Genomic DNA, 57,010 nt, shown 5'->3' with positions numbered 1-57,010 from the left:
GCGGCTCGACCTCGCGGACCTGGCCTCGGTGCGGGACTTCGCCGCCTCGTTCCCGTACGGCAGGCTCGATCTCCTGGTCAACAACGCCGGAGTGATGGCACCGCCGCGCGGGCGCACCGCGGACGGGTTCGAGACGCAGTTCGGGGTCAACCACCTCGGGCACTTCGCCCTCACCGGGCTGCTCGTGCCCGTGCTGCTGAGCACCCCCGCCGCCCGCGTCGTCACCGTCTCCAGCATGCTGCACGTCATGTCCAACGTGGATCTCGACGACGTCAACAGTGAGCGCAGGTACCGGCGTTGGGTCGCCTACGCCCGGTCCAAGACCGCCAACCTGCTCTTCGTCCACGAACTCACCCGGCGGGTCGACGCCCACGGCGGCGACCTCGTCGCGGCCGCCGCCCATCCCGGCTACGCGGCCACCGAGCTGCAGACCGCCGGGCCCCGCGCCGAGGGCCGGCGTGGGGCGGAGCGGCTGATGAGGGCCGCGAACGCCGTCTTCGCCCAGTCCGCCGAGGCGGGCGCGCTGCCCACGCTGTACGCGGCCACCGCGCCCGGCGTACGGCCCGACTCCTTCACCGGGCCCTCGACCGTGATGTGGCGCGGCGCCCCGGCGCCCTCCCGGCGTGCGCCCTGGACCCGCGACGACACCATGGCCCGGCGTCTGTGGGAGGCGTCGGAGCAGCTCACCGGGGTGTCCTGCGCCGCGGCTCTGCAGGAGATCTGACGGCCCGTACCGCGTAGGCGGTCACCCGTACCGTCTCGTCGTCCAGGCACCGGCCGGTCGCCAGGTCGAAGCGCTGCTTCAGCAGGGGCGAGGCGACGAACGGGCGGCCCCGGTGGGTGCCCGTCAGGCCCCGGGAGAGGACCGCCGCACCGCTGAAGGGGTCGCGGTTGTCGATCGCGAACAGGCGGTCCGCGCGGTCCCGGAAGACGGCGGCCTGGCGACCGTCCGGCAGCAGCGCGGCCACCCCCCGCCCCGGGGTCAGCCGGGTCAGGCCGCAGACCGTGAACCAGTCCTTCTCCAGAAGGAGTTGGACCAGCAGATCGGTGGTCTCGGGTGCCAGGGTCATCGCTGGGCGCTTCCTTCCAGGACATCCGCGGCGGGGCGCATGCCGATCGACAGCAGGGGCAGGTCGGGCTTCATCTGGTCCCGCTCGGGCACGAAGCCGACGACGGGGTCGGGTGTGCCGGGGGCGTTGACGAAGGACACGAACCGGGCGAGCCTCTCGGGGTCGGCGAGGGCGGACGCCCACTCGTCGGCGTAGTGGGCCACGTGCGCCGCCATCAGGGACTCCAGTTCCGCGCAGATGCCGAGGGAGTCCGCCACCACCACGTCCCGGACGTGGTCCAGGCCGCCCGGGATCCGCTCCAGCCAGGCCGACGTGCGCTCCAGGCGGTCCGCCGTGCGGATGTAGAACATCAGGAAGCGGTCGACCAGCCGGACCAGTGCGGCGTCGGTGAGGTCCTGGGCGAGCAGATCCGCGTGGCGCGGAGTGGCACCGCCGTTGCCGCCGACGTACAGGTTCCAGCCGCCCGCCGTGGCGATGACGCCGAAGTCCTTCGAGCGGGCCTCCGCGCACTCGCGGGCGCAGCCGGAGACCGCCGACTTGAGTTTGTGCGGGGACCGCAGGCCCCGGTAGCGCAGTTCCAGTTCGATCGCCATCCGGACCGAGTCCTGGACGCCGTAACGGCACCAGGTCTGTCCGACGCACGACTTCACCGTGCGCAGCGACTTGCCGTACGCGTGGCCGGACTCGAAGCCGGCGTTCACCAACCGGGTCCAGATCAGCGGGAGCTGCTCCACCCGGGCGCCGAACAGGTCGATCCGCTGGCCGCCGGTGATCTTCGTGTAGAGGCCGAAGTCCCGGGCGATCTCACCGATCACGATCAGGCCCTCGGGGGTGATCTCGCCGCCGGGGATGCGCGGGACGACCGAGTAGGAGCCGTTCTTCTGGAGGTTGGCGAGGAAGTGGTCGTTGCTGTCCTGGAGCGCGGCCTGTTCGCCGTCCAGGACGTAACCGCTCGCGCCGATCGTCGGGGCGAGCGAGGCGATGACCGACGCCACCGCCGGCTTGCAGACCTCGCAGCCGTCGCCGCCCCGGGCCTCCTCGCGGCCGTGGCGGTCGAGCAGTTCCCGGTAGGTGGTGACGCGCAGTGCCAGGACGATCTCGTACAGCTCCTCGCGGGTCAGCGCGAAGCAGCCGCACAGGCCCTTGTCGACCTCGACGCCGGACGCCTCCAGCTCGGCCGTCACCAGCTGCCCGAGGATCCTGACGCAACTTCCGCAGCCGGTACCGGCCTTGGTGCACGCCTTGACCTCGGGGAGGGTGGTGCACGCGTGCTCGGTGACCGCGGCGCGGACCGTGCCCTTGGTGACGTTGTGGCAGGAGCAGACGACCGCGCCGTCGGGGAGCGCGGACGGGCCGAGCCGGGCGCCGCCGCCCGCGCCGGCCGGCAGCACCAGCGACCCGGGCGGGACCGGCGGCACCGAACCGGTGAAGGCCCGCAGCGTGCCGTACGCGTCGGCGTCTCCGACCAGGACGCCGCCGAGCAGCGTGCCGTCCCTGCCGACGACCAGTTTCCTGTACAGGCCCGCGCGGGCGTCGGAGTAGACGACGTCCAGACAGTCCTCGGTGGTCCCGTGCGCGTCGCCGAAGGAGGCCACGTCCACGCCGAGCAGCTTCAGCCTGGTGGACAGGTCCGCGCCGGTGAAGGCAGGGCCGTCGTCTCCGGCGATGGCGGCCGCGGCCGTCGCGGCCTGCTCGTACCCCGGCCCCACCAGGCCGTACACCCGGCCGTCCGCCGCCAGCGCGCACTCGCCGACCGCGAACACGCGGGGGTCGGCCACCGTACGGCACCGCTCGTCGACGACGACGCCACCGCGCTCGCCGACGGGCAGCCCGCAGGCTCGCGCGAGGTCGTCCCGCGGGCGCACCCCGGCGCTGAAGACCACCATGTCGGCGGCGAGTTCGGAGCCGTCGGACAGCCGCATGCCGACGACGGCACCCGCGTCGTCCGTCACGATCTCCTGGGTGCCCACGCCCGTGCGCACGGCCAGCCCCATCTCCTCGATAGTGCGCAGCAGGGCCGCGCCACCGCCGGCGTCCACCTGCACGGGCATCAGCCGAGGCGCGAACTCCACGACGTGCGTGGTGAGTCCGAGCCCCCTGAGCGCGCCCGCCGCCTCGAGTCCGAGCAGTCCGCCGCCGACGACGGCACCGGTCGTCGCCCGCGACCGCGCGTACGCCTCGATCGCCAGCAGGTCCTCGATGGTGCGGTAGACGAAACAGCCCTCGGCGTCCCTGCCGGGGACCGGTGGCACGAACGGGTACGAGCCGGTGGCCAGCACCAGCGTGTCGTAGCCGAAGACCCGCCCGGACTCGGCCGTCACCGTGCGCGCCGCGCGGTCGACCGCCCGCGCCCGGTCCCCGACGTACAGCTCGATGCCGTGGGCCTTGATGAACCCCGTGTCCGTCAGGGAGAGTTCCTCGGCGGACGTGCCGGTGAAGTACGAGGTGAGGGCGACCCGGTCGTACGCGGGGCGGGGTTCCTCGCACAGCACGACCACGCGGTGCGTGGCGGTCAGGCCGTGCTCGGCCAGCGCCTCCAGGAATCGCTGGCCGACCATGCCGTGGCCGACGAGCACGATGGTGGGGGCGGACTCCGGGGACACGGTCATCGGGAGCCTCCGGCGTGGGCGCGCAGGCCCGGCAGGGCGGCGACGGCGCACGGGGCGGCGGCGCGGCGGGGGCGTGCCACGACGGCGGCGGCGCGGCGGGGGCGTGCCACGACGTCGGCGCCGGACGCCACCACACACGGGTTCGAGGTCATGCCCAGGAGCGTGCGGCGCCGACGTTACCCGGTCGCATCCCCGCTGTTTCCCGCGCGGAACGCTGCCCTCCTCGCCGGCGGCGGCGGGATGTGAGGGGTCAGCGGCTCGCCGTCAGGTGGGCGAAGACGACGACGTTCCCCTGGTAGCCGGTGGCCCGGGAGTAGCCGCCGCCGCAGGTGATGACCCGGAGTTCCGGGCGGTTCGCGGCTCCGTAGACCTTCTCGTCGGGGAAGTTCCGGGCCTGGTAGACCTCCACCGCGTCGACGGTGAAGACGGCGACCGTCCTGTCCTGCCGTTCCATCTCGATGGTCGCGCCGCGCTTGAGGGCGCCGAGGTCGTAGAAGACGGCGGGGCCCTCGGTGTTGTCCACGTGGCCGGCGACGATCGCCGTGCCCCGCTCGCCCGGTGCGGTGCCCGACTCGTACCAGCCGGCGAGGTTCTTGTCCGCGGCCGGCGGGGCGTCGAGGCTGCCGGCGGCGGTGAGGGCGAGGCCCATGAGGGGGGCGTTCACCCGGATCGAGGGGATACGGATCCGGGTGGGCGGGGACGGCGGTAGCGCGGGGGCTCCGAGACGCTCCTCGCCGGGATCGGGCCGGCCCTCGGCGGCCGACGGCTGGGGTGGCGCGCTGTGCGGGCCGGAGCCGGGGCCGAGCAGCCAGACGCCTGAGCCGAGCGATATGACGGTCACGGCGGCTATCGCGGTGTCCCCGATCTTGCCCATGCGAACCCCTTTGTGAACCCCTCTTACGGAGGTTAGAGCATCTAACACTCTCGAAGGTGATAGGTGTCCACGATCGCGACACCTTCTAACGAAGCTGACAAGGCTGACCCCCTTCCCCCTCCGGGCCGCGAGGGGCGTCGGACCCGGAGGGGGTGGGGTGTGCGGTACCGGCGAACGGACAGCGGAGGGTGTCCGTCAGATCCCGTCGCCTCTCGCCCGGCGATGCAGGAGCCAGGTACCGCCCGCGGCGGCGATGGCCAGAGCCGTCACACCCGCCGCGGTCTGTACGGGGTCGGTGCCCAAGGCGCCGCCGACCCCCGTCTTCACAATGCCGTGGGGCTGGATCTGCCCGCCGGCCGTCGTCAGCGCCACCGTCAGGTCACCGGTCACCTGCCGGTTCCCCTCGGCGCACCTCGCGACGATCTCGTAGGTCCCCGGCTGGGCGGCGGCCGGCACCTGGAACTGGCCGATCGCCTCGCCCTCGTGGGTGGTGGGCGCGAGCGTGAACGTGCCGGCGCCGACCGAACCGGCGTCGCCGACCGCCGACGACTTCTCGCCGCAGGCCGCCGTGTTCACGGAGACCTGCGAGCCCGGCGCGGTGGTCGACGGGTAGACGTCCAGCCTGCCGGTACCGCCGCCGTACGCCGGCGCGGCGGCGAGACCGGCCGCGGCCACGGCGAGCGCGGCCCCGGTCAGCGGACGGACAGTGCGTCGCATGGCGTTCACTCGCTCCCTGGTCGATTCGTCCCGCTCCCTTGCTCTTCCGAGGTAAAAGCAGGCGGGCCGGGCGCGCTCCCCGAGATTCCGCCGGGTGTGGGATGAACGGGTGTCACGGAGGGGGGTCTGGGCGGCGGTTGCGGGGGAGTTCCGGCAGGTCAAGGGTGCTAAGGAGGGTCCAGTATGAAAAGCACACGAACGGCGGCCCCCGTGGGGAGTGAACGGGTGACCGCCCGGAACCACCAGCGCGTGACGCGAACCCGACGCCCCGCCGGGCGGCCCTTCCCGCCCCGCCGGGCGGGCCTCCCCCGCCCCGCCGAGGCCAGGGGGGCGGGTCGTGTCCGCGCTCGCCCCCGACTCGACGCCTCGCCCCCGTCCTCGGACCGACCGGTGACAGGGCGGCCCGGAACTCAGCCGCCTTCCGGCGTCATCCGGATCGCCGCGATGTCGAACTGCAGGCGCACCGTCTCGCTCACCATCGCGCCGCCCTCCGCGAGACGGGAGTCGTACCTCAGGCCCCAGTCCATGCGGTTGATCGTGGTCGTGCCGTCGAAGCCGACGCGCTGGTAGCCGAAGGGGTCGGTGACGTTGCCTATGTAGGTCAGTTCCAGATCCACCGGGCGGGTCGTGCTCTTGATGGTCAGGTCGCCGGTCATGACGTACACGTCGGGGGACTTGAGGCGGACCGCCGTGCTCTGGAAGCGCATGCGGGGATGGTTCGCCGAGTCCAGGAAGTCCCGGCCGACAAGGTGGGCGTCCCGCTGTTCCACGCCCGTGTCGACGCTGGCCGTGGAGAGGATGATCTCGGCCTTCGAGCGGGACGGGTCCCGGCCGTCGAAGTAGAGGCGGCTCTTGTACTCGGCGAAGGAGCCGCGGACCGTCGTGACCATCGCGTGCCGGACCGAGAAACCGATTCTGCTGTGAGCCGGGTCGACGATCCACTCACCGGTGAGGGCGGCGAGGGCGGGATCGAGCAGGACGGGCGCCGAGGCGGGGGAGGCCGGCGCCGCCGTCGGGCGTGGGGGGACCGTGGGGGTGCGTCGCGAGGTGTGGGGGCGACTGAACAAGTTCATGATTTATCTTGGTAGTCCACTCCGGGAATTGTCGCAAGTGGTGCGCGAAGCCGTGGAGTTGGGTATTCACGCGGGCGGTCACGGGAACTCCACAACACCGCACCGGTCCGCCACGGAATCCCTCGGAAATTCCCCGCATTTCCCGGATCCGATGTTTCCGTGAATTGTGCCGCCCCCTTTTTCCGCGGACCGCGCGACGACCGCTCCGGCCGGTGCACCGGAGCGGCCGCCGTCATGCGCCCGCCCGGCGCGGTCAGTTCACGTTCACCGCGCTCCAGGCCGCCGCCACCGCGTTGTACTCGGCGCTGCCGGCCCCGTACAGGTCCTTCGCCGCGTTCAGGGTCGCCGTGCGCGCGCCCGCGTAGTTCGTCGAGGACGTCATGTAGACCGTCAGGGCGCGGTACCAGATCGCCCCGAGCTTGTCCCTGCCGATCCCGGTCACCGTCGAGCCGTTGTACGTGGGGGAGTTGTAGCTCACGCCGTTGACCGTCTTCGGGCCGCTGCCTTCCGCGAGCAGATAGGCGAAGTGGTTGGCGACGCCCGACGAGTAGTGCACGTCCAGGTTCCCCACCGACGAACTCCAGTAGTCCGCCGAATTCCCGTCCTTGGACGGCTGGTCCATGAAGCGGAGTGCGGGCTTGCCGAATCCGGACCGGACGAGCTTCTCGCCGATCAGGTAGTCGCCCGGGTCGGAGGCGTTGTTCGCGTACCACTCCACCAGGGTGCCCAGGATGTCGGAGGTCGCCTCGTTCAGGCCGCCGGACTCGCCCGAGTACGTCAGCGCCGCGGTCTTGGAGGTGACGCCGTGGGTCATCTCGTGGCCGGCCACGTCCAGTGCGACCAGCGGGCCGAAGGTGGTTCCGTCACCGTCGCCGTAGGTCATGCAGAAGCAGCTGTCGTCCCAGAAGGCGTTGTTGTAGTTGTTGCCGTAGTGGACTCGGTTGTAGGAGCCCTTGCCGTCGCCCGCGATGCCGTTGCGGTTGTGGACGTTCTTGTAGTAGTCCCAGGTCTCGTTGGTGCCGTACTGGGCGTCGACGGCCGCCGATGCGCGGTCCGAGGTCGCTCCGGTGCCCCAGTGGTTGTCGGCGTCCGTGAACACCGTCGACGGCGCCCGGACGATGCAGATGCCGAAGATGCACAGGTCCGTCTTGTTGGCCGCGTCGCCGGTGTACGTGTTGCCGCGGGTGGGGTCCGTGAGGTTGTACGACGAGCCGGACTGCGTCGTCTGGAGCGGAACCGTGCCGCTGTAGAGCGACTTGCCGTCGCCGGTCGCCGTCTCGATGCTGTCCCAGGCGTCGATCTGGGCGCCGGTGCGGGCGTTGGTCAGTACCGTGCGGGCGACCGGGTTGCCGAGCGAGTCCTTGCCGACGGCGTCGGTGCGCCAGGCCAGCTTCGGGGTGCCGTGCAGGGCGTCGACGACCAGCTCGGGCTTGGCCCGCACCTGCTTCAGCGCGTCGCCGAGGTTGGCCGCCCGCAGCGCGTTCACCGCGAGGTCTGCGGCCCTGGGGGCGGATATGTCGGGGACGATCGAGGCGAGGGATATGTTGCCGCGGGTCGCCCGGTCGGCGCCGCGGTAGGCGCCGTCCGACTTGAGGTGGACGACGAAGTCGCCGCCCAGCACCGGGAGCTGACGGTAGGTGCGGTCGTACCGGACGTGCTGGGTGCCGTTCCTGTCGACGATCACGTCCCGGACCCGGGTGCCCTCGGCGGAGGTGAGTCCGAGGGTGCCCGCGTAACGGACGAGCGCCTGGGCCGCGTTCTCGATCGCGGTGGCCCGGGTGGGTCTCGTGTCGGCGTGGGCGGCGGGGGAGAGCGCGGCGGCCAGCAGGGTCGCGGTGGTGGCGGCGACGCCGGCCGTGGCGAGACGGGAAACTCGGGTGTTCCGTGTCCGGCTCATCAGTCTCCTTGGGGAGGCGCCTCAGAGGCGTGGGGGTGGCGCTGATGACGATTGACGAGAGCGATTTAAGAGGCCATGACAATCCATGTCCATAGCGCCTCCATGGAGATGTGTGTGGGGGTGGAGGGGGTGGAGAATCCTTTCTGTGACCACCCGGAACCGCCCTCACCTCCCCTTCTTCGTCTACGGCACGCTCCGCCCGGGCGAGCCCAACCACGACCGGTTCCTGCGCGGGCGGACCCGGACCGAGGAACCGGGACGCCTGCCGGGCGCGGTGCTGTACGACGGGCCGGGCTACCCCTACGCGGTCGAGGAACCCGGCGGGGAGCTGACCGGCGAACTGGTCACCGCCCGCCCGGAGTCGTACGACCGGCTCCTCCTGGAACTCGACGAACTGGAGGAGTACGAGGCCGGGGACCCGCACAGCCTGTACGTGCGCGTGGCGCGGGACGTCGTACGACAACGCGACGGGGCCGCCGTCCGGGCCTGGGTGTACCTCGCGGGGGGCCGCCGTCGCCGCCGGACTGCGGGCGGACGGCCGCCGTATCGCGGGCGGTGACTGGCTGACCCGCGGGCTGCCCGGCCCAACCTCGCTGTAACCGCCGCCTGGAGGGCTTCACACCGTCCAAGTGGCCGGATCCGCACACCGGTTGGCCGAACGGCCACCGTTGAGACCTCCGGGGGCCGGACTACAGTCGTGCCCCTGTTCGCGCGCTCGCCCCTCGTCACACCCTTCGCCCCACGGCCCGGTCCGGGCCCCGCCGCACCCGGACATGGCCTCCCCCGACCCACACGCATGCAGCCAGGAGGTCTCCGACCCATGCCTCTGCGTCACCTGACCCCCCGCGACCAGCACCTCTTCTGGCAGTACGGCCGCGGCGCCGGCACACCCGTCCACGAACCGCTCGTCCACCGCGCCGTCGAACGGCACGCCATCGTCCACCCCCACGCCGTCGCCGCCGAGCACCACGGCGCGACCCTCACCTACGGCGAACTCGACCGCTACGCCGGTGCCCTCGCCGCCCACCTGGTCCGGGAGGGCGTCCGCCCCGGCGACCACGTCGGCCTGTTCGCCCGCCGGTCCATCCCGATGCTGGTCGGCCTGCTCGCCGTGCTCAAGGCGGGCGCCGCCTACGTCCCGCAGGACATCGGCCGCGCCTCCCCGGAGCGGCTCCGGCACGTCGTCCGCACCGCCGGCACCCGGGTGGTCCTCACGCACAAGGAACAGGCCCCGCGCGTCCCGCTCCCCGACGGCCACCGGCTCATCGCCCTCGACGACCCCGTGCCGCACCAGCGGGCCAGCCCGATCCTGCTCCCGCACCCCGACGACGGCTGCCACGTCCTGTTCGCCGACGACCGCCCCGAAGCGGTGAAGGTGACCCACCGCAATGTCACCAACCTGCTCCTCACCGAACCCGGCGGTCTCGGAATCCGCCCCGGCGACCGGGTGGCCCAACTCCTCGACATCGCCTCCGGCCCGGCGGCCTGGGAGATCCTCGGCTGCCTCACCCGGGGCGCCACCCTGGTCCTGTGCGGCGCGGACCCCGCCGCCGCGGCCGCCACCGCGACCGTCCTGGTCGCCACCCCCGACGTGCTCACCGGTCTCGACCCGGCCGGCTGCCCGCGCCTGCGCACGGTCGCCGTCGCCGCAGAGTCCGGGCCGTCGCCGCGGCTCGTGGAACGCTGGTCGCGACAGGCCGCCTTCTTCGACTGCCGGCGTCCGGCGGGTGCGGCCGTGGTCAGTGTCATGGCCCGCCACGATCCGGCGGCCGGTCACCGGGCCGTCTGCCGCCCGGTCCCCAACACCACGGTCTACGTCCTCGACGCCGACCGCAGGGCGCTGCCCGTCGGCGAGACCGGCGAGGTGTGGGCGGGCGGCGACTGCGTCCCGGCGGGACACCTCGGCGGCGCGGCGACCGCCGGGCGGTACGCCCCCGATCCGTTCCTCGGCGCGGGCCGCGCGATGGTCCGCACCGGCGCGCTCGGCCGCTGGACCTCCGACGGCGGCCTCGAACACGTCGACCGCGCGGACGGCGGCCTCGAACACGACGGCCGCGCGGACGGCGGCCCGGCCACATCCCGGCCCGCCTACGCGCACACGGCCCCGCCCGTCTGACCGCCCGGGTCTCCGCCCGTCCGCCCGCCGGTCCGGGTGTCGGCCTGCTGCCGGTCCGGATGTCCGCCCGCCTGCCGGCTGACGGCCTGCCGGCCGGGTTCGTCCGTGCGGCTCAGCCGGTCCCGGCGGCCCGGTGGTCCGCCGCGGCCAGGGCCCTCGCCACCCCCGGTTCCTTCCTTCCGAGGAACCGGGGATTGGGCTCGAAGAGCGCGTCCAGGGCCGCCTTGCCCGCCGCGAAGACCTCCCGCGTCCCGCCGTAGTACCAGGTCACGTCGTGCCGGGCGTCGACCCCGACGCCGTACGACGCCACCCCCGCCGCCTCGCACAGCGCCACCGCGCGCCGGATGTGGAAGCCCTGGCTGATCAGCACCGCCCGGTGCACGCCGAAGATCTTCTTCGCCCGGACGCAGGAGTCCCAGGTGTCGAAGCCGGCGTAGTCGCTGACGACGCGCCCGGCCGGGACCCCGTGCCGGGTGAGGTAGGTGCGCATGGCGTCCGGCTCGTCGTAGTCCTCGCGGCTGTTGTCACCGGTGACGAGGACCACCTTGATACGGCCCGCGTTGTACAACCGCGCCGCCGCGTTCAGGCGGTTGGCGAGGTACGGCGACGGCTCGCCGTTCCACAGTCCCGCGCCGAAGACCACCGCGACGTCGGTGCGGGGGACGTCCGCCACCGTGTGCAGCCGGCCGGCCGTCGACACGTACAGCCAGGTGGCCGGCAGCAGCGCCAGCACGCAGCCGGCCATCACGCCCTGCACCAGACGCCGTCGGCCGGCGAGGGTGCGCGGCAGACGCGGTCGGCGGATCTTCATACGGTTGTCCCTCTCGGCTGCCCCTGGGCGTCCCCCGGCCTCCCGCGGAGGCTCTGACCCTGGAGGACGCGGGGCGAGGCGATCCGGTTCGCTCACAGCGGCCGGTTTCGTGGCGTGAAGCGCACGAAAACTCCCGTGACGGCCGGGCAACGGGGGTGCAATCCCGCCCGGCGAGGATCCCCGCATGACCGTGTCCGACCTCTCTCCGCGCCCCGGCCCGCCCGCACTGGTCCTGGTGGCCCACGGCAGCCGCGATCCGCGAGCCCTCACCACGGTGCGCGCGCTCATGGACCGGGTGCGAGCGCTGCGCCCCGAACTGTCCGTGCGCCTCGGCCACATCGAGCTGGACGAACCGCTGCTCGCGGACACCCTCGCGGCCCTCGGCGACACCCCGGCCGTCCTGGTCCCGCTGCTCCTCGGCCGCGGCCACCACGTCAAGCGGGACATCCCGGAGGCGGCGGCCGCGGCGCGGGCGCCGACGCGCGTGGCGGGCCCGCTCGGTCCGCACCCCCTCGTCGTCGAAACACTGCACGCCCGCCTGCTGGAGGCCGGCTGGCGGCGCCGGCCCGCGAGTGCCGTCGTCCTGGCGGCGGCGGGTTCCCGCGACCCCGACGCCAGGGCCGACACCGGCCGCACGGCCCGGCTCCTCGCGGAACGCCTGGGCGTTCCGGTGGTCCCGGCCTACGCGTCGGCGGCGGCGCCGACGGTCGGGGAGGCGATCACCGCCCTGCGGGCGAGGGGCCGGCACCGTATCGCCGTCGCCTCCTGCTTCACGGCCCCGGGCCGCTTCGCCACGGAGTGCGCCGCGCGCGCCCCCTGGCTGGCGTCGGCCCCGCTGGGCGCGCACGACGCGATGGCCGCCCTGGTCCTGCACCGGTACGCACAGGTACGGGAAACGCCGGTGACGGCAGCGGCCTAGGGGGCGCCGGTGGTATCCCCGGACCGGAGGCCGGGGTACGAACTCCGCGACCGGCCCCCACGCGCCGGCCCCCGCGCCCCAGCCCCGCATCCACACCGCCTCGCCCCGCCACCCGCGCAGCCTTGCCCCGCTCCGTCTGCCCCGCCCGCCCCCCCGCCCGCACCCACCCCGCCCGTTTCCGCCCCCCGACCCGGTGGCGGAGCAGGCGGCACCCGCACCCGTTTGTCACTATCGCCCCGTACTGTCGAACCATGGCAGTTCCCGCACCCGCACCGACCTCGGCCTACGACGCGGCGTCAGCCGACCGCTGGGCCCCCGAACCCGACAAGCGTGCCGGACGCACCGCCTTCCAGCGGGACCGCGCGCGCGTGCTGCACAGCGCCGCGCTGCGCAGGCTCGCCGGCAAGACCCAGGTCGTCACGCCCGGCAACACCGGTCAGATGTGGGACGCCAGCCCCCGCACCCGCCTCACCCACTCCCTCGAATGCGCCCAGGTCGGGCGGGAACTGGGCGCCGCCCTCGGCTGCGACCCCGACCTGGTGGAGGCCGCCTGCCTCTCGCACGACCTGGGCCACCCGCCCTTCGGCCACAACGGCGAACAGGCGCTGAACGAGTTCGCGGACGACTGCGGCGGCTTCGAGGGCAACGCCCAGTCGCTGCGCCTGCTCACCCGCATCGAGCCCAAACGGTTCACCCAGGAGGGCTCGGTCGGCCTCAACCTCACCCGCGCCGCCCTCGACGCGGCCACCAAGTACCCGTGGCCGCGCGGGGCGCACCCCACCGACCCGGCGTCCCCGAAGTTCGGCGTGTACGAGGACGACCGCCCGGTCTTCGACTGGGTCCGCAAGGAGGCCCCCGGCACCCGCACCTGCTTCGAGGCGCAGGTCATGGACTGGTCGGACGACGTCGCCTACTCCGTGCACGACGTCGAGGACGGCCTGCACGCCGGCCACATCGACCCCAACTGCCTGCACGCCGAACCCGAACGGCGGGAGGTGTTCGCGGTCGCCGTCGGCAGGTACGTGCCGGCCGGCACCGACCCCGCCGAACTCGCCGCCGCCCTGGACCGGCTCCAGGACGAGGAGTGGTGGCCGCACGGGTACGACGGCACCGCGGTCGCCCAGGCCCGTTTGAAGGACGCCACCAGCCAGCTCATCGGCCGCTTCTGCCTGGCCGCGGAGGCCGCCACCCGGGAGAGGTGCGGCACCGGCCGCCTCACCCGTTACGGCGCCGAACTCGTCGTACCGCGCGAGGCCCGGATGGAGTGCGCGGTGCTGAAGGGCATCGCCCACCGTTACGTCATGCAGCGTGCCGAGCAGGAGCGGATCCGCGCCGAGCAGCGGGTCGTCGTCGCCGAACTGGCCGAGGCGCTGACCCGCCGCGCCCCGGACGGCCTCGACCCGCAGTTCCGGACGCTGTTCGACGCGGCGGGCGACGACCACGCCCGCAAGCGGGTGATCGTCGATCAGATCGCCTCGCTCACCGACGCCTCCGCGCGGTCGTTGCACGCGAGACTGACAGGACATATGTGAATATTTTGTGACCCTCTGTGACTCTCCGTGGCCTGAACGGGTCATGATCGCGTCAGTGGAGGGCACTGCCTCTTCCCGCATCACGCTGCGTGCGGGAGGCTCACAGTGCGGCGCATGTGGGCGGCATATGTGGCGGCACCCTTACGAGGAGGCATCAAGTGGTCGACGCGGACCAGACATTCGTCATCGTCGGTGGCGGACTCGCCGGCGCGAAGGCGGCCGAGACGCTCCGGGCGGAGGGCTTCAGCGGCCGGGTGATACTGATCTGCGACGAGCGCGACCACCCGTACGAGCGGCCGCCGCTCTCCAAGGGGTACCTGCTCGGCAAGGAGGAGCGCGACAGCGTCTTCGTGCACGAGCCCGCCTGGTACGCGCAGAACGACATCGAACTGCACCTCGGCCAGACCGTGGACCGGATCGACCGTGCCGCCAGGACCGTCCGCTTCGGCGACGACGGCACGATCGTCCGCTACGACAAGCTGCTGCTCGTCACCGGCGCCGAGCCCCGCCGCCTGGACATCCCCGGCACCGACCTGGCCGGTGTGCACCACCTGCGCCGCCTCGCGCACGCGGAGCGCCTCAAGGGCGTCCTCGCCGCCCTCGGCCGGGACAACGGCCACCTCGTCGTCGCGGGCGCCGGCTGGATCGGCCTGGAGGTCGCCGCGGCGGCCCGCACCTACGGCGCCGAGGTCACCGTCATCGAGCACGGGCCGACCCCGCTGCACGGCGTGCTCGGGCCCGAGCTGGGCAACGTCTTCGCCCGGCTGCACGAGGAACACGGCGTCCGGTTCCGCTTCGGCGTGCGGCTCACCGAGATCGTCGGCCAGGACGGCATGGTCCTCGCCGCCCGCACCGACGACGGTGAGGAGCACCCGGCGCACGACGTGCTCGCGGCGATCGGCGCGGCGCCGCGCACCGGGCTCGCCGAGGCGGCGGGACTGGAGATCGCCGACCGGGCGCACGGCGGCGGCATCGTCGTCGACGAACGGCTGCGGACCTCCGACCCCGACATCTACGCGGCCGGTGACGTGGCCTCCTTCCCGCACCCCCTGTTCGGCACCCGGCTGCGGGTGGAGCACTGGGCCAACGCGCTGAACGGCGGCCCCGCGGCGGCCCGCTCGATGCTGGGCCGGGAGGTGGTCTACGACCGGGTGCCGTACTTCTTCTCCGACCAGTACGACCTCGGGATGGAGTACAGCGGGTGGGCGCCGGCCGGGTCCTACGACGAGGTCGTGATCCGGGGTGACGCGGGCAAGCGGGAGTTCATCGCGTTCTGGCTGAAGGACAAGCGGGTGCTCGCCGGGATGAACGTGAACGTGTGGGATGTCACAGAGCCCGTCCAGAAGCTGATCGTTTCGGGCGCCGCGGTGGACACGGACGCGCTGGCGGATCCGAAGGTGCCGCTGGAATCGCTCGCCTAGGCGGCCGCCGGGGGCCGCGGGGGCGCGGGCGCGGGACGGGCGTGGCCGCCCGCGCCGCTGCCCGCACCCTTCCGGGCGCTCCACGTGCCCCATGGCTGTCGGTCCGCCCCCGTAGAATTCACCCGTGGCAGGACGGATCAATGACGAGGACGTGAAGGCGGTACGGGACGCGGTCCCGATCGACGCCGTCGTGTCCGAGTACCTCCAGCTGCGCAACGCGGGCGGCGGCAACCTCAAGGGCCTCTGCCCGTTCCACGACGAGAAGTCGCCGTCCTTCCAGGTCAGCCCGAGCAAGGGGCTCTTCCACTGCTTCGGCTGCCAGGAGGGCGGAGACACCCTCACCTTCGTGATGAAGGTCGACCACCTCTCCTTCTCGGAGGCGGTCGAGCGGCTCGCCGGGCTGGCCGGCATCACCCTGCGGTACGAGGAGGGCGGGTACAACCCCTCCCACCAGCGCGGTGAGCGGATCCGGCTGGTCGAGGCGCACAAGATCGCCGCCGCCTGGTACGCGGAACAGCTCGCCACCGGCCCCGAGGCCGAGACCGGCCGGCTCTTCCTCGCCGAGCGCGGCTTCGACCAGGCCGCCGCCGTCCACTTCGGTGTCGGCTACAGCCCCCAGGGCTGGGACCACCTCACCCGCCATCTGCGCGGCAAGGGCTTCACCGACAAGGAGCTGCTGCTGTCCGGGCTGGCGCAGGAGGGGCGGCGCGGGCCCATCGACCGGTTCCGTGGGCGGCTGATGTGGCCGATCCGGGACATCGGCGGCGAGGTCGTCGGCTTCGGCGCCCGCAAGCTGTACGAGGCGGACAACGGCCCCAAGTACCTCAACACGCCCGACACCGCGATCTACAAGAAGTCCCAGGTCCTGTACGGCATCGACCTCGCCAAGCAGAGCATCGCGAAGTCCAGCCGCGCGGTCGTGGTCGAGGGCTACACCGACGTCATGGCCTGCCACCTGGCCGGGGTGACGACCGCGATCGCCACCTGCGGCACGGCCTTCGGCGGCGACCACATCAAGATCCTTCGCCGGCTGCTGATGGACAACGGCAGCGCCCGGGTGATCTTCACCTTCGACGGTGACGCGGCCGGCCAGAAGGCCGCCCTGCGCGCCTTCGAGGACGACCAGAAGTTCGCGGCCGAGACCTACATCGCCATCGCCCCCGACGGCATGGACCCCTGTGAGCTGCGCCTGGCCAAGGGCGACGAGGCGGTCGCCGACCTGGCCGAACCCCGGACCCCGCTCTTCGAGTTCGCGCTCCGCCAGATCGTGGCCCGCTACGACCTGGACACCCCGGCCGGCCGCGCGGCCGCCCTGGACGAGGCGGCCCCGATCGTCGCCCGGATCAAGAACAGCGGGGCCCAGCACGAGGTCGCCGTCGAACTGGCCGGCATGCTCGGCATCCTGGACACCCAGTTCGTGGTCAGGAGGGTGGCCCAGCTGGCCCGCTGGGCACGGGACAAGGGCGGCAGGGGTGGCGCCCCGGCGCGCGGCCCGCAGCAGCCGTCGTACGACACCGGCGCCGCGCGCCCGGCCGTCTCCGGACCCGCCCTCAATCTGCGCAACGCGGTCTACGCCACCGAGCGGGAGCTGCTGAAACTCGCCCTCCAGCGGCCCGAGCTGGTCTCTCCGGCGTTCGACGCCTACGGCATCGACGAGTTCACCGCCGCCCCGTACGCGGCCGTACGGCAGGCCGTCATGGAGGCGGGCGGCGCCGAGTACGGCGCGCAGGACCCGCAGGAGTACCTGGTCCGGGTCCGCGAGGTGGCACCCGACGACGTGGTCCGCGCGATGGTCACGGAGCTCGCCGTCGAGGCGATCATGCGCCGCACGGTCGACGAGAACTACGCCGGCGAGCAACTCGTGACCGTCCGCCGCCGCGCCGTGGACCGCCGTATCCACGAGATCCAGATCACCCTCACCCGCCTCGGCAGCGCCGGGGACCCCGCTCAACTCGCCGCTGTGCAGAACGAGTTGTGGGTGCTCCAGCAGTACGGTCAGGCACTGCGCGAACGCGGCGTCGCCGCCCTGTGAGCTGCGCCCCGCCCGCGGGATAACCACGCGGTCACGGACCGGACGCAAAAAGTCACCGCACGCCCCTCGTGGCGGCGATGTGTCGTACCCCACACTGGGGGCGGTGCCTGAGTCCTCGGAGCGCGGCCGGCCCGTCCCGGACGGGTCCCACACCCCCGCCGTTCCACTCATCGCGTACGGGACGGACAGCGGCGAGGCCGTCGTCTCCGCTCCCGAAGTACCGCTGCCGTCCCCCCTGGCAGCGATCATCCTGGAGGTCGCCCCCGTGCAGACCCAGACCCTGACCCAGACCGACAGCACGCTCACGGACGAGCCGGAGGCCGACGCCGACGTCCACCCCGACGTCCACCCCGGCGTCCCGCCGCAGAGCCGCGCCGCGGTCCGTCCCGAGACCGGGCCGGAGCGGCCGGCGGAGCGCGAGGGGCCGGCCGCGGAGGAACTCGCCGCCGACGCACCGGAGTCCGAGCCGGAGCCCGAGCCGCCCGTCGCGGCCCGCGTGGACACCGGCAGCCCCTCCTCCGACCTGTTCCGGCAGTACCTGCGCGAGATCGGCCGTATCCCGCTGCTCACCGCCGCCGAGGAGGTCGAACTCGCCCGCCGTGTCGAGGCCGGCCTGTTCGCCGAGGAGCGGCTGGGCAGCGCCCCGGACCTCGACAGCCAGTTGGCCCTCGACCTCGACCGGCTGGTCGTCATGGGGCGGATGGCCAAGCGCCGCCTCATCGAGGCCAACCTGCGGCTCGTCGTCTCGGTGGCCAAGCGGTACGTCGGCCGCGGTCTGACCATGCTGGACCTCGTCCAGGAGGGAAACCTGGGCCTGATCCGCGCGGTCGAGAAGTTCGACTACGCCCGCGGCTACAAGTTCTCGACCTACGCGACCTGGTGGATCCGGCAGGCCATGTCCCGCGCCCTGGCCGACCAGGCCCGCACCATCCGGGTCCCGGTGCACGTCGTGGAACTCATCAACCGGGTGGTGCGCGTCCAGCGCAGGATGCTCCAGGAACGGGGCTACGAGCCGACGGCCGAGGAGGTCGCCGCCCACCTCGACCTCGCGCCGGAACGGGTCGGCGAGGTGCTCCGCCTCGCCCAGGAGCCGGTCTCGCTGCACGCCCCGGTCGGCGAGGAGGACGACGTGGCCCTCGGCGACCTCATCGAGGACGGCGACGCGGCGAGCCCGGTGGAGTCGGCGGCCTTCCTGCTGCTGCGCGAACACCTGGAGGCGGTGCTGTCGACGCTGGGGGAGCGGGAGCGGAAGGTGGTCCAGCTGCGGTACGGCCTGGCCGACGGCCGCCCGCGGACGCTGGAGGAGATAGGCCGGATCTTCGGGGTGACCCGGGAGCGGATCCGGCAGATCGAGTCGAAGACCCTCAACAAGCTGCGGGACCACGCCTTCGCGGACCAGCTGAGGGGCTACCTGGACTGAACCGACGGAAAGGGGGCCGCCCGCGGGCGGCCCCCTCCCCGTCGGATCCGGACCGGAGCTGGTCCGGGGCTGGTCCGGGGCTAGTCGACCTCGGCCACCGCCTGCGCGAACTGCGCCTTGTACAGCCGCGCGTACGCCCCGTCGGCCGCCAGCAGGTCGGCGTGCGCGCCCTGTTCGACGATCGAGCCGTTCTCCATCACCAGGATGGTGTCGGCGTCCCGGATCGTCGACAGCCGGTGGGCGATGACGAACGACGTCCGCCCGTGCGCCAGTTTGGCCATGGCCTTCTGGATCAGCACCTCGGTACGGGTGTCGACCGAGGACGTCGCCTCGTCGAGGACCAGGATCGTCGGGTCGGACAGGAACGCCCGCGCGATGGTGATGAGCTGCTTCTCACCCGCGCTGACACCCGTGCCCTCGTCGTCGATCACCGTGTCGTAGCCCTCGGGGAGGGTCCGGACGAACCGGTCGGCGTGGGCCGCCCGGGCCGCCTCCTCGATCTCGCCCCGGGTGACCTCGCGGGAGGAGCCGTAGGCGATGTTGTCCGCGATGGAGCCGCCGAACAGCCAGGTGTCCTGGAGCACCATGCCGATCCCGGCGCGCAGTTCGTCCCGGGACATGCGCGTGACGTCGACGCCGTCCAGGGTGATCCGGCCGCCGGAGACGTCGTAGAACCGCATCAGCAGGTTGACCAGGGTGGTCTTGCCGGCGCCGGTCGGGCCGACGATCGCGACCGTGTGACCCGGTTCCACGGTCAGCGAGAGGTCCTCGATGAGCGGCTTCTCCGGGTCGTACCGGAACGACACGTGCTCCAGCGCCACCCGCCCGCGCAGCTCCGCCGGACGCTCGCCCGGAACCGGGTCGGCCTGCTGCTCCTCCGCGTCGAGGAGTTCGAAGATCCGCTCGGCGGAGGCGACACCCGACTGCACCAGGTTGGCCATCGAGGCGACCTGGGTCAGCGGCATCGAGAACTGCCGGGAGTACTGGATGAACGCCTGGACGTCACCGATCGACAGCGCGCCGGAGGCCACCCGCAGCCCGCCGACGACCGCCACCAGCACGTAGTTCAGGTTGGACACGAACATCATCAGCGGCTGCATCACACCGCTGTTGAACTGCGCCCTGAACCCGGCCTCGTACAGCGCGTCGTTCTGCTCGGCGAACTGCTGCGCCGACTCCTGCTGCCGGCCGAAGACCTTCACCAGGGTGTGCCCGGTGTACATCTCCTCGACGTGGGCGTTGAGCTTGCCGGTGGTGCGCCACTGCTGCACGAAGTGCGGCTGCGAGCGCTTGCCGATGCGGGTGGCTATCAGGAACGACAGCGGCACGGTGCACAGGGCCACCAGCGCCAGGATCCAGGACACCCAGAACATCACCGCGAGCACGCCGATGATGGTCAGCAGCGAGTTGATGAGCTGGCCCATCGACTGCTGCAGCGTCTGGCCGATGTTGTCGATGTCGTTGGTCGCCCGGGAGAGCACCTCGCCGCGCTGCCGCTTGTCGAAGTACGACAGCGGGAGCCGCGACAGCTTGCCCTGGACGTCCTCGCGCAGCCGGTACATCGTGCGGTTGACGGACCGGTTGACCAGCCGGGTCGCCACCGCCATCAGCAGGCCGGCGACGACGTAGGTGCAGAGCGCGAACAACAGGACGTCGCCGACCTGGCCGAAGTCGATGCCCTTGCCCGGGGTGAAGTCGGTGCTCCCCAGCATGTCGGCGACGGCGCCCTGGCCCCGCTCGTGCATCCCCTGGAGCACCTGCTCCTTGGTGGCCCCGGCCGGCATCTGCTTGCCGATGACACCGGCGAAGACCAGGTCGGTGGCGCGGCCGAGGATCTTGGGGCCGATCACGCTGAGCGTGACGCTCGCGACCACGCAGAACAGCAGCACGTAGATCGTGAGCTGTTCGGGCTTGAACCGGGCGAGAAGCCGCTTGCCCGAGTTCTTGAAGTCCATCGAGCGCTGGTCGGGGCCGCCCCCGGCCATCATGCGTCCCATGGGCCCGGCCATCAGGCGGCCTCCGCTTCCGTCAGCTGGGAGAGCACGATCTCCCGGTAGGTCTCGTTGTCGGCCATGAGTTCGTGGTGGCGGCCGGTGCCGACGACCAGTCCCTCGTCGAGGACGACGATCCGGTCGGCCTCCCTGATGGTCGCCACCCGCTGGGCGACGATGACGACGGTCGCCTCGGCCGTCTCCTCGGCGAGCGCGGCGCGCAGGGCGGCGTCGGTCGCGTAGTCGAGGGCGGAGAAGGAGTCGTCGAAGAGGTAGATCTCCGGGCGCTGCACGAGCGTGCGGGCGATGGCCAGACGCTGCCGCTGGCCGCCGGAGACGTTGGTGCCGCCCTGGGCGATGGGCGCGTTCAGCCCGCCCTCCAGCTTCTCGACGAAGCCCTTGGCCTGCGCCACCGTGAGCGCGTGCCACAGTTCCTCGTCCGTGGCGTCCGGGTTGCCGTACCGCAGGTTGGTCGCCACCGTCCCCGCGAACAGGTACGGCTTCTGCGGCACCAGGCCCACCGTCTCGGCGAGCAGCTTCGGGTCGAGCTCGGAGACGCTCTCCCCGTCCACGAGGACCTGACCGTCCGTGGCGTCGAAGAGCCGCGACACCAGGCCGAGCAGGGTGGACTTGCCGCTTCCGGTGGAGCCGATCACGGCGGTCACCTCGCCGGGCCGGGCCACCAGGTCGACGGCCTTGAGCACCGGCTCCTCGGCACCCGGGTAGCGGAATCCCGCGCCCCGGATCTCCAGGTGCCCGTGCCGGCGCAGCTCGGTGACCGGCGCGAGCGGCGCAACGACGCTGGACTCGGTGTCCAGCACCTCCTCGATGCGCTCGGCGCAGACCTCCGCGCGCGGCACCATCATGAACATGAAGGTGGCCATCATCACGGACATCACGATCTGCATCAGGTAGGCGAGGAACGCGGTCAGATCGCCGATCGCCATGTCGCCGCTGTCGATGCGGTGGGCGCCGAACCACACCACCGCGATCGACGACACGTTCACCGTCGTCATGACGATGGGGAACATCAGCGCGAGCATGTTGCCGGTGGCCAGCTGCATCTCGGTGAGGTCCTTGTTGGACCTCCCGAACCGGCCCTGCTCGTACTCGTCGCGGACGAAGGCGCGGATCACCCGGTTGCCGGTGATCTGCTCGCGCAGCACCCGGTTCACCGTGTCGAGGCGCACCTGCATGGCCCGGAACAGCGGACGCAGCCGGCGCACGATCAGGGTCACGGAGATGCCGAGCACGGGGACGACGGCGACCAGCACCCCGGACAGCGGAACGTCCAGGCCGAGGGCGAGCACGATGCCGCCGACACACATGATGGGCGCCGACACCATCAGCGTGAACGTCATCAGGACCAGCATCTGGACCTGCTGTACGTCGTTGGTCGTACGGGTGATGAGGGAGGGTGCCCCGAAGTGACCCACCTCACGTGAGGAGAAGGACTGCACCCGGTCGAAGACGGCGGCCCGCACATCCCGGCCGAGCGCCGAGGCGGTCCTGGCGCCGTAGTACACGGCACCGATGTTGCACACCACCTGCGCGAGCGAGATGCCGATCATCAGGGCGCCGAACGACAGGATGTAATCCGTGTCACCCTTCACGACGCCGTTGTCGATGATGTGTGCGTTGAGCGTGGGCAGGTAGAGAGTGGCGCAGGTCTGCAGGAACTGCAGCAGCACCAGGATCGAGATGGGTTTCCTGTAGGGCCTGAGATAGGTCCGCAGAAGTCGTATGAGCACGCTACGTCTCTCGGAGTCGGCGGTGGGGGCGGGTTCGCTTGCCCGGACGGCGGGATCGCTTGCCCTAGGCCCCTATCGTCCGACACTCCACCCGCGTTACCTCAACCGATTAACCGGACAGCGGACATACGTTTCGCACGGTTTACGACCGGAACGCCCCCGGATGGGTCTGCTCCCGAACCGAAATGTACTGCTGCCGCACCGCCTGCCCGACGGCCATCTCGTCCCCGGGGTCCAGCATCTGGGCGGCCGCACCCTGCCAGACCGGCGGGGTGCGCGGATCCAGGGTCCCCTGCGAGACCCCGAGCGCCCAGGCCGCCTGCCGGGCCGCCCCGATCGCCGCGTAGTCCGCCGGCTGCGGCACGACGACCTGCGCGCCGAACAGCATCGGCGCCGCCGCCTGTACGGCGGGCAGTTCGGCGGCCTGCCCCAGCAGGAAGATCCGCCGCACCTCCACACCCCGGTTGCGCAGCACGTCCAGCGCGTCGGCGAGCCCGCACAGCATGCCCTCGAACGCGGCCCGCGCGAGGTGTTCTGCCCTCATGGACTCCCGGCGCAGCCCGGCCAGCGTCCCGGCGGTGTGCGGCAGGTTCGGCGTCCGCTCGCCCTCCAGGTAGGGGAGCATGACCAGCCCGTGCGAGCCGGGCGTCGACTTCATCGCCAGGTCGGAGAGGCCCTCCAGGTCCGGGAGACCGAGCAGTTCGGCGGTCCCGCGCAGGGTCCGTACCGCGTTCAGGGTGGTCACCACCGGCAGGTGCATCCCGGTGGCGTCGGCGAGCGAGGTGATCATCCCGGAGGTGTCGGCCAGCGCCTCCGGATGCACGGCCATCACCGAGCCGGACGCGCCCAGGGACACCACGGCGTCCCCGAACCCGAGGCCCAGCCCGAAGGCCGCGGCCATCGTCTCGCCGGTCCCCGCCGAGATCAGCAGCCCCTCCGGGGTCGTACCGGCCGCCTCCGAGGGGCCGATCACCTCGGGCAGCATGGCCTGGTGGCCGAGGGCCAGTTCGACGAGGTCCGGGCGGTAGCCGCCGGTGGCGGCGGACCAGTACCCGGTCCCGGAGGCCCCGCCGCGGTCGGTGGTCCTTCTGACCGGGCGTCCGAGCAACTGCCACACCAGCCAGTCGTGGGCCTGCAGCAGTCCGGCGGTGCGCCGGGCGTTCTCCTGTTCGGCCTTGGCCAGCCAGCGCAGCTTGGTCACCGGCTGCGCGGCCTGCGGCACGCACCCCACCGCCTGCGCCCAGGCCTCCCGGCCGCCGAGCGCGTCGATCAGATCGGCCGCCGCGACCTGGGCGCGCCGGTCGCCGCCGACGATCGCCGGGCGGACCGTGTTGCCCTGGGCGTCCAGCGGGATCAGCGCGTTCTGCTGCGCGGAGACCCCGATGGCCTGTACGCCCTCGAGGAGTCCGCCGCCGGCCGCCTCGCCGAGCGAGAGCAGCCAGGCCTGCGGGTCGACGTCACTGGGGCGCGCCGCGCCGTCCGGCGTGTCGACCGGATGCGGTGCGTATCCCTGGCGGAGCACCGCGCCCGTGTCCGTGTCGCAGACCACGATGCGCGTGAAATCCGGTGAGCTGTCCAACCCGGCGACTATCCCCATAACCGAAATTCTGCCGCACGCGCCGCCGTGGTTCGGCCGACGGGCGCCTTCCGGCGGTGGGCGCCCTGTGCCGTACGGCGGGTGCGGGTGCGTAGTGGCTGGTCGCGCGGTTCCTCGTGTTGCCAGGTCGGACGGGCGGCCCGGTGCCGGAAAGGGCCGTCAGGTGTTGCTGGTGCCCCAGTCGTCCCCCACTGAGCCGTTCGGGTTGCGTTCGCGCAGGGCGCGGATCCGGGCGGCGACCGAGTCGGGCACGTGGTCGCCGACCTTCGCGCTGACCGAGTGGAAGGCCTTGCCCGCGTAGACCCGGCCCTGCTGGGCGGCGGTCTCCGCGGTGTTGCGGACCGCGGGGTTCTGCGCGACCTGGCGGGCTGACTTCTTCAGCTGCTCGTATCGCTCGCGTCCGGCCCTGGTACCCAGCACGTAACCAAGAGCGAGCCCGGCGACGAACGTGAGCTTGTAGCGCATGGCGGCCACCCTTCCCTCGGGGGGAGTCTCGTCGGGGAGTACCGATTGGCGGAGCACCCCCCTGCTTGCGCTAATGTATGTGTCGCAGCGAGCGGGCGCCCCCTGGCGGATACCCAGGTAGGTACGTTCGATGCAACGAGGCATTCCTCCGTAGCTCAATTGGCAGAGCAGCCGGCTGTTAACCGGCAGGTTACTGGTTCGAGTCCAGTCGGGGGAGCTCGGTCCTCCGTAGCTCAATTGGCAGAGCAGCCGGCTGTTAACCGGCAGGTTACTGGTTCGAGTCCAGTCGGGGGAGCAGGTCGAACAAGGACCCCTTCGGGGGTCCTTTTTCGTGTCCGTTCCGTGCCCGCGGGAACCGCTGGGCCTGCGCCGATGTCCTCAAGGTCGTGAACATCGCAGAAGCCGACCATCCGAAGCAGGAGATCGTATGAGCGGCTATGCTGCGGCAGACGGCGCGCACACTTGTACGCGACACGCCGCTATGGGGCGGTAGCTCAGCCGGTTAGAGCAGCGGACTCATAATCCGTCGGCCGTGGGTTCGAGTCCCACCCGCCCCACCGAAGCCCCGCAGGGCAGAAACGATTTCACCTGCGGTGGACGGTCAGCCCCCTTCCGATGGAGGGGGTTTCGCCCTCTCTGAAGATCGTTAACTGGCCCGCTACTGGCCCCAAAGGCTAGCGATCATGGCAAGTGCCCGCGGTGGACTCCTACGTTCTGCGAGCCTGATCGGGAGTCGGCAGACCAGGGAGGCAGCCATGCCCAACGACTACATCGGCGGCCAGCATGTCTGGCGAGGCGGACGCCCCAGAAGAAGGACATGACCTCAGCCAACCCCCCCCAGATCGTCCGGGTGGTTCGGCCTGACGGCTTCGACAAGGCGTTGGAGGCGGCCAGGGGCGCCTGGGCGTTGGACTACGGGGTGGTGCTGCGCACCGTGCTCGTGCGAGACGGTCTGGAGCCGGCCGGCCTCGTCGAGCGGTACGAGGTCGTCGTCCTTGACAGGCCCCCCGTCGTCGAGGGTGAGTCTGAAGACGGCACGTGGGGGCAGACCTGGTAGACGCGGAATGGCCCGCCCGGAGATCGAAAAATGTGACGGTTGAGTCACGGGGTGGCAGTCGGTCTACGGTGCGGCCATGACGAATTGGCGAGTGGCAGTTGAGACGCGAGGCCCCGACCCGGCTGGCAGAGCGGTCCCCCAGACGGTCATCGGCCACGCCTACGACGTAGACGCGGGCGAAGCGGCGCACCCCATCACCCAGGGCACCTACCTCGTCCGCGCCGACCACGAGTGGACGACGGGCTTCCTCGGATGGGAGCGCTGCGAGGAGTGCACCAAGAAGATTGGCCGCCGACCGACCAACTAGGAGACGCGCAGAGGCCCCGCCCGAACGTGCTCGGGCGGGGCTGAGGTTCAGGCGCGGGCGGAGACGATCAGCGTTCCGACGGTGCGCCGGCCGGGAGGCGCGGCCATCACTGAGGCGTGCACATCGTCGAAGCCGTGCTCGGTGAGTACCTGCTCCCACACCTCGGGCTCGTAGTCCCAGCGCTTCACGACGAGCGGGTCCTCGTCGTCGCCGCGCGGGATGTACGACGCCTGGCAGCCGTAGCAGCCCTCGACCGGGGGCCGCTGAGAGAACACGAGTCGGCCGCCCGGCCGCAGCCGCGCGCGGATAGCGGGCAGCAGCCGAGCAGGATCGGTGAACCAGACGGCGCCGTACACCGAGTACACGGCGTCGTAGGCCCGGTCCTGCTGTAGGAACTGGACGGCCTCCGCCTGGTGCAGCTCCAGGCTGGGCATGTCACCCCAGCGGGAGCGCGCTGCGGCCAGCTGTTTGGGTGAAACGTCCACGCCGACGGGGTGCATGCCGACAGCGGTGAGGTGAGCGGCGTTGCCGCCCTTGCCGCAGCCCAGGTCCAGAACGCGGTCTCCCGGGCCGGCCTCGAGGAGTTCGACGCCCGGCCCGTGGTCCTGGTACTGGGTCCAGTTGAACCAGGTCGTCTCGCCGCGTGAGTTCACCGGGCGCCGTTCGGGGCGCTGTCCGGAGTAGGTGTCCCAGGCGATCGCCGTGTCAGTCACGTGATGCTCCGCTCATAGGGCCAGCCGCCCGGCTGGAGATCCGGGCGGCTGGAGTCTTACACAGGTGGGGTTACGACTTGCCGCCGTTCGGGCTGTCGGTGCACCCGGCGTGGCATTGGCTGCACTCCGCCATGTCCGGCCACAGCTCCTCGTCGACGGCGTACCCGGCGGCCGTGATGGCGGCGAGGGTGCGTTCCCGGGCGGCGGCCTGCGGTCCGCCGGGGATCGCCTCGTCCTCGTCGGTCGGGACGTGGTGGACGAATCGGCCGATGACGCGCTGACAGAACTCGGCGTAGTCGACGGTGTGCAGGATGAACGCGTGCCAGCCGTAGTCGACCAGCTTGCTCGGGGTGAGGGACTGGCCGGGCTGCTGGCCGGACGCGGCGATGAACGCGGCGGCCTGGCCGACGATCCGGCGGGCGGTGTCGGCGCTGATCTCCGGATGGTCGGTGACGATCCGGCGGGTGAGCCGGTCGCTCACCTCGGGGTCGACCAGGGTGAGTGGGTCGGTCGTACCCACGGGACGCTCTAAGGCGATGGTCACGTCTTCCTCCTGGTGTTGGTTGCCCTCGGGGTTGAGGGCCTGACCCTGTCCGCCGCCTCCGTGGTGAGGCGAGGGGGCGAACAGGAGATCTGAGGGGTGATGCAGGCCGGGCAGGCGTACACCTCGATGTCGAGGGAGTGGGCGCCGATGCTGCCCCGGGCGATACCGGCCGAGGTACCGCCGCATTCGAGGAGGCTCGTCCAGCACCAGCAGCAGGCCCAGCCGGAGTGCCGCGGGCGGGTGAGGTCGACTGCCGAGGGGAGCGGCCGGGTCATCTGCCGCCCCCCAACTGCGCCCACAGCCCGAGGTCGTCGGGGCACATGCCGGTCAGGTCGGCGAGGCCCGTCAGGATCGTCCAGCCGGGACCGGACCTCGGCTCTGTGGCAGCTGTTCCGCACCCCGGGCGCGCTGCGTCCCTGGGAAGGACACATCGCCGCCGGGGTGTTCCGTCTCCGCGAGCCGACGCGGACCGAATTCCTCTACTCGGCGACCAGCCCGTCCCACCGGGACGAACTCGCGGAGGAACTCGACGCGCTCTGCCCGCTCTCTCCGGTTCCGCAGAACGCCTGGCGGTGGGTCGACACCGCCCAGTACAAGCTGACCCAGCGGGGGCAGCACCGGGCGGCCGGAGCGATCGACCTGCTGGTGTGCGCGACCGCCGTGCACCACGGGCACACCGTTCTCCATGTGGACGATGACTTCGCGACTGTGGCCGGAGTCCTCAAGGAAGTGCAGCAGCGAGACGTACGAGGCTGAGTCGCCGTGGGTCAGGGGCAGCGGCAGATCCGGGTGCGGGCCCCTGAGTTCGGCTTCCGCGTCCTCGCACCTGTCCGCCGCGGAGCGACGGACGGCCGGCGATCGGTAGAGCCGTCTCGTGAAGGTCCGGGCCGATCTCGGCGAGTCCGGCCGATGCCGTCTCGGCCGGCCGCAGGTGACCCCGGCGACGGCTTGCCGGATGCGCGCTGCCTCTGAGCCGAGGTCCTGCGAGGCGCGGTCTGCCGGTCGTCTCCCGCATGCGGTGCGGGAGTTCTTCCTGCGGGCGCGGCCCGCAGACGTGTGCGACAGCCGTGCCCGCGCGTCAGTGCCGGACCGCCGTGAACCGGGCCCGGAGGCCCGTCGGGGCGAGGCGGCCCATGAATCGCGGGGTGACCGAGGACGCGTTCGGGGAGTCGATGGTGAAGTGCTGGGACAGTCGCGAGGCGGCCAGGGTGAGTTGTCTCAGCGCGAGGGCCGAGCCGAGGCAGACCCGGGGGCCCGCGCCGAACGGGAGGTAGGCCGGACCCGGGGCCGGGTGCCCCTCCAGCCACCGGCCGGGGTCGAAGTCGTCCGGGCGCTGCCACCACCGTGGATCCCGGTGGATCAGGTAGGGGTTCAGGAGTACGTCGTCGCCGGGGTCGAGCGACCAGCGGCCCAGGGTGGTGGCGGCACCGGCGGTGCGGGTCATCAGCCACGCGGGCGGATGCAGCCGGAGCGTCTCGCGCACCACGGCCTCGGCCAGCGGCAGCCGCGCCGAGGCCGGCCCGACGGCGCCGCCCGGCGACCCGTTCGCCTCGTCGCGCAGGTCGCCGAGGATCCGGGGACGGCGGGCGAGTTCCCACACGAGGGACGTGAGCGCGGCGGCGGGGACGCCGTGGCCGCCCATGAGGATGCTGTGGAGGGTCGACACCACGGTGTCGTCGGGCATCGCCGGGCCGGCGTCGAGCAGCGAGTCGAGCAGGTCGGCAGGGCGGCTGCCGGCGGGCGCCGCACGGCGGCCGCGGACGATCCCGGTCAGCGCTTCGGTCAGGTCCCGGGAGGTGTGGAAGAAGCGGCGGTGGCGGGGGATCGGCAGCCACGCGGGGAACTCGTAGGACGACTCGGTGAACGGCCGGGTGGCACGGATGGTCTCGTGGAGCAGGCCGGGCACGCCGGCGGAGTCCGCGCCGAAGCAGTACCCGGCGATCGCCTCGGCGGTGAAGGTCCGCATCGTGGTGAGCACGTCGACCTCATGGCCGGCGGTGCCGGCCATGAGCGCGTCGAGGATCTCGACGGTCCGCCCGTCGGTCCCGGCCGCCGCCGACCGGTTGAGCCCCGGCCACGCGGCACGCCGTGCCGACATCCAGGCGGCGGCTTGCGCCGTCGCCCGGTCGAGATCCCGCCGCATGTCGAAGGGGGCGAGCTCGGTCACGAAGCCCTGGCCGGTGCGGGCCAGTGCCTCGTGGGTGAGTTCCGGATCGATCACGAACACGGTCCGGTCGTCGAAGGAGAAGACGTCGCCGTACTCGCGGTGGGCGCGGCGCAGGAAGCCGATCCGGTCGGCCTCGTACGCGCGCATGTTGCCCGTCAGCCGACGCCCGCGCGGACCCGGCGGCCGTCCGGTCTGTTCACCGACTGCCATCCGGCCTCCCGGCGGACTGGGAAGGGACGGGGGTGGGTTACCGGATCTGGTAGGGCCAGTAGGGGTAGCGTCCGCTGACCCGTTTCCTGCCGATCAGGCGGGCCATCAGGCGTCGTGTCCGTTTCATGAACACCTCACTGCCATTCGGGCGGTTTTTCTGCGATCGTGCCAGCGTCCCTTGCACCGGGCAATATGCCGGGCGGCTGTTTCCCGGGATGGCGCAAAACGAACCGATCGTCGGTTCCGGCTGGTCCCCGGCGTGCCGCGCGATGTTGTTGACGTGTCATCAAATACGTGCGCCAGCAGGGCGGTTGTCCCGTCGAACGGCGATATCGAAAGAACGTACGCGCCCCATTGGCGCGGTGTAGCTTCTACCCGTCAGTAGAGGCTTGAGCAAGGGGGGACGTGTGGTTGCCTCTCCGCAGACCGACAAGTTCGCCGCCCACCTGAGGATGCTGAAGGAACGCAGCGGCCGGGGGTACGACCGTCTCGGCAAGGAGGCCGGGGCCAGCGGTTCCAGCCTGCACCGGTACTGCTCCGGACTGAGCGTTCCGACGGACTACCGGGTGGTGCACGCCTTCGCCAAGGTGTGCGGCGCGAGCGCGGAGGAGCTCCGCGAGCTGCACCGGCTGTGGGCGCTGGCGGACACCGACCGGGACGTACCGGCCACGACCGAGGCGGCACCAGAGGAGGAGCGGGAGCCGGAGTCGGAGCCGGAGCCGGGGTCACGTGCAGAGGCTGACCACCCTGCCGCGACTCTCGTGCCGGCCGCGACTGCCGTGCCGGCCGCGACTGCCGCGGCCGGCGACTCCGAGGCGGCGGGCACCGGGGACGGTGACGTCACCCCGGCCGGGGCCGCCGCCGAACCGGCCGCGAGACCGGCGCGGTCCCGGCTGGCCGAGAAGCTGTCCTCGCGGGCCGCGGTGCTGGCCGCGGCCGCCGCGGTGGTGCTGGTCGCCGGGTTCGTCTGGCTGCCCGTCGGGAGTTCCGCCGGTGAGGCGCCGTCGACAGGAGGCGAGCTGCTCTACTCTCCCGCGTGCAGGACGGTCAGCATGGGGCAGCACGACGAGTGCGTGCGCGAGGTGCAGACCCTGCTGATGCGGGCGAAGGGCAAGCTCGCCATCGACGGGGACTTCGGGCCCGAGACCCTGCGCCGGCTGACCGCGTTCCAGGTGCTCGCGGGTCTGCCGGCCACCAACGTGGTCGACGACGCCACCAAGAAGGCGCTCTACGGGCGGCAGGTGAGCATGACGACCTGGTCGCCCGCGAGGGTGGCGAAGCGGGTCCGTGAGGTGTTCGCCGAGGATCCCGACACCGCCGTGGCCGTGGCCCGCTGCACGTCGTTCCTCGACCCGCTGTACGTCCTGCCGAACACCAACGGCAGCCGCAACTGGGGGGTGTTCCAGATCTCCGACGCCCGCCTGCAGGACCTGCACGGCACCCCGCTGCGGGCGTTCGACCCGGACTGGAACATCAGGGCGGCCCACCGGCTGTGGAGCGTCCGGCACGACTTCCACGACTGGCCCTCCTGCGAGGCGGCGCTGAAGAAGACGCCGAGCGGCACAGCGGGGGGATGAAGCCCGGAGCTCCGGGTACCGAAGCGGCGGTACCCGGAGCTCCGCTCCCCCGGGAGCGTGTTCAGACCGTGCCGTTCTCCCACCACCAGGCGCGACCGAGGTCGGCCCTGCTGTCGACGTGCTGGTGGTCGACGGTGTACGTCTCCAGGCCGGAGAACCCGCAGGTCTCCGCCTTCTGGTAGACGGTCTTGGTGGCCACGCCGGGCACGTCGAGGTCCGCGGCCGTGCCGTACAGGTGCATGCTGTCGCTGGCACCGCCGATGTCGGCGTTGTGCGCGATGCTGCGGAAGCCGGAGTTGACGGTGATCGGCTTGTCGCCGAGCTTCTTGCGCAGCGCCTCCAGCTTGTACATGCAGCGGCGGACGTTCTCCTTCACCTGCGAGGCGCTCAGCTTGCCGCCGTTGAAGGTGCCGTCCGACTGGTTGACGAACTCGCTGAAGTTGAAGTGGAGCGTCGAACCGTCCGACTGCTCCAGCGAGTTGAGCTTCGCCTGGGTGTTGGGGCCGACCTCGGCGTCGACGCTGAGGCCGTACGCCGCCTGGAACCGGCGCACCGCGGCCGCCGTGCCGGGGCCGAACTCGCCGTCTATGCTCACCCGGCTCTGGCTCGCGCTGTCCGCGGCCCAGCCCGCGACCCGGATCTGCAGTTCGGTCACGTCGGCGCCCGTCGCGCCCTGGGTCAGAGTGCGCGACCACGAATAGGCCTGCGCGACACCCGAGAACAGCAGCTGGCCGAAGGCGATGCCGGTGCCGGCTGCCAGCGTGCCGCGCAGCATGGTGCGGCGGTCGACGGAGCGGGAGGAGGAAGACATGGGCGTCCTTTCGGGAGGAACTTCGGAAGAACTTGAAAGCGACTTCAGAAGCGACTGCGGGAGTGACTGCCGGGAGGCGTCGAGCGTCCTGGAAGCGGGGGTCAGTAGGCGATCTGGAACGTCACGTTCTGCGCGTCGGTGTCATAGGCGTGCACGCGCACGATGAAGTGGGTGCCGTCCAGGACGTCGGTGGCGATGGTTCCCCACTCGGTACCGTGCGTGGTGTACGCGTCGCCGTTGTTGCACTTGGTGGTGTGGTCGGTGAACACCACGCAGGCGTCCAGGTACACGCCCGGCTCGTCCGTGATGAGCCGCAGGTTGATGTCGTTGCAGCGCGAGGACGTGGTGTAGGTGCCGTATTCCTTCGCGGCCGCCTGGTAGTGGTACGTCAGGGTCTTCGCCCCGCCGTAGCAGCTGGTGGCGGCGGCCGAGGCCTGCGCGGAGGCGGGCGCGACGCCCACTCCCAGCAGGGCGCCGGCGGTGATCAGGGCCGCGGCGAGTGTCCTGCTCCGGATCATGGTGGTCTCCGTTCGGTGCGGGAAGGGTGCGGTGCGGGAAGGGGGTCAGAAGGCGATCTGCACGACGGCGTCGTCGCCCTCCAGGGGCACGCCGTTGGGCACCGTGAACTTGGTGCCGTCCAGGACGTCGGTGGCGATGGTCGTCCAGCCGCGGCCGACCTTGGTCCAGCGGTTGCAGACACCGGTTTTCGCGAACTTCACGCAGGCGTTGACGTACTCCGCGGTTCCGCCGGTGACCCGCATGTTGATGTCGGTGCAGCGGCTGGTGGTCCAGTAGGGACCGAAGTCGAGCACGTCCCCGTACCGCACGGTGACGGCCCCGCCGTAGCAGCTCGTGGCGGCGGTGGCGGCAGGAGCGGTGGTGGCGGCCGTGGCGGCCGTGGCGGACGCCGGAGCGGTGAGGCCCAGGGGGACGAGCAGCGCGACCAGGGACGCGCGTACGAGACGGGTGGTCATGGGGTTCTCCTCGGTACGGCGGGATCAGCGGTTGGCCAGCCGGTCCAGGTCGGCCTGGGTGCCGTTGAACACGTCGGCGGTGGCCGGTGCCTTGATGCCGGGGAACAGCGCGGCGTCCGTGTACTGCCACATCGCCCAGGTCGTCGAGCCGTTCGGTACCGGAGGCTGGGTGATCGACTGGCGGTAGTCGGCGAGTTGCATCGGATACCGGGCGAAGGCGGTGGTCGAACCCAGGCAGTCGTCCAGGAAGGACTTCTGGGTGTAGATGATCGGCGTGCGCCCGAAGGCCGCCTCCACCTTGTCGAGCCAGGCCTTGGCGTCGGCCACCGTGCCGTAGGTGGGGCAGCGGCCGCTGCCGTCGTCCATGCGCTCCAGGTCGAACACCGGCGGGAGGTCGCCCGCCCGTTGTCCGGTGTAGCCGGTCGCCTGCACGGCGGCGATGAACCGGTCGGCCTGTGCGGCCCCGGTGTCGGCGGCGGTACCCGTGTAGAAGTGGTAGGGCGCGACGGCCAGTCCCGCCGCCCTGGCCGCCGGGAGGTCGGTGGCGAGGTACTCGTCGGTGACGTTCAGGCCGCGGGTGGCCTTGACCGTCGCGAACTCGGCCCCCGAGGCCCGCACGGCCTTCCAGTCGATCGGCGCGCCGCCGGGGTGCTGGTACTTGGCGGTGTCGAGGCCGTCGATCGGGTAGCCGGCCGGACGCGGCGGCGTGCAGTACGTGTTGCGGCTGGACCAGTCCACCAGCTTCGCCCAGGTGTTGGGGCCCACGACGCCGTCGGCACTGAGGTTGGCACAGTGCTGGAACTCGACGACGCGGCTCTCGGTGCCGCCCCCGAAGTCGCCGTCGATCGTCAGCGGCGGGTAGTGGAAGGGCTCCATGGCCAGGTTCAGCCGGCACTGGGCTTCCTCGACCTCGGTGCCCTTCGCGCCCTTCTGCAGGCTCGGACGGGTGTCGGTGTGGCCGCAGACGGCCGACTGCGCGGTGCCGGACGTGCCCTGGGTCGCGCAGCTGTGCGGCTGGGCGGCCCAGGTGTTCAGTGCCGCCCAGGTCTGCGGGCCGAGCACACCGTCCACGCTCAGCCCGGCGCACCGCTGGAAGTCCTCGACCCGCGTGCTCGTCGCCGGCCCGAACGAGCCGTCCGCCGCGATCGGCGTGTAACGGCTCGGCTTGGTCGCCAGGTTGAGCTCGCACTGCGCCTCGGTCGTCGGGTCTCCCGTCGATCCCCGCTGCAGCGTGGGCTGTGCGCTGGTGTGCCCGCAGACCGCGACCGCGACCGCGGCAGCCGCGCCGGCCGCTCCGGCCGCGTCGGACCGTGCCGTCTGCTCCGTCTGTGCCGTCTGCGCGGCCCGTGCCGCCTGTACCGCCGTCGGCCCGTACAGGGGCAGGACCGCTGCCACGGCGAGGGTCAGACCCCGCAGAAGCGTCCTCTGTCCCATCTGGTGTTCCCCCTCAGGTTGGTGACCGGGACCCCCGGCCGGCATCAGGCTGGCAGGGCTCGCCCCGAACCGGTCCGGCTTCCGCCCGGCCGGGACGCCGGGACACCGGCACGCCTGTGATCTGCGGGGACGGATCGCCTCTGGGACGCGTCTGGGACACGGCGGCGCGGACCAGGGGGGCAACCGGGAGCGGTCCTCGGGTGTCTAGTCGGCATGACCCGTCATCAGGCCTCCCGGGCCGAACCGGTGAGGCCGTCGTTCCCGAGGGGGATTCCATGCGTGTACGTGCGGTCGTCGTCCTGCTGTCCCTTGCCGCCTGTGCCTCCGCGTCCGTGGTTCCGGCGGCCGCTCGGCCCGCGGCCCGCCCCGCGTCCGGCGGTACGACGTTCTCGCACGTCGTCGTCGACGGCGGCAAGGACGTCGTGTTCGGTCTGACCACCAGGAGGACCGTGACGATCGGCTGGACGGCCGAGGACCCGGACGGCGTCGCCGCTTCCTGGGCCTACCTGTGGCACGGCCCGGACACCGACGACGCCGACGGCATCCTGCCGCTGTACCCGCCGGCGGGCAGGTGCGCCGCGGCCTCCGCCGACCGCACCACCGTCACCTGCGAGGTGAGCTTCGTGGTCGACCCCGCACGGGACCTCCGCCACGACGGCCTGGCCGGCACCTGGAAGGTGCTCGCCTCGGCGCAGGACGGAGGCGACGACTGGACGGAGACCGACGTCGCCGGAACGACCCGCCTCCAGCGGCTGGCCGAGGTCACGGTGAACGCCTCGCCCGAGCCGGTGAAGAAGGGCAGGACGCTCACGGTCACCGGCGGTCTCACCCGCGCCGACTGGGAGCGCGGCGGATACGGCGGCTACCAGGGGCAGTCGGTGCGGCTGCAGTTCCGCAAGAAGGGCGGCTCCGCGTACACCACCCTGAAGACCGTCAGGAGCGGGAGCCGCGGCGTGCTGAGGACCACCACCGTGGCGCGGACGGACGGTTACTTCCGGTTCCTCTTCCCCGGTACCGCCACCACCGGCCCGGCCACCGCCGCGGGCGACTTCGTCGATGTCCGGTGACGGGACGCGGCGATGGGCCGGCGAGCCGGGGGGCGTGCACACCCCGGGCCGTTATCGATCACCATGTGACGTAAAGGAACGGGCAATGTCTTTTGCCTGAATCACTCGTTACGGAACGGGAAAGGCTCCTTCGCCCTCCTCCTGTGCGTGGGGCATACGCGCGGGCAGGGAAGTCAGGGACTGAGGACATGGGTTTGACCAGCCGAACGACCGTATACGCGACGGCGGCGCTGGCCGCCCTGTGCGTGGCGCTGCTGGTCTGGCTGTGGCCGCGCTTCGCCCGTTCGGGGCCGTGGCAGGTGCTGGGGCGGCTGGGTGTCATCGGTGTCACCCAGCTGACGATCCTCGCGGCGTTCGCGTGCGCGCTGAACTCGTCGTACCAGTTCTTCGGTTCCTGGGGCGAGCTGCTCGGAGACGTCGACACCGCTCCCGTCGGCGTCACGCAGGCGGCCGGCGGGAGCGGCGGCTCGGTGAACGAGGTGAGCGACGGGCACGGCGCGCTCGTACAGCCCGCGGGCGACCAGCAGTTGAACCGGGTCAGCGGACTGCCGGACGGGCCCGCGGCGGCCGTGGGCCGGGTGGAGTCCGTCCGGATCGTCGGCAGGCGCACCGGGGTGGCCGACCCGGCCTTCGTCTATCTGCCGCCGCAGTACTTCCAGAAGGCGTACCACCGCATGCGGTTCCCGGTGATCGTCGCGCTCAGCGGCTACCCGGGCAGCATCTTCAACCTCGCCCAGCACCTGCGGGTCTCCCAGACCGCAGGGGAGCTGCAGGCCAAGGGCCGGATGCAGCCGACGATCATGGTGATGATCCGGCCCACCGTCGCCCCGCCGCGCGACACCGAGTGCGTGGACGTCCCCGGCGGACCGCGGGCCGAGACGTTCCTGGCCAAGGACCTGCCGGAGGCCATCAGGTCCGGTTACCGGGCCGGGCACGACGCGGGTTCCTGGGGTGTCATGGGGTACTCCTCGGGCGGCAGTTGCGCCCTCCAGCTCACGATGCGAAACCCCGGCGTCTACACCACGGCCGCCGCCCTGTCCCCGGACTACCGGGTCAAGGACGACCCGACCACGGGCAACCTCTTCGGCAGCGGTCCCGGCCGGCAGGCCCGCGTCGACGGTCACGACCTGATGTGGCGGCTGGGACACCTGCCCGTTCCCCAGGTCTCCGTCCTGGTCGCCAACAGCAGGCACGGCGAGAAGGGCTACCCGGAGACCGAGGCCTTCATCAGGGCCGTGCGCGCGCCCATGCGGGTCGTCTCGGTCCTTCCCGAGAACGGCAGTCACAACTTCCCCACCTGGGTACGGGAGATGCCCGCCGCGCTGACCTGGATGAGCGGCCAGCTGACGTTCCCGCAGGACGTCGTCCCCCGGCACCACGTGAAGCGGCCCGCCGGCGCCGGGAGCACGCCCCGGCCTGCCCCCGGGCGGGGCCGCGGCTCGCTGCGCGCGGAGGGCGCGGAACCGGGACCGGCCGCCACGGCCCGCCGGTGACGGACGGCCGCGTCACCGGGAAGGGCGGCCTCCTCGGGGCCGTCGGGTTTGTCAACTCACCGCGCTCATGAGGCTTGGAGGTGCCGGTCGCGGGGCAGAGCCCTCCTACCGGACGGCAGTCCCGGGGCAGGACTCGGCAGAAGGAGGGCGTCATGGACGGTCGGATCCGCGTGCGCGTTGTTCGTCGGCCCGCTCCCCGGGGACAGGAGATCGACCGCAGGACGCCTTCCGGGCGCATCCTGCCGTACTAGAAAGCCGCTTTCCCGCCGGGCCGGTCGACCCGCATGTCCGTCTCATGACGTGACCCGGTGGGCAGTCGACGGGGGACGTGGTCCCGGCCACGGCCGCGGGAGGGGGACGCGACGGTGCCTGACCTGGTGCGGACGGCGAGCGGTCGGCGATTACGGGTGGAGGTGTCGGGGGATCCCCGGGGCCGGCCGGTGTTCCTGCTGCACGGCATGCCCGGCAGCCGGGTGGGCCCGCGGCCCCGGCCCATGTTCCTCTACCAGCGCGGAGCCCGGCTCATCAGTTTCGACCGCCCCGGATACGGCGGTTCGGACCGCAGGCCCGGCCGGCGCGTGGTGGACGTCGTCGAGGACGTGGCGGCCGTGGCGGACGCCCTCGGACTGGGCCGGTTCGCGGTGGCGGGCCGCTCCGGCGGGGGGCCGCACGCCCTCGCCTGCGCCGCGCTGCTGCCCGGCCGGGTGACCCGGGCCGCCGCCCTGGTCGGGCTCGCGCCGCGGGACGCCGAGGGGCTCGACTGGTTCGCCGGGATGGCGCCGTTCAACGTCGTGGAGTTCCGTACGGCCGTCACCGACCCGGAGCGGTACGCGGCCCGGATCATCCCGCGCTCGGCCGTGATCCGCAGCAACCCGGCCCAGCTGCTGGAGGACCTGCGCTCGGACCTGACCGAGGAGGACCGGCTGATCGTCTCCGACAACAGCATCCGGTCGATGCTGTTGCGCACCTACGTCGAGGCACTGCGCACCTCGCCGTACGGCTGGATCGACGACGCGTACGCGCTGACCAGCCCGTGGGGGTTCGATCCCGCGCACATCGGGGTGCCGGTACTGCTGTGGCACGGCGCGAAGGACGTGTTCTCGCCCGCCTCCCACTTCTCCTGGCTGGCCGCGCGCATCCCGCGCGCGAAGGCGGTCCTGGAGCCGACGGCGGCGCACTTCGCGGCGCTGCGCGCGCTGCCCGACGTGCTGGACTGGCTGCTGGCGGGGACCCCGAGAGGCTGACGGCACGGGCCGGTGGGCCGCCGTCAGCCCCGCGCGCTCACACGGCCAGCGGCTCCAGGTCCCGGTACACCCGCCGTTCCGCCAGGGTGAAACGGGCGATGCCGTTGTTCTCGCCGAGCTGCTTGCGCAACCCCTGCAGTCCCCTGACGGCGTTCTCGCGAAGCTCCCGGGCCTCCTCCTGGCGGCCGAGGGCGCCGAGGGTGAGGGCGCCGTTGCCGACGACCGCCAGGGCCTCGGGGTGCTGGGTGCCGAGAACGGCGCGGAGCGCCTCGATGCTGACCCGCTCCCGTTCCCAGGCCTCCTCCAGCCGGCCGCTCTCGGCGAGCACGATGGCGTAGTTGGCGGAGCAGAACTGGGTGTGCGGGTGGTGGGCGCCCAGCACCTCGGTCATGCGCGCCAGCACCTTCTGGAACACCTCCTCGGCCCGCTCCCGGTCACCGCAGCCCCAGTGGAAGACCGCGAGGTTGTTCATCGCGGTCTGGGTGTAGGGGTGGGCCTCGCCCGGCTTCTTCACGTACTCGGTGAGCACCTTCTGGGCGACGTCCCGCGCGGCCGCCGGATCCTCGGCCGCGAACAGGTCGGCGGCGAGGTTCAGTTCGCAGGCGAGCGAGTCCGGGGTGGACGCGGTGTACTGCGTCCGGTACTGCTCCAGCGTCGCGGTCGTCAGCCGCAGCGCGTCCTCCAGCTCGCCCGACCGGCGCAGCGACACCGCGAGCGACTTCGCGCACCGCAGCGTGCCCGGGAAGTCCTTGCCGAGCACCCGCTTGTGCTGGTCGTACGCCCGTGACAGCACGGTCACCGACGCGCTGTACTCGCCGACCTCGCGCAGGTCGCGGCCGAGGTTCTCGGCGGACGAGAGCGTGTAGATGTGATCGGCGCCGTGCACCTGGGTGCGGCGGGTGAGGGTGACGTCGTCGATCTGCCGGGCGTCCCGGTACCTGCCGACCATGCGCAGGGCCAGCGCCAGGTTGTTGGCCGCGTTCAGGGTGCGCGGGTGGGCCTCGTAGAAGAGGTCGCTGAAGCCGTCGTGCGCCTCCTTGGCCAGTTCCACCGCCTTGGTGTACTCGCCCAGTGCCGCGAGGTCGCTGGACAGGCCCGAGGTGGTGATGAACGTGTGCGGATGCCGGTTGCCGAGCAGCCGGCGCTGCCGGGCGAGCACGTCGTCGTCCATCTCCCGCGCCTCGACGTACAGCCCCTGGGAGCGCAGCACGTTGGCGAGCTGGCAGCGCAGGTACAGGTACTGCTCGTCGTCCTCGCCGAGGGGCTCCTTCCAGTGGGCGAGGAGTTCCTCGGCGAGCCGCTGGGCCCGCGGGAACTCGCCGCGCTTCCAGAGGTAGCGGACGCGGTCGATGAGCAGCCGGCGCGGCTCCGCCTCGGTGCAGTTGCGGACGTCGGAGGCGGTCAGGTGCGGCCAGATGATGTCGAACTGCGGCCAGTTCTCGCGGTTGTCGGTGGGTTCGTCGCCCTTGGGGCGGGCCCCCCTGAGGATCTCGTGCACCGTGTGCCGGGCCTCGCGCCGCTCCTCCTCCGACATCTGGGAGCGGATCACCGCCTGCACGAGCCGGTGCACCTGGATCGAGCGGGAGATCTGGTCGACCTTGGCCAGGGCGAGCTGGCCGATCTCCCGCACCAGCTGGCCGATCAGCAGACTCTCCGTGAGGCGAAGGGCGGTGAGCATCTCGTCGCTGTCGTAGAGCAGTTCCGAGGAGATCGGCTCGGCGGCGAGGAAGGCGCACAGCTGCAGCAGCCGGACCGAGGCGGGCGAGCGTTCCTTCAGGCGTTCGATGGAGATGTTCCAGGTGGCGGCGACCGTCTCGGGGTAGTCGGAGGGCTGGTTGAGCCCCATCACCGCGGCGGTCTCCTCGGTGAGGCGGCGCAGGTACTCGGCCGTGGGCATGGCGGTCTCGGCCAGCCAGGCGCCCGCCTGCTCCACCGCGAGCGGCAGGTCCCCGACGGCCTCCGCGACCTGGTCGGCCTCCGCGCGGCTGAGTCCCGGGGCGCGCCGGGACAGGTGCTCGACGCTCTCCTGCCGCTGGAAGACGTCGACCGGAAGGGTCTGCGCCTTGTCCGACCACGACTGGTTGCGCGAGGTGACCAGGATGTGGCCGCCGCCCGCGGTCGGCATGTAGCCGGCGAGGTCCTCGGGGTCGTCGGCGTTGTCGAAGACGAGGATCCACCGCTTGGTGGGGTTGCCCCGGGAGAGCATGCGCACGGTTTCCTTGCTGGCCAGCGCCATGTCCTCACCGCCGGGCGCGCCGATGCGGGAGCCGAGCTCGGCGAGCGAGGCCACCACGTTGTCGACGTTCTCCGACGGCACCCACCACACCAGGTCGTAGTCGGCGCCGAACCGGTGCACGTACTCCAGCGCGATCTGTGTCTTGCCGACCCCGCCCATGCCGAACAGCGCCTGGTGCTGCGGCAGGACGGCGGTCATGCCGCTGCGCAGCTGCTCCCGTACCTTCTCGAGGATGTAACCCCGGCCGGTGAAGGTGTTGTTGCGCTGCGGCACGTTCCAGTGGTCGGGTACGTGGCCGGGGAACCGGGGCGCGGCCAGGCCGCCCTTCGGCAGCTGGGCGGGCAGTTCGAGCGCGCCGAGCAGCGCGACCTCGCAGCCCGCCTCGTCGAGTGCGTGCAGGTCGATCAGGTCGCTCTGGTGCTGGTACGACTTCGGTGGCTGGACCTCGTCGACCCGCACCGGGATCGGTGTCGCGGGGAGCCCGTCTCCGACGGCCGGGGCCGGCAGGACCTCGGTGTGCCGGGAGTCGTAGAGCGCCCTGGACCACAGCACCAGGACGTGGGTGCCGGGGTCGGGGGAGGCGAGCGGTCCGGTGGCCAGGTCGTGCAGGGTGACGGCGCAGCCCGCCCGGCGCAGCAGCGACTCGACCCAGTCGGCCCACATCCGGTTCTCGGCCGCGTAGGCGATCGCGACCCGTGTCTCGGAGGTCTGCGGCCGGCGCCGGATGAACGCGTCCCGGCAGCGCAGCCGCACCGCGTCCGGGATCTGCGGCAACGCGGTGACCTCGTTGTCGGTCACGAACGCGGTGAGCCGCTCGAACGCGGACAGCAGCGACTTCGGGTCGCCCTTCTTGTCGCCGACGACGGCGAGCGTCTCCTCGTACGCGTAGTAGGGCTTGTACGGGATTTCGACGCTGCCCCAGTAGGCGGTGACCTCGTCGGCGCTCAGCTGCTCCCCGCCCGGTCCCTTCGGCAGACCGGCGAACTTCGTCCGGGCCACCGCGCGGCCCGCCTCGACCTTGTCCTTCTCGCCGTCGTCGACGCGCATCGGCACCGGCAGCACCCGGATCCGCCGCCTGCGGCTCTCGTCACCGACGCTGTACGCCACGTCGGCGGCACCGTCCAGGGCCTGGTCGCTGAAGGTGAAGCAGTCGACGAGGACGTCGGGCATCTGGAGGGTGCAGATGTCCGCGGTGTCCGACCGTCCGGTGCGCGAGTCGATCAGCACGTAGTCGTACGACCGTTTCATGCTGTCGCGCAGCGCCTCCAGGAACGTGCCGCCGCCCAGGCGGTCGTAGAAGTTGTCCCACTCCAGGGAGGACGCCGTGCCCGAGTAGGCGCGGAACTGCTTCCCCGCGGAGAGGAAGTCGAGCGAGCCGCCGTTCTCGAAGCCGAGCCCCTGCCGTTCGGGGGAGAGCGAGACGGCGTGCTGCTCGACGTCGGCGAACTCCAGGTGCCAGGCACCCGTGCGGCTGACGCCGTCCGTGGCCGCCCAGGCGTAGTCCTGGAGGATGTTGAGGACGCCCCCGGTGGCGGCGAGCACGTTGGGATCCAGGAACGGATGGAAGAAGCGGTCCAGTCCCGGTGCCTCCAGATCCCAGTCCACGGCGAGGACGCGTTTGCCGTTGGCGGCGAGGATCCAGGCCGTGTTGGCCAGCGCCATGGTCCGTCCGGTGCCGCCCTTGTACGAGTAGAAGGTGATGATGCGTCCGTCCGTTGCGGCCGTCATGCCTCTCCTCCGGGGTCGTCTCCCGTGTCCGGGTCGGACGATGGGTAGGGATCCGCCAGGCTGGGTCTGGGTATGTGCGGGCCCGGAGGCAGCCGGACCTCCGCGTTCTTCAGGAACTGCCGGGTGGTGTAGGCCACCACCTCGGGGAGCACCCTGTTGAAGGACTTGAGCGTGGGCACGCCGTTGACCGCGGTCCGGTTGTCGTTGTGCCGCGCCCGCTCCAGGACGGCCGGCATCACCCGCTCCAGCTCCTGGGCGAGCCGGCGCCCCTCGTCCCCGTGGTTCTGCAGGTCCGCCCGGCAGCGCGGCACGATCGCGCTCACCCACGGGCGGGCGAACGCGTCGAACATCTTCAGCCGGTGCCGGCGCTCCTCGTCGGTGAGCGCCCACTGGTCCACGAGCAGGATGCCCGGCTGGGGTCCCCCGGGTGCCCGCGGTTCCTCCCCGGGGTTCTCGTCGTCGAACGCGACGACGGTGACCCGGTAGTCCAGGGAGCGGATCAGATCCTCGGCGTGCGTGGACAGCGCGCGTGTCGATTCGGTGAGGTACGGGTTCCAGTCCAGGGCGTCGTCGCCGTAGGGCTGGGCGTCGCGGTGTTCCGGGACGGTGTCCTGGGTGGGGGCGGCGACGGTCAGCCGGATGTGCCGGGTGCCGGTGCCGCGCGGCTTGAAGGCGCTCGGTGTGCTCTCGTAGTCGCGGGGGCGGCCGGGCGGCAGCCGGGACTCGCGGGCCGCCTGGACGATGCGCTCGGCGAGGCCGAACACGGTCTCGTCGTACTCGTCGTGCAGCCGGCTGAGTTTGATGAGTCCGTAGATGCCGTTGGTGAGGTAGCGCCCGCCGGACGACGAGTGCTCGACGTGGATGTGCCGTACGGAGTCGGGGAGTTCGCGCATGTCGACCCGTGTCCACAGGGCGGGCACGATGGCCGAAGCGGTGGCCGTGCCGGCGGTCTTGGCGTGCAGCATCCGCTCGTGGAAGGCGTACCACTCGCGGCCGCACATCTCGCTGGAGAAGTAGCGCGGCGAGTACAGCGGCACGAACACCCGGCAGCTGGCGAGGTTCTCGCTCAGCTTCTCGGGCCAGCCCTCCCCGGAGCGCATCTCCCGGTCCATGAAGCCGGCCGGTGATCCGGCGGGCAGGTCGGTGAGCGCCATGATGTGGCTGCACAAGTCGTTGTACAGCACACGTACCCAGTGATCCGGGTCGCCGCTCTCCGCGCTCCACGGCGGAGTGTGGGCGTACGACAGGAAGAAGTAGGGCCGGTTGTCCAAGATCCGGTCCTGCGCCCGTTCCCCGATGTCCACGCGTCCCCCCGCTCGGCGGCAGGATGCTGGACGGCCCCCGTCGCCCATGCCTCCGCCGGACTCAACAATGTGCCTGACGGATGCCGATTCGGTTCATTGCTTTCCGGCCAAAGCACGGCGATATGCAGACATCTGATCCCTGGCGTGGCCCACCACGTCCCGCATGGAGCAGAGGAGGACCGCCTTCGACGCCCACTGCGCCTCGGTGAGCAGCCCGCGCGGCAGGCCGGCACCGATCGTGCCGAAGTCGCTGTCGTCCAGCGCGAGATCACGGTACGAGACCCAGTTCCCCTTCTCGCCCACCACGCACCGGTAGGTGCGCCGGGGCGGCCTGGGGCGCATCAGGTACTCGGCGTAGTGGAGCGCGCTGCACACCTCGAACCCGACCCGCAGCAGCAGGATCTGGGCGTCGGCGGCGTACAGCCCGGCCATCGGGGAGAGCCGGCCGAGATGGCTGCGCAGCGGGTGCCGTCTGAGCAGCTTCGGTGCCCGCGCGCCGAGCCCGGCGAGGGAGGTCTGCGGGTGCGCGCTGCGTACCGCGCCGAGGGTGGACCGCACGCACTCGGCGAGCGCCCCCATCGTCGGGCACTCGGTGGCGTCCGGGTCGAACGGCGGCATCGCCCCGCGGTACTCGGCCGCCTCCCGGTCGCTGAGCCCGGCCACCGCCTCCCGGTGGGCCCGGGAGGTGTCGGAGTTCTCGGGTGTGAAGGCGGGCACGATCAGCGTGCCCCGGGGGCCGAGCGCGGCCAGCAGCGCGTCCCTGACCAGCTCCGGGGCGGTACCGGTACCGCTCAGCGAGGCGTGCACCATCAGCACGCCGCCTTCTCGGATGCCCAGCGACCGCAGGACGTCCGTGAGCTGCTCCATGCGTGGATCCTCCGTCATGGCGTGCGGACGGCGTCCCGCCACTGCGACCACATGCGGGCCACCAGCACCGCGCCTGTGGACGTCAGCTGCGACTCCGGCAACAGGGTGAGCGCCGTGAGCGCGTCGGCCGCCTCCTCGTGCGCCCACGCGCCCAGCGCCTCGTCCGCCCGGTCGAGCAGGGTGCCCGCGGGGCTGCCCGGCGGATGCAGGTCGGCCGTCTCGCGCAGCGCGGTGAGCCGGGCCCGGCGGCCGATGCGCGGCAGCTCCCGGGCGAAGTCCTCGGGCTTCACGTCCACCGCCACGCCCAGCGCGCCGAACCCGTGCGCGCCGAGCAGCAGACCGCTGCCCGCCTCCAGCGGGGTGAGGACGGTGGGGCGGAACACGTCCGGGTCGGCGGGCCGGTCCGAGGCGTCCTTCTCCAGCAGTTCGTAGGCCCGGCTCAGCCGTTCGGTGAACTCGCCGCAGGCGAGCGGCGGGGCGACCGGGACGGGAAAGCAGTCGCGGTAGGGGTCGGCGTCGTCGACGAGCGGCCCGTCCCCGACCAGCAGCCGCCCGAGCGGGCGCCAGCGTGCGGAGGCCGGCGCCTCGTCCAGCCGGACCCAGGTCCCGTCGGGATCCGGGCCCTGCCCGCCCCGGCCGCGCACGCGGAAGGCGTCCGGCGCCACGGTGACCTCGATCCGGCCCGGGGCGTCCAGCCGGTATGTGCCCCAGGTGGGCAGGTGCAGCCGGGGACCCGGTTGGTTCCAGGACAAGGTGGCCCGCGCACCCGCCCGCAGGGCCGCCGCGACGGTCAGCGCCATGAACCGGGCGGTGTCGGCCGGGCCGCGCAGCGAGCGCTGGAGGCCGGTGCGCACGTAGGGGTGGGCGAGGACCCGGTCCAGGTGCGGGGCGGCCTCGGGGTCGGCGTCCAGGGCCAGCAGCAGCCGCCAGGCGTCCGCCCGGTCCGGTCCGGACGTCAGGTGCTCCCGCACCCGGCGGAGCAGCACCCGGTTCAGCTCCAGCTGGGCCCAGGCGAGCCGCGTGGTCCCCAGCACGGCCGGCGAGAAGCCGCGGTCGGTCACCCGGTCGGCGATGCCCTCGACCAGGGACCGCAGATCGGCGCAGAAGACGCTGGGGTTGTCGAAGCCGTTCCCGGAGCTGTAGCGGTGCCCGTACAGGCCGCCGCCGCAGGACCGTACGACCGGGCAGCGCCGGCAGGTGTCACTGATCCCGTCCGCGCCCGTCTGCCGGGCCCGCACACCGGGGTGCGCGGCGAACTCCGAGAAGCCGTGCCGGAAGACGTCGTACCCCGTCTCGGGCGCGCCCGCGTAGGCCGTCTTGAGCCAGTCGGCCTGCTCGAAGGTGCCGTCCGTCTCGATCACCGCGAGGTCGCTGGGTGCCAGTCCCATCGCCTCGGTCAGCGGCGGCCCGCCGCGCAGGGTGCTGAGGACCGAGTCGAACGTCCGCACCGGCATCGGGCGGCCCTGCTGCTCCCAGCGGTCGAAGACCGCGAGCAGCCAGTCGGCGTAGGGGGTGTCGGCCCCGGACGGGTTGGGCGGCGGGCTGTCCCAGGTGGAGTGCGGAAGCAGGTAGTCGATCCGGGGCGGGGCGAGCTCGGTGAGGGCGTCGTGCACGGCGACCGGGTCGTTGGCCACGTCCACCGTGCACAGCACTCCGCTGAACAGGTGACGGTACTCGGGTTCCTGGAGCAGCCGGATGCCGCGGACCACCCGGTCGTAGCTGCTGCGGCCCCTGCGGTCGAGCCGGTGCCGGTCGTTGGCCGCGCGGTCGCCGTCGAGCGACACGCTGACCTGGACCCCGAACTCCCGGCAGATCTCCAGATGACGGCGGTTGAGGGTGACCGCGTTGGTGTGCATGCGCAGGTCGAGCGTGGTCAGCGGGGAGAGGGCGCCGGTGAGCTGTTCGCAGACGTCCCGCAGCCGGGCCGGGCCGACCAGGAGCGGTTCGCCGCCGTGCAGGATCACCGAGACGGACTCCAGGCCCCGCTCGACGACGTACTCCGCCAGCCGGGAGGCGACGGAACGCACGGTCTCCGGCCGGATGAAGGTGGGGCGGGACTGCCAGCTCTGGTCGGCGTGCTGATACACGTAACAGTGGTCGCACAGCAGATCACACCTGCTGTGGATCTTCAGGACCAGCTGTCTCAGAGGTGGGCCGTCGGGAACCTGACTCGTCACCGGAGCAAGTCTGGCAGGCTTCCCACCCCCGGGGTGCCCCAAACCGGATTACTGGCGGGAACATTGACGCACCATCGGCGCACTGACGTGGGTACGAACGGCGCGCGCTTCCGCCGGCGCACCCACGTCCGGGTGTTGTTGCCGCGTCGTCGAACTGCTTCAGGCCGCCGAGTTGAACGTGACCCGCCGGTCCGAACGGCGGTCGGGGACGTCGGTCACGCGGCCCGCGTGGCGCGCCGCGGCGGCCGAGTACGGGTCGATGTCCTCCAGGCGGGTGCGCCGGGGAGCCGGCGAGGCGATGGGGGAGTTCGTCACGTTGCGCATGATGTTTCGTCGCTCCGGTTCGGGTGCGCGGAACCGGGTCTGGTCCCGATGGTGCGGACCCTATACCAGGAATGCCCCGCGAACCTCTTGTGCACGAGGCCGCTTTGCCCGCTGATTGTCTTCTCAGACCGGTTGTTCGGGGCGCGCGCATGCCTCAGGGGGCGCGCGGGGAATTCGGGGGGCGCCATGGGGGCCGCTGCTACGCCGGTACCGAGCATCACGCTCGGCGACCGGGATCTGCCGCCGTTGTTCCGAGTGAGTGACCAGTGGGCGTTACGTCATCAGAGTGACTCGTTCCGCGCGGTGCGTACGCACCTGGTCCTGCTTCTCATGGCCACCACGGCCGCCGTCCTGACCGAGCAGGCCTCGGGGCACGTCATGACGGTGCTCGCCGCGGTCCTGTACGGGCTGACCATCGCCCTCGGCCTGAACACCTCGCGCCGCCGCTCCCGCGCCCACTGGCAGACGCACCGGGCCGCCGCCGAGCTGCTGAAGTCGCTGGCCTGGCAGTACATGGTGCACGGCGGTCCCTTCCGCTCCGATGTCGCCGACCCCGACGCCGTGTTCGCCGAACGCCTGGAGGAACGCCTGCGCGAACTGCGCAAGTGCGGCTGGGAGGACCCCCGCGGCGGACCCGTGGAACGGGGGGAGGGGCAGATCACGCCACGCATGCGCGCGGAGCGGGCCAAGTCGTACGCGGCGCGCAGGGACCTCTACCTGCGCGACCGGCTGCTGGAGCAGGCCGTCTGGTACAAGAACCGGGCCGCCCGCGCGCACCACGCCGCGGCCCGCTGGTCGGCCGCCACCGCGGTCCTGACCCTGCTCGCCCTGGCCGCCGCCCTGCTGCGGACGGTCGGCCTGCTCGGCGGCGCCGACCTCGCGGGGCTGCTCAGCGCGGCCGCCGCGGGAGGCGTGGCCTGGCAGGAGGTACGGCGGCACGGCCCGCTGACCTACGCCCACTCCCTCATCGAACAGGACCTGGAAACCGCCCGGATCGCCATGGCCACGACGGTGACGGAGGCGGGCTGGGCGGAGGCGGTGGGGGAGGCGGAGCGGCTGATGTCCCCGGCGCACACGGAGTGGCTGGTGCGCTTCGGCACCTGACGCCCGGCTCCCTCGTGGCCCCGCCCCCTCAGGGTTCCGCCCCCTCGTGGCCCCGCCCGCGGCCGGGCCGGCCGGCGTCAGTCCCGCCGCACCCCCGTCCGCCACAGCACCTCCACCGGCACCCCCCTGCTCCGGGCGTAGGCCACCACGTCCCCGGTGCCGCCGTGGCCGCGTGCCGGGCGGCCGTCCCACACGGCGACCAGGTGGTCGCAGTGGTCCACGAGCCAGCAGCCCGCCGCGAAGTAGGCCTGTTCGTGAGTCGGCTGGACGGGCAGGTCCACACGGGTCGTACAGGATCTCAGGAGCCTGCGGTAGGCGGCCCGGGCCTCCTCGTCGTCCAGATGGGCCTCGTAGTCCATGCCCGGGATCACCGCCGTCAGCGGGATGCCGTGGGCCAGGGCCGTCTCGGCGAACAGCTGGTCGGTACCGGCCGCGAGACAGCTCAGCGCCTCCAGCTCCGCTCCGGGGCGGCCGAACCGGTGCCGCAGGGCGGCGCGGACGACGGGCAGGACGGACGCCGGGATCACCCGGTGTCCGGTCACGCCGACGCGGGTGACGGCCAGGCGGGGCGCCGCCGCCGGCCCGGCGAGGTGCCCGGTGAGATCGGCTGTCACAGGACGTCCCCTCCCGTCACCATCGGTGGGTCCACCCTAGACGAGGCCCGACGAGGGGCGGCAAGGTGCGCGGGGGGCGCACCGGTTCACATCGGAGCCGGCGCCCGGCCGCGGGGACGGCCCGGCCGGTGCTCAGGCGGCCAGCGGGTTCAGCACCAGGGGCTCGATGCGGCCCTCCAGCATCGCGCCGATGCCCTGGACGACGCACACGTCCGGTCGTTCCGCGATATGGACCGGCATGCCGGTGGCCTCGCGCAGCAGCTGGTCGAAACCAGGCAGCAGCGCCGACCCGCCGACCATCATGATCCCGCGGTCGGCGAGATCGGCGACCAGGTCGGGCGGGCAGTCCCGCAGCACCTTGCCGATCCCGTCCAGCACGCCGGTGAGGGGCGTCTGGATGGCGTCGCGCACGGCCGCTGTGTCGACCCGCACGCTGCGCACGAGGCCGGTGGCCACGTCCCGCCCGTGGATCTCGGTGGAGGACGGGCCGTCGGGGGTGAGGCCGTTCCCGGACAGGGCGAGCTGCAGCGGCCGGACCGACTGGCTCGGCAGCATCAGCTCGTGCTCGTGGCGCAGGAGCTGCACGATCGCACGGTCCACGGCCTCGCCGCCGACCGGCAGCCGCTCGGCGCACACGATAGACCCGAGGGAGAGGACCGCGACCTGCGTCGCCGCCGCCCCGCAGACCAGGATCATGGTCGCCTCGGGCCGCTCCACCGGCATTCCGCAGCCCACGGCGGCGGCGATCAGCGTGTCGACCAGCTCCACCCGCCGCGCGCCCAGCCCCGCCAGCGTCTCGATGGTCGCCCGCTGGGCCAGCGGATCGGCGTCGTGCGGGGTGCAGGCCGCCGCGCGCAGGCGGGGCTTGCGGCGCAGGGAGCGGCGGATCTTGTCGCCGAGCAGATGGCGCAGCATCCGCTGGGCGATCTCGATGTCGACGACGGTGCCGCCCGAGATGGGGCGCACCACGCGGATGTAGTCGGGTGTCCGGCCCGTCATCCTCTCCGCGAACTCGCCGACGGCGATCAGGGCTCCGGTCCGCGTGTTCACGGCGGCCACGGACGGCTGGTCGACGACCAGGCCCATGCCCTTCACGTACACCCGGGTACGGGCGGCCCCCAGATCGACGGCGAAATGGCAGCGGCGCAACTGCTCCAGACTGACGGTCACGGCAGATCCTCTCGAGTGCGCGGGCCGTACGCGGTGGCACCGCCGGTCGGCGGCCTGCTTCGCATCCTCCGGGGGATTCGTACGGGCCGCCTTCGGGAGGGGGCCGGGCGGGGAACGGCTGAACGGGTGTCCCCGCCCACCGGGCGCGCGTGGCGTCGCGGAGGGGACGCGGTCAGGGCCGGGGGTGGCCCGTGATGCCCCTGATCACGCCCAGCTCCAGCAGGTCCTGCGGCCTGATCCGGAGCTGGCCGGCGGTGGCCTCGACCTCCTCCGGGGGCCGCTTGAGGATCGCCGCCGCCAGCTCCGGGGCGATGACCGAGAAGTAACTGTCGGGCGTGGCCCAGGTGTTGCCGGGCGCGGCCAGCGCCAGCGCCCCGCCCGAGCCGCCCTCGCCGATGACCAGGGTGGTGATCGGCGTCCGGGCCGCCGCCACCGCGCCGAACAGCTCCGCGATCGCCGATCCCACGCCCTGCCGTTCGGCCTCGGCGTCGTTGGCGGCGCCGGGGGTGTCGACGAGGGTCAGCACCGGGATCCCCAGCCGGTCGGCGAGGCGTATCAGGCGGCCGGCGGTCCGGTACCCGGCGGGCCGGGTCGCCGTACCGGTCTGCGCGGCGAAGGCGACGGTACGGCCGTCCCGTTCGCCGAACCCGCACAGCATCCCGTCCGGATCCGCGCCGCCGCACCGGTCCCCGACCAGGGCGACCCGGCGGTCGCCGAAGCAGGCGTCCAGGTAGGCCAGGGCGCGCGGCCGCCGCGGATCCCGGGCCCGCTGGACGGCCTGCCATCCGGTGGCGGGCAGCCCGCGGTCGCCCGGGGCGGGTGGCGCGGTTCCGCCCGGGGTGCCCGGTGCGGTCCCGGCCGGGGCGGGTGGTGCGGTCCCGGCCGGGGCGGGTGGTGCGGCGGCGGACGGCGGGAGCGGCTCCGGCGGGGCCGCCGGGGCCGTGGCCGGGTTGGTGAGCAGCCGCAGCCACAGTCCGAGCGTCGCCCTCAGCTCCGCCGGCGCCACCACGGCGTCCGCCGAACCCGCCGCGACCTGGGCGTGGGCGGTGTACGCCGCGGGATCCGCGTCCGGCGGGCGAACCCGGGAGCCCGCGAAACCCACCTGTGCGCCGGGCAGCGCCAGGATCACGTCGGCACCGGCGCCCAGGGTGGCCCAGCCGCCGCCGGTCGTCGGATCGCGCAGGACCGCGATCTGCGGCAGCCCCGCCTCCCGGGTGAGCACCGACTGCCGCGCCACCCGCTGGAGCTGGGACAGGGCGAGCATGCCCTCCTGCATCCGGCTGCCGCCGGTGGCGACCAGCGGGACGACCGGGAGCCGGTGGCCCCGGGCATGCCGGTACGCGGCCTCCAGCCGGTCCCCGGTCCGCTCGCCCAGCGAGCCGCCGAGGAACCCGAACTCGAACACGATCAGTACGGCGGCGGTGCCCTCGACGCGGGCGGTGCCGACGACGACGGACTCCTCCTCGCCGGTGCGCTCGGCGGCGCGGGCGCGCGCGTCGTCGTAACCCTGCCAGCCGAGGGGTCCGTCGGGCCGGGACCGCGGTGCCGGGGGCGGGAGTTCGGCGAAGCTGCCGGGGTCGGCGACCAGGTCGAGGAACTGCCGGGCGGAGAGCCGTTCCGGCCGCGGCTCAGACACCCAGGGCCCGCTTCATGATCTTGCCCATGTCGTTGCGGGGGAGGGCGTCCAGGTAGCGGACGGTCCGCGGCCGCTTGTGCGGGGCCAGCCGGCCGGCCACGTGGTCCGCCAGCTCCCTCTCCCCGGGCGGGGCCCCGGGATCCGCCGGGACGATCCAGGCGACGATCCGCTCGCCCAGGTCCGGGTCCGGCTCCCCGGTGACGGCGGCCTCCCGCACCCCCGGGTACTCCAGCAGCGCGTTCTCGATCTCGCCGGCCCCGATCTTGTAACCGCCGCTCTTGATCAGGTCGGTGGCCTTGCGGCCGACGATCCGCACATAGCCGTCCGGTTCGCGCACGGCCATGTCGCCGGTCCGGAACCAGCCGTCCGCGGTGAAGGCGGCGGCGGTGGCGTCCGGCCGGTTGAGGTACTCGGTGAACAGGTTCGCGCCGCGCACCTGGATCTCGCCGACGGTCTCCCCGTCGTACCGCGCGATCGCCGTGCCGTCCTCCTCCACCAGCCGCAGTTCGACCCCCGGAAGCGGCACGCCCACGGTCCCCGCCCGGGCCTCGCCGTCCGCGCGGACACTGGTGTTCATCAGCGTCTCGGTCATGCCGTACCGCTCGACGACCCGCCGCCCGGTCGCGGCCGCGATCCGCTCGTGGTCGTGGACGGGCAGCGCGGCCGAGCCGGAGACCAGCAGCCGGGCCCGGCCGAGGGCCTCCGCCAGCGCGGGGTCGCCGGGCAGGGCCTCGGCGATCCGGTGGTACATGGTGGGGACGCCGAACAGCATCGTCGCGCCGTCGTTCAGTTCCCGGGTCACTCCGTCGGTGTCGAACCGTCCGAGATGGCGGACGGCGCCGCCGCGCCGCAGCGGTCCGAGGACGCCCAGCACCAGCCCGTGCACGTGGAACAGGGGAAGTCCGTGCACGAGCACGTCGTCCCCGGTCCACTGCCAGGCGTCGGCCAGCGCGTCCAGCGTGGCGGCGAGCGCCCGGCGCGGCAGGACGGCGCCCTTGGGCGGGCCGGTGGTGCCGGAGGTGTAGACGACCAGGGCGGGATCGGCCTCGGTGGTGCGGGCCTCGGGCACCGGTCCCGAGGCCCGCACGTCGACGTCGACACGGGGCAGGGCGGCCACCGCAGCGGGGAGTGCGGCCCCGGGCGCGGCCAGCACCGCGGCCGGCGCGCTGTCCGAGAGGATGTGCGCGAGTTCCTTGTCGCCCGACTTCGGGTTGAGCGGTACGGCCGCCCTGCCGGCGAGCAGGGTGCCGACGACGGCGACGGCCGTCTCCAGTTCCGGGGTCGCCCACACGGCGACCCGGCCGGCGTCCCGGACGCTTCCGGCGACGGCGCCCGCGGCGGCGGCGAGCTGCCCGTACGTCAGCGACCGCGCGCCGAACCGCAGCGCGACCTGCTCGGCCGGACCGCCCACCAGGGCCGGAAACAGAAGCGACACGCGACGACTCCTCACATCGGAGACACAGTGGTCGGAACCTGACAGCCCCTTCCTACACCAGTCGCCCACCTCGGGGCCCGCTCCACCCGGGCGGAGCGGACGGCTCCGCGGACGGTACGACGTCGGCCACCACCGCGCTCACGTTGTCGTCGCCGCCCGCCGAGTTGGCCGCCTCGACCAGCAGCCGCACCGCGTCCGCCGGGCCGCCCCGGCCCAGCAACTCCCGGATCCGCTCGTCGGACACCGCCCTGGTCAGGCCGTCCGAGCACAGCAGGTACCGGTCACCGCTCCGTGCCTCGCGCAGTTTCAGGTCCGGGGTGTCGGCGGTGTCGCCCGGCAGGGCCTTCGCCAGGAGCATCCGCTGCGGATGGGCGGCGGCCTCCTCCGGGGTCAGCCGGCCCTCGTCGACCAGGGACTGCACGACGCTGTGGTCGTGGGTGATCCGGAAGAGCTCCCCGGCCCGCAGCAGGTACGCCCGGGAGTCGCCGATGTGCACCAGGGCCAGCCGGGACCCGGTCCACAGCAGTGCGGTGAGTGTCGTACCGGCGTCCGTGTCGTCGGCCGTGGCCTCCCGTACCGCCTCGTTCGCCGAACGCACGGCGTCCTCCAGGAGGTTCAGCACGTTCCCGGCCGGGAGCTCGGCGTCCTCCAGGGACCGCAGCGCGTCCACGGCGGCGGCGCTGGCCCGGGCCCCGGCCGTCCCGCACCCGTCGGCGACGGCCAGCAGCCGGTCCCCGGCGTACACGGTGTCCTGGTTGGCGGGCCGGACGTGTCCCCGGTCCGAGTGGGCGGCGTAACGCAGTCGCAGCATGGTGGTGGTTTCCCTTCGTGACGGTCCCGACAGGTGGTCGACGAGGAACGCGGCCAGGTCCCCGCGTGCGGCGGTCTCCGCCTCGACCCCGGCCCAGTACGCCCGGATCTCCATGGCGGCGCGGGCGGCGGGAAGTCCGCACACCTCGCGGATCAGGGCCAGCGGCATCCCCAGCCGCCGCAGCCAGGCCACCAGCCGGGCGCGTTCGAGCTGCTCGACGGCGTAGTACCGGTAGCCGGTCCCCGGGTCGACCCGGTCGGGCCGCAGCAGGTCCAGCTCGTCGTAGAGCCGCAGTGCCTTCGGCGAGAGGCGGCAGGCCTTCGCGAAGGCGCCGATGGTCAGCCATGTCATGCCGCACCTCGTGTTCCTCGACGTCCGCCACCGATGCTGGGGCTTCACCGAGGGTGAAGGTCAACAGGGCGACCGCGGTTGCGGTACGGCAGGCGGGAGTGGTTAGCCTGCGACGGACCGGAACACCGGCCGTCTCGGAGGCCAGGACAAGGCAGGCCAGGACAAGACAGGCCAGCACAAGGCCGCACAGGACAAGGGAGCTCCCGCCGTGCCCCGAATAGCCCTCGCCACCTACGATCCCGGCCCGGAGCCGGGCAAGGACCAGGACCTGCCGGTGCTGGTGAGCGCGCTGACCGCCGCGGGGGCGGACGCCGTCGCGCGGCCCTGGGACGACCCGGACGTGGAATGGGGCGCGTTCGACCTGGTCGTGGTCCGCTCCACCTGGGACTACAGCTGGCGCACCGCGGAGTTCCTGGCGTGGGTGGAGCGGGTGGGGAAGGCGACCCGGATCGCGAACCCGGCGGCCGTGGTCCGCTGGAACAGCGACAAGCGGTATCTCGGTGAACTGGCGGCGGCCGGGGTGCCCGTGGTGCCGACCCGGTACCTCGCGCCCGGCGACCCGGTCGAGCTGCCGGCCGACTCCGACTTCGTCGTCAAGCCCGTCTTCGGCGCCGGCGCCCGGTTCGCCGCCCGCTACACGCCTGGTGAACGGGACAGGGCCGTGGGGCAGTTGGCCCGGATGCACGACGAGGGGCTGACCGCGATGGTGCAGCCGTACGTCGCCGGGATCGACGTCAGCGGTGAGCGGGCGCTGCAGTTCTTCGGCGGCCGGCTGCTGCACGCCAGCCGCAAGCGCGCCGTGCTCACCCCGGGCACGGCGTACGACGCGGACAAGGTCGCCCACCCCGACCTGGTGCGGTGGACTGCGACCCCGGCCGAACTCGCGGTGGCGGAGCGTGCGTTGGCCGCCGTCCCCGAGTCGCCCGAGCTGCTGTACGCCCGGGTGGACCTGGTCGACGGGGCGGACGGGCGGCCCCTGGTGATGGAGCTGGAACTGGTGGAGCCGAACCTGTTCCTGTTCCTGCACCCCGGGTCGGTGGACCGGGTGGTGGCGGCGGTCCTCACCGCGGCCCGTCGATGACCGCCGTGCGCTGCAGCAGGCCCCAGGTGAACTCGGCGACCACCTGACGGCCGTCCGGCACCCGGAAGGTGAGGCCCCAGCGGGTCGGGGCCGTGCCCTCCAGGGGACGGGCGGGGGCGAAGGCGCGGGCGGCCTCGTCGACCGTGCACGACCAGGGCGTGAGGTCGTCGTAGGTCTCCAGCCGCGGGACGGCGGCGCCGGGAGCGCGGACCAGCCACTCGTTCCAGACCGCGTTCCCCGGACCGACCATGACCTCGAAGCGGAGGGTGGGCCACAGGGGGAGCGGCCACTGCCAGGCCACGCACTCCAGGTCGCCGACGGTGCGTTCGGTCTCGGAGTCGGGCGGGCCGAGGACGGAGCGGTAGCGGGCCGCCGCCGAGCGGGACCGGGGCGAGCGGGCCATCGCCTGCCACCGCTTGTTGGCCTCGCGCATGTCCGCGATCGACGCGCCCAGCGAGCGCCGGGCGTCCTCGACCAGGTCCGGGTTGTGGTCGGCCATGCGGCGCAGCAGCACCAGCTGGAAGTCCAGTCGCATGCCACCCATGGTGCACACAGCCGTACCCGGCTGGTTCCCGGCCATTGCCCGGGCAATCCCCGGTGGCTAGCCTGTGTTCGTCATGCCGATCGCCTGTTGGTATCTCGAACAGCTTTAGCGGTTCCGACGATATCCGGCGCCTAGACCCAAGGGAGGGGGCCGGACGTGGGACGCCTCGTGCCTGCCGTGACCCGGGCTCTCGACATTCTCGAGCTCTTCCTCGACGGGGACGGGACGCTTTCCGCCCCCGACATAGTGCGCAGACTCCAGTTGCCGCGCACCACCGTGCACGAGCTGGTGACCACGCTCTCCGCCCGGTCGTACATCGTGTCCGTACCCGGACAGCCCGGACGATACCGGCTCGGCGTCCGGCCCTACCAGCTCGGCAGCCGGTACGCCGAGCAGCTCGACCTCGCCGCCGAGGGCCAGCAGGTCGCCCGGTCCGTCGCCGAGACCTGTGACGAGACCGTCCACGTGGCGATCCTCGAGGGGACCGACGTCATCTACATCGCCAAGGTCGACTCCACGCACGCGGTCCGCATGGTCTCCGCCGCCGGCCGCAGGCTCCCCGCCCACTGCACCTCGGTCGGCAAGATGCTGCTGGCGTCGCTGCCGGAGCAGGAGCTGACCGCGCGCATCCCCGACGACGCCGACCTGGTCGCGATGACCCCGAACAGCATCACCGAGCCGGGTGCGCTGCGCGAGGCCCTGACCGCGATCCGCGCACGGGGCATCGCCGTGGAGAGCCGGGAGTCCAACCCGGACGTCTCCTGCGTCGCCGCGCCGGTCCGCGACCGTACCGGCCAGGTCGTCGCGGCCCTTTCCATCTCGGTCCCCATGATCCGCTGGAGCGACGAGCGCCGGGCCGAGCTGGAGCAGCTCGCCGTCAAGGGCGCCGCCGAACTCTCCGAACGACTCGGCCACAGGAGCGCGGCATGACGAACGCACACACCCCGTACGAGGTCGCGGTGGCGGCTCGGGCGACGCTGGGCGAGGGCCCCACGTGGGACGCGGCGGCCGGCCGGCTGGTCTGGATCGACGTCCTGGGCGCGCGGATCCACACCTACGACCCGGCGACCGGCCGCCGTACGGTCCGCACCACGGAGCAGCACGTCGGCGCGGTCAAACCGCGCGCGGGCGGCGGTCTGGTCCTCAACCTCCGCGACGGCGTCGGCCTCCTCGACCCCGACGACACGTTCCGCTGGCTCCACCGCGAACCGGTCGCCGGACGCCGTGCCAACGACGCGGCGGTGGCGCCGGACGGCTCCCTGTGGGCGGGCACGATGCGCTACGACGAGACGGTGGGCGGCGGCACGCTGTCCCGGGTGACCGGAGACGGCTCGGTGACCACCCTGCTGCCCGACGTCACGGTCAGCAACGGGACGGGCTGGAGCCCGGACGGCAGCCGCGTGTACTACGTCGACACACCGACGTGCCGGGTGGACGTCTTCGACTACGACGGCGGACTTCCCTCGAACCGGCGCCCGTTGGCGACGATCGAGGAGGGTGCCGGCCACCCCGACGGGCTGACGGTCGACGCGGAGGGCTGTGTGTGGGTGGCGCTGTGGGGCGGGGGAGCGGTACGCCGCTACACGCCGGACGGCGAGCTGGACCGGGTGATCAGCCTGCCGGCGACCCTGACGACGGCCTGCGCGTTCGGGGGCGCCGACCTGACCGACCTGTACGTCACGACGGCCCGGGTGGGGCTGGAGCGGCCGCATCCGACGGCGGGCGCGCTGCTGGT

48 protein-coding genes, 3 tRNA genes and 1 pseudogene (2 of these 52 running past the window's edge) are annotated in these 57,010 nt (G+C 72.5%); 22 read left to right on the top strand and 30 right to left on the bottom strand.

Features of this window, described 5'->3' with window-relative positions:
- Positions 1 to 724 carry the 3' portion of an oxidoreductase gene (locus tag ACFY3I_RS35130; RefSeq protein ID WP_390865158.1) on the top strand. Its footprint begins 212 nt before the window's first position, so 724 of the gene's 936 nt are visible here — the last part of the coding sequence; its start codon lies off the left edge, out of view; the stop codon is at positions 722 to 724.
- Here ACFY3I_RS35130 and nirD read toward each other — a convergent pair.
- The 7 genes from nirD to ACFY3I_RS35095 all read right to left on the bottom strand — a co-directional run bounded on the left by nirD (position 684) and on the right by ACFY3I_RS35095 (position 8,240).
- Positions 684 to 1,070 (bottom strand): nitrite reductase small subunit NirD, encoded by a 387-nt coding sequence (gene nirD / locus ACFY3I_RS35125; RefSeq protein WP_390865041.1) that lies wholly within the window; start codon positions 1,068 to 1,070, stop codon positions 684 to 686. The two genes, ACFY3I_RS35130 and nirD, sit on opposite strands and share 41 nt — an antisense overlap.
- Positions 1,067 to 3,679: a nitrite reductase large subunit NirB gene (nirB, locus tag ACFY3I_RS35120; RefSeq protein ID WP_390865040.1), complete on the bottom strand. Its 2,613-nt coding sequence runs from the start codon at positions 3,677 to 3,679 to the stop codon at positions 1,067 to 1,069. The genes nirD and nirB overlap by 4 nt, the downstream gene beginning before the upstream one ends.
- The gene (locus ACFY3I_RS35115) at positions 3,676 to 3,831 is read right to left on the bottom strand and encodes a hypothetical protein (protein ID WP_390865039.1); all 156 of its coding nucleotides are present in this window, start codon (positions 3,829 to 3,831) and stop codon (positions 3,676 to 3,678) included. Before ACFY3I_RS35115 ends, nirB begins: the two co-directional genes overlap by 4 nt.
- A 98-nt stretch (positions 3,832 to 3,929) precedes the next feature.
- Positions 3,930 to 4,553, bottom strand: coding sequence for a class F sortase (locus ACFY3I_RS35110; protein WP_365289967.1), 624 nt, complete (start codon positions 4,551 to 4,553; stop codon positions 3,930 to 3,932).
- Positions 4,554 to 4,748: 195 nt separating this feature from the next.
- Positions 4,749 to 5,270 (bottom strand): hypothetical protein, encoded by a 522-nt coding sequence (locus ACFY3I_RS35105; RefSeq protein ID WP_365289968.1) that lies wholly within the window; start codon positions 5,268 to 5,270, stop codon positions 4,749 to 4,751.
- Between the two features lie 410 nt (positions 5,271 to 5,680).
- Complete coding sequence (locus tag ACFY3I_RS35100) at positions 5,681 to 6,343, bottom strand: YceI family protein (RefSeq protein ID WP_390865038.1); 663 nt, start codon at positions 6,341 to 6,343, stop codon at positions 5,681 to 5,683.
- Between the two features lie 253 nt (positions 6,344 to 6,596).
- Positions 6,597 to 8,240 (bottom strand): M4 family metallopeptidase, encoded by a 1,644-nt coding sequence (locus ACFY3I_RS35095; protein WP_390865037.1) that lies wholly within the window; start codon positions 8,238 to 8,240, stop codon positions 6,597 to 6,599.
- Positions 8,241 to 8,385: 145 nt separating this feature from the next.
- Here ACFY3I_RS35095 and ACFY3I_RS35090 point away from each other — a divergent pair.
- Positions 8,386 to 8,839 (top strand): annotated as a pseudogene (locus ACFY3I_RS35090) (gamma-glutamylcyclotransferase family protein).
- 221 nt (positions 8,840 to 9,060) lie between these two features.
- Positions 9,061 to 10,356, top strand: a complete 1,296-nt coding sequence (locus tag ACFY3I_RS35085) for an AMP-binding protein (protein ID WP_390865036.1) — start codon at positions 9,061 to 9,063, stop codon at positions 10,354 to 10,356.
- 112 nt (positions 10,357 to 10,468) lie between these two features.
- Here the strand turns inward: ACFY3I_RS35085 and ACFY3I_RS35080 are convergent, their stop codons facing one another.
- Complete coding sequence (locus ACFY3I_RS35080) at positions 10,469 to 11,167, bottom strand: vancomycin high temperature exclusion protein (protein ID WP_390865035.1); 699 nt, start codon at positions 11,165 to 11,167, stop codon at positions 10,469 to 10,471.
- Positions 11,168 to 11,351: 184 nt separating this feature from the next.
- On the opposite strand from ACFY3I_RS35080, the gene ACFY3I_RS35075 reads away from it, so the two are divergent.
- From ACFY3I_RS35075 to ACFY3I_RS35055, 5 genes are all read left to right on the top strand, one after another.
- Positions 11,352 to 12,086: a sirohydrochlorin chelatase gene (locus ACFY3I_RS35075; RefSeq protein ID WP_390865034.1), complete on the top strand. Its 735-nt coding sequence runs from the start codon at positions 11,352 to 11,354 to the stop codon at positions 12,084 to 12,086.
- A 251-nt stretch (positions 12,087 to 12,337) separates the two neighbouring features.
- Positions 12,338 to 13,618, top strand: a complete 1,281-nt coding sequence (locus ACFY3I_RS35070; RefSeq protein WP_390865033.1) for a deoxyguanosinetriphosphate triphosphohydrolase — start codon at positions 12,338 to 12,340, stop codon at positions 13,616 to 13,618.
- 158 nt (positions 13,619 to 13,776) lie between these two features.
- Positions 13,777 to 15,039, top strand: coding sequence for an NAD(P)/FAD-dependent oxidoreductase (locus ACFY3I_RS35065; RefSeq protein WP_390865032.1), 1,263 nt, complete (start codon positions 13,777 to 13,779; stop codon positions 15,037 to 15,039).
- Positions 15,040 to 15,163: 124 nt separating this feature from the next.
- A complete protein-coding gene (gene dnaG / locus ACFY3I_RS35060) occupies positions 15,164 to 17,071 on the top strand; it encodes a DNA primase (protein WP_365289984.1) in 1,908 nt (635 codons plus the stop codon).
- A gap of 103 nt (positions 17,072 to 17,174) precedes the next feature.
- Positions 17,175 to 18,491: an RNA polymerase sigma factor gene (locus ACFY3I_RS35055; protein ID WP_390865031.1), complete on the top strand. Its 1,317-nt coding sequence runs from the start codon at positions 17,175 to 17,177 to the stop codon at positions 18,489 to 18,491.
- Between the two features lie 80 nt (positions 18,492 to 18,571).
- Here ACFY3I_RS35055 and ACFY3I_RS35050 read toward each other — a convergent pair whose 3' ends face one another.
- The 4 genes from ACFY3I_RS35050 to ACFY3I_RS35035 all read right to left on the bottom strand — a co-directional run bounded on the left by ACFY3I_RS35050 (position 18,572) and on the right by ACFY3I_RS35035 (position 24,295).
- Entirely contained in the window at positions 18,572 to 20,500 is a 1,929-nt protein-coding gene (locus tag ACFY3I_RS35050; RefSeq protein WP_365289987.1) for an ABC transporter ATP-binding protein, read from the bottom strand.
- A complete protein-coding gene (locus ACFY3I_RS35045) occupies positions 20,500 to 22,233 on the bottom strand; it encodes an ABC transporter ATP-binding protein (RefSeq protein WP_390865030.1) in 1,734 nt (577 codons plus the stop codon). Before ACFY3I_RS35045 ends, ACFY3I_RS35050 begins: the two co-directional genes overlap by 1 nt.
- A 142-nt stretch (positions 22,234 to 22,375) precedes the next feature.
- The gene (locus tag ACFY3I_RS35040) at positions 22,376 to 23,830 is read right to left on the bottom strand and encodes an FGGY family carbohydrate kinase (protein WP_390865029.1); all 1,455 of its coding nucleotides are present in this window, start codon (positions 23,828 to 23,830) and stop codon (positions 22,376 to 22,378) included.
- Between the two features lie 159 nt (positions 23,831 to 23,989).
- Positions 23,990 to 24,295 carry a YtxH domain-containing protein gene (locus tag ACFY3I_RS35035; RefSeq protein WP_390865028.1) on the bottom strand — a complete coding sequence of 102 codons (306 nt, stop codon included), beginning with the start codon at positions 24,293 to 24,295 and terminating at the stop codon, positions 23,990 to 23,992.
- A gap of 144 nt (positions 24,296 to 24,439) precedes the next feature.
- On the opposite strand from ACFY3I_RS35035, the gene ACFY3I_RS35030 reads away from it, so the two are divergent.
- The 5 genes from ACFY3I_RS35030 (at position 24,440) to ACFY3I_RS35010 (ending at position 25,659) form a co-directional block, all read left to right on the top strand.
- Positions 24,440 to 24,512 (top strand) — tRNA-Asn (locus tag ACFY3I_RS35030).
- A 5-nt stretch (positions 24,513 to 24,517) separates the two neighbouring features.
- A tRNA-Asn gene (locus tag ACFY3I_RS35025) sits at positions 24,518 to 24,590 on the top strand.
- A gap of 188 nt (positions 24,591 to 24,778) precedes the next feature.
- Positions 24,779 to 24,852, top strand: a tRNA-Ile gene (locus ACFY3I_RS35020).
- 260 nt (positions 24,853 to 25,112) lie between these two features.
- Positions 25,113 to 25,352, top strand: coding sequence for a hypothetical protein (locus ACFY3I_RS35015; protein ID WP_390865027.1), 240 nt, complete (start codon positions 25,113 to 25,115; stop codon positions 25,350 to 25,352).
- Between the two features lie 76 nt (positions 25,353 to 25,428).
- Positions 25,429 to 25,659 carry a hypothetical protein gene (locus tag ACFY3I_RS35010; RefSeq protein ID WP_390865026.1) on the top strand — a complete coding sequence of 77 codons (231 nt, stop codon included), beginning with the start codon at positions 25,429 to 25,431 and terminating at the stop codon, positions 25,657 to 25,659.
- A 47-nt stretch (positions 25,660 to 25,706) separates the two neighbouring features.
- On the opposite strand, the gene ACFY3I_RS35005 is transcribed toward ACFY3I_RS35010, so the two are convergent.
- Together ACFY3I_RS35005 and ACFY3I_RS35000 are read right to left on the bottom strand one after the other, a co-directional pair.
- The gene (locus ACFY3I_RS35005; RefSeq protein WP_390865025.1) at positions 25,707 to 26,372 is read right to left on the bottom strand and encodes a class I SAM-dependent methyltransferase; all 666 of its coding nucleotides are present in this window, start codon (positions 26,370 to 26,372) and stop codon (positions 25,707 to 25,709) included.
- Positions 26,373 to 26,442: 70 nt separating this feature from the next.
- Complete coding sequence (locus ACFY3I_RS35000; protein ID WP_390865024.1) at positions 26,443 to 26,916, bottom strand: glycine-rich domain-containing protein; 474 nt, start codon at positions 26,914 to 26,916, stop codon at positions 26,443 to 26,445.
- 378 nt (positions 26,917 to 27,294) lie between these two features.
- On the opposite strand from ACFY3I_RS35000, the gene ACFY3I_RS34995 reads away from it, so the two are divergent.
- Entirely contained in the window at positions 27,295 to 27,672 is a 378-nt protein-coding gene (locus ACFY3I_RS34995; protein WP_390865157.1) for a PIN domain-containing protein, read from the top strand.
- Between the two features lie 322 nt (positions 27,673 to 27,994).
- Here the strand turns inward: ACFY3I_RS34995 and ACFY3I_RS34990 are convergent, their stop codons facing one another.
- A complete protein-coding gene (locus tag ACFY3I_RS34990) occupies positions 27,995 to 29,293 on the bottom strand; it encodes a cytochrome P450 (RefSeq protein ID WP_390865023.1) in 1,299 nt (432 codons plus the stop codon).
- A 407-nt stretch (positions 29,294 to 29,700) separates the two neighbouring features.
- On the opposite strand from ACFY3I_RS34990, the gene ACFY3I_RS34985 reads away from it, so the two are divergent.
- Complete coding sequence (locus ACFY3I_RS34985; RefSeq protein ID WP_390865022.1) at positions 29,701 to 30,870, top strand: helix-turn-helix domain-containing protein; 1,170 nt, start codon at positions 29,701 to 29,703, stop codon at positions 30,868 to 30,870.
- 61 nt (positions 30,871 to 30,931) lie between these two features.
- On the opposite strand, the gene ACFY3I_RS34980 is transcribed toward ACFY3I_RS34985, so the two are convergent.
- The 4 genes from ACFY3I_RS34980 to ACFY3I_RS34965 all read right to left on the bottom strand — a co-directional run bounded on the left by ACFY3I_RS34980 (position 30,932) and on the right by ACFY3I_RS34965 (position 34,089).
- Complete coding sequence (locus ACFY3I_RS34980; RefSeq protein WP_390865021.1) at positions 30,932 to 31,681, bottom strand: D-Ala-D-Ala carboxypeptidase family metallohydrolase; 750 nt, start codon at positions 31,679 to 31,681, stop codon at positions 30,932 to 30,934.
- A gap of 101 nt (positions 31,682 to 31,782) precedes the next feature.
- Positions 31,783 to 32,199 carry a hypothetical protein gene (locus ACFY3I_RS34975; RefSeq protein ID WP_390865020.1) on the bottom strand — a complete coding sequence of 139 codons (417 nt, stop codon included), beginning with the start codon at positions 32,197 to 32,199 and terminating at the stop codon, positions 31,783 to 31,785.
- 45 nt (positions 32,200 to 32,244) lie between these two features.
- Entirely contained in the window at positions 32,245 to 32,655 is a 411-nt protein-coding gene (locus ACFY3I_RS34970; RefSeq protein WP_390865019.1) for a hypothetical protein, read from the bottom strand.
- Between the two features lie 24 nt (positions 32,656 to 32,679).
- Complete coding sequence (locus ACFY3I_RS34965; protein WP_390865018.1) at positions 32,680 to 34,089, bottom strand: GH25 family lysozyme; 1,410 nt, start codon at positions 34,087 to 34,089, stop codon at positions 32,680 to 32,682.
- Between the two features lie 275 nt (positions 34,090 to 34,364).
- Between ACFY3I_RS34965 and ACFY3I_RS34960 the strand changes: the two genes are divergently transcribed.
- The 3 genes from ACFY3I_RS34960 to ACFY3I_RS34950 all read left to right on the top strand — a co-directional run bounded on the left by ACFY3I_RS34960 (position 34,365) and on the right by ACFY3I_RS34950 (position 37,893).
- Complete coding sequence (locus ACFY3I_RS34960) at positions 34,365 to 35,156, top strand: hypothetical protein (protein ID WP_390865017.1); 792 nt, start codon at positions 34,365 to 34,367, stop codon at positions 35,154 to 35,156.
- 188 nt (positions 35,157 to 35,344) lie between these two features.
- Positions 35,345 to 36,649: an alpha/beta hydrolase-fold protein gene (locus tag ACFY3I_RS34955; protein ID WP_390865016.1), complete on the top strand. Its 1,305-nt coding sequence runs from the start codon at positions 35,345 to 35,347 to the stop codon at positions 36,647 to 36,649.
- 365 nt (positions 36,650 to 37,014) lie between these two features.
- On the top strand, positions 37,015 to 37,893 hold the full coding sequence (locus tag ACFY3I_RS34950) for an alpha/beta fold hydrolase (RefSeq protein ID WP_390865015.1): 879 nt from the start codon (positions 37,015 to 37,017) through the stop codon (positions 37,891 to 37,893).
- 37 nt (positions 37,894 to 37,930) lie between these two features.
- Here the strand turns inward: ACFY3I_RS34950 and fxsT are convergent, their stop codons facing one another.
- From fxsT to ACFY3I_RS34925, 5 genes are all read right to left on the bottom strand, one after another.
- Complete coding sequence (gene fxsT, locus ACFY3I_RS34945) at positions 37,931 to 41,857, bottom strand: FxSxx-COOH system tetratricopeptide repeat protein (protein WP_390865014.1); 3,927 nt, start codon at positions 41,855 to 41,857, stop codon at positions 37,931 to 37,933.
- Positions 41,854 to 43,161: a TIR-like protein FxsC gene (locus ACFY3I_RS34940; protein ID WP_390865013.1), complete on the bottom strand. Its 1,308-nt coding sequence runs from the start codon at positions 43,159 to 43,161 to the stop codon at positions 41,854 to 41,856. Before ACFY3I_RS34940 ends, fxsT begins: the two co-directional genes overlap by 4 nt.
- Positions 43,162 to 43,254: 93 nt before the next feature.
- Positions 43,255 to 44,028, bottom strand: coding sequence for an aminoglycoside N(3)-acetyltransferase (locus ACFY3I_RS34935; protein ID WP_390865012.1), 774 nt, complete (start codon positions 44,026 to 44,028; stop codon positions 43,255 to 43,257).
- A gap of 14 nt (positions 44,029 to 44,042) precedes the next feature.
- Complete coding sequence (fxsBH, locus tag ACFY3I_RS34930) at positions 44,043 to 46,205, bottom strand: radical SAM/SPASM protein FxsBH, inactivated beta-hydroxylase extension form (protein ID WP_390865010.1); 2,163 nt, start codon at positions 46,203 to 46,205, stop codon at positions 44,043 to 44,045.
- A 159-nt stretch (positions 46,206 to 46,364) separates the two neighbouring features.
- Complete coding sequence (locus ACFY3I_RS34925) at positions 46,365 to 46,520, bottom strand: hypothetical protein (protein ID WP_365290031.1); 156 nt, start codon at positions 46,518 to 46,520, stop codon at positions 46,365 to 46,367.
- Between the two features lie 195 nt (positions 46,521 to 46,715).
- On the opposite strand from ACFY3I_RS34925, the gene ACFY3I_RS34920 reads away from it, so the two are divergent.
- A complete protein-coding gene (locus tag ACFY3I_RS34920; RefSeq protein ID WP_390865009.1) occupies positions 46,716 to 47,633 on the top strand; it encodes a DUF4231 domain-containing protein in 918 nt (305 codons plus the stop codon).
- A gap of 77 nt (positions 47,634 to 47,710) precedes the next feature.
- On the opposite strand, the gene ACFY3I_RS34915 is transcribed toward ACFY3I_RS34920, so the two are convergent.
- The 5 genes from ACFY3I_RS34915 to ACFY3I_RS34895 form a co-directional block, all read right to left on the bottom strand.
- Positions 47,711 to 48,247, bottom strand: coding sequence for a hypothetical protein (locus tag ACFY3I_RS34915; RefSeq protein WP_365290035.1), 537 nt, complete (start codon positions 48,245 to 48,247; stop codon positions 47,711 to 47,713).
- Between the two features lie 132 nt (positions 48,248 to 48,379).
- On the bottom strand, positions 48,380 to 49,417 hold the full coding sequence (locus ACFY3I_RS34910) for a rod shape-determining protein (protein WP_365290036.1): 1,038 nt from the start codon (positions 49,415 to 49,417) through the stop codon (positions 48,380 to 48,382).
- 172 nt (positions 49,418 to 49,589) lie between these two features.
- Positions 49,590 to 51,053, bottom strand: a complete 1,464-nt coding sequence (locus tag ACFY3I_RS34905; RefSeq protein ID WP_390865008.1) for a carboxyl transferase domain-containing protein — start codon at positions 51,051 to 51,053, stop codon at positions 49,590 to 49,592.
- Complete coding sequence (locus tag ACFY3I_RS34900) at positions 51,046 to 52,488, bottom strand: acyl-CoA synthetase (RefSeq protein WP_390865007.1); 1,443 nt, start codon at positions 52,486 to 52,488, stop codon at positions 51,046 to 51,048. Before ACFY3I_RS34900 ends, ACFY3I_RS34905 begins: the two co-directional genes overlap by 8 nt.
- A 52-nt stretch (positions 52,489 to 52,540) precedes the next feature.
- Positions 52,541 to 53,650, bottom strand: a complete 1,110-nt coding sequence (locus ACFY3I_RS34895) for a MerR family transcriptional regulator (protein WP_390865006.1) — start codon at positions 53,648 to 53,650, stop codon at positions 52,541 to 52,543.
- A 208-nt stretch (positions 53,651 to 53,858) separates the two neighbouring features.
- Between ACFY3I_RS34895 and ACFY3I_RS34890 the strand changes: the two genes are divergently transcribed.
- On the top strand, positions 53,859 to 54,731 hold the full coding sequence (locus tag ACFY3I_RS34890; protein ID WP_390865005.1) for a RimK family alpha-L-glutamate ligase: 873 nt from the start codon (positions 53,859 to 53,861) through the stop codon (positions 54,729 to 54,731).
- Here ACFY3I_RS34890 and ACFY3I_RS34885 read toward each other — a convergent pair.
- Positions 54,712 to 55,266, bottom strand: coding sequence for a hypothetical protein (locus tag ACFY3I_RS34885; protein ID WP_365290047.1), 555 nt, complete (start codon positions 55,264 to 55,266; stop codon positions 54,712 to 54,714). The two genes, ACFY3I_RS34890 and ACFY3I_RS34885, sit on opposite strands and share 20 nt — an antisense overlap.
- 165 nt (positions 55,267 to 55,431) lie before the next feature.
- Between ACFY3I_RS34885 and ACFY3I_RS34880 the strand changes: the two genes are divergently transcribed.
- On the top strand, positions 55,432 to 56,205 hold the full coding sequence (locus tag ACFY3I_RS34880) for an IclR family transcriptional regulator (RefSeq protein ID WP_365290049.1): 774 nt from the start codon (positions 55,432 to 55,434) through the stop codon (positions 56,203 to 56,205).
- Positions 56,202 to 57,010: the 5' portion of an SMP-30/gluconolactonase/LRE family protein gene (locus ACFY3I_RS34875; protein ID WP_390865004.1), read on the top strand. 49 nt of this gene lie beyond the right edge of the window; the window shows 809 of its 858 coding nt (coding positions 1-809); it begins with the start codon at positions 56,202 to 56,204; the stop codon falls past the right edge of the window. The genes ACFY3I_RS34880 and ACFY3I_RS34875 overlap by 4 nt, the downstream gene beginning before the upstream one ends.

It is taken from the genome of Streptomyces sp. NPDC001068, from assembly GCF_042897315.1.
Lineage (GTDB): Bacteria > Actinomycetota > Actinomycetes > Streptomycetales > Streptomycetaceae > Streptomyces.
Note: the sequence above shows the minus strand (reverse complement) of the source record. Positions and strands in the feature narration are given on the sequence as shown.

Coding starts and splice junctions, on each gene's coding strand:
- nirD (WP_390865041.1), bottom strand. CDS start 1,070: ATGACCCTGGCACCCGAGACCACCGATCTGCTGGTCCAACTCCTTCTG.
- nirB (WP_390865040.1), bottom strand. CDS start 3,679: ATGACCGTGTCCCCGGAGTCCGCCCCCACCATCGTGCTCGTCGGCCAC.
- ACFY3I_RS35115 (WP_390865039.1), bottom strand. CDS start 3,831: ATGACCTCGAACCCGTGTGTGGTGGCGTCCGGCGCCGACGTCGTGGCA.
- ACFY3I_RS35110 (WP_365289967.1), bottom strand. CDS start 4,553: ATGGGCAAGATCGGGGACACCGCGATAGCCGCCGTGACCGTCATATCG.
- ACFY3I_RS35105 (WP_365289968.1), bottom strand. CDS start 5,270: ATGCGACGCACTGTCCGTCCGCTGACCGGGGCCGCGCTCGCCGTGGCC.
- ACFY3I_RS35100 (WP_390865038.1), bottom strand. CDS start 6,343: ATGAACTTGTTCAGTCGCCCCCACACCTCGCGACGCACCCCCACGGTC.
- ACFY3I_RS35095 (WP_390865037.1), bottom strand. CDS start 8,240: ATGAGCCGGACACGGAACACCCGAGTTTCCCGTCTCGCCACGGCCGGC.
- ACFY3I_RS35085 (WP_390865036.1), top strand. CDS start 9,061: ATGCCTCTGCGTCACCTGACCCCCCGCGACCAGCACCTCTTCTGGCAG.
- ACFY3I_RS35080 (WP_390865035.1), bottom strand. CDS start 11,167: ATGAAGATCCGCCGACCGCGTCTGCCGCGCACCCTCGCCGGCCGACGG.
- ACFY3I_RS35075 (WP_390865034.1), top strand. CDS start 11,352: ATGACCGTGTCCGACCTCTCTCCGCGCCCCGGCCCGCCCGCACTGGTC.
- ACFY3I_RS35070 (WP_390865033.1), top strand. CDS start 12,338: ATGGCAGTTCCCGCACCCGCACCGACCTCGGCCTACGACGCGGCGTCA.
- ACFY3I_RS35050 (WP_365289987.1), bottom strand. CDS start 20,500: ATGGCCGGGCCCATGGGACGCATGATGGCCGGGGGCGGCCCCGACCAG.
- ACFY3I_RS35040 (WP_390865029.1), bottom strand. CDS start 23,830: ATGGGGATAGTCGCCGGGTTGGACAGCTCACCGGATTTCACGCGCATC.
- ACFY3I_RS35035 (WP_390865028.1), bottom strand. CDS start 24,295: ATGCGCTACAAGCTCACGTTCGTCGCCGGGCTCGCTCTTGGTTACGTG.
- ACFY3I_RS35015 (WP_390865027.1), top strand. CDS start 25,113: ATGACCTCAGCCAACCCCCCCCAGATCGTCCGGGTGGTTCGGCCTGAC.
- ACFY3I_RS35010 (WP_390865026.1), top strand. CDS start 25,429: ATGACGAATTGGCGAGTGGCAGTTGAGACGCGAGGCCCCGACCCGGCT.
- ACFY3I_RS34990 (WP_390865023.1), bottom strand. CDS start 29,293: ATGGCAGTCGGTGAACAGACCGGACGGCCGCCGGGTCCGCGCGGGCGT.
- ACFY3I_RS34980 (WP_390865021.1), bottom strand. CDS start 31,681: ATGTCTTCCTCCTCCCGCTCCGTCGACCGCCGCACCATGCTGCGCGGC.
- ACFY3I_RS34975 (WP_390865020.1), bottom strand. CDS start 32,199: ATGATCCGGAGCAGGACACTCGCCGCGGCCCTGATCACCGCCGGCGCC.
- ACFY3I_RS34970 (WP_390865019.1), bottom strand. CDS start 32,655: ATGACCACCCGTCTCGTACGCGCGTCCCTGGTCGCGCTGCTCGTCCCC.
- ACFY3I_RS34965 (WP_390865018.1), bottom strand. CDS start 34,089: ATGGGACAGAGGACGCTTCTGCGGGGTCTGACCCTCGCCGTGGCAGCG.
- ACFY3I_RS34960 (WP_390865017.1), top strand. CDS start 34,365: ATGCGTGTACGTGCGGTCGTCGTCCTGCTGTCCCTTGCCGCCTGTGCC.
- ACFY3I_RS34955 (WP_390865016.1), top strand. CDS start 35,345: ATGGGTTTGACCAGCCGAACGACCGTATACGCGACGGCGGCGCTGGCC.
- fxsT (WP_390865014.1), bottom strand. CDS start 41,857: ATGACGGCCGCAACGGACGGACGCATCATCACCTTCTACTCGTACAAG.
- ACFY3I_RS34935 (WP_390865012.1), bottom strand. CDS start 44,028: ATGGAGCAGCTCACGGACGTCCTGCGGTCGCTGGGCATCCGAGAAGGC.
- ACFY3I_RS34920 (WP_390865009.1), top strand. CDS start 46,716: ATGGGGGCCGCTGCTACGCCGGTACCGAGCATCACGCTCGGCGACCGG.
- ACFY3I_RS34895 (WP_390865006.1), bottom strand. CDS start 53,650: ATGACATGGCTGACCATCGGCGCCTTCGCGAAGGCCTGCCGCCTCTCG.
- ACFY3I_RS34885 (WP_365290047.1), bottom strand. CDS start 55,266: ATGCGACTGGACTTCCAGCTGGTGCTGCTGCGCCGCATGGCCGACCAC.